Here is a 55,884-nt window from a genome sequence, read left to right as displayed (position 1 = left end):
ACGCGAGGTCGAACACGCCCAGCAGGACGGCGACGGCGAGCACGCCGGACATGAGGACGGCGCCGACGAGCCCGCCGGCTGCACCCACACCAGCGTCGTTCGCGGCCCGCCGAGCGACCGGCACGATTCGGCCGTACAGCGACGGCGGGCGCTCCTCCTGAGCCGGGACGTACGACGGGCGGACCTCGTCGGGTTCGCTCGGCGGGATTCCGTGCTCGCGCTCGAGTCGGTCCTCGAACCACTGCCACTCGGGCGTGAACTGTTCGGTCGCCTTGAGTTCCCACGGATCCGCCGTCTCGATCGGCGCCCCCTGAAAGTACGACCAAATCATGTTGTAGAGCCACATGAGGACGCTGATCCCGATGAGAAAGGCACCGACGGTCGCGACGACGTGCAGCGCCGAGAACTCCGGCGGATACGTCGCGTACCGGCGGGGGTGCTCGAGAAAGCCGAGCGCCATCAGCGTCATGAACGTGAGTGCGGCGCCGACGACGAGCAGCGACGACTGGAAGATCGCGAGTCGTCGGTCGTACATCCGGCCGGTGAGCATGGGGTACCAGTAGTAGCTGGCGGCGAACATCATGAGCGGGATGATCCCCATGAGGATGAGGTGGAAGTGGCCGACGACGTAGTAGGTGCCGTGGTAGATGATGTCGACCGGGATGACGGCGAGGAAGATGCCGGTGACGCCGCCGACGATGAACAGGCCGATCGAGCCGACGCAGAGGACCGTGGGTGCGGCCAGTCGGACGTCGCCGTTCCACATCGTGGTGATCCAGTTGAACACCTTGATCGCGCTGGGAACGGCGATGGCGATCGAGGTAGCCATGAAACTCGCCCGGATACGGGGGTCCACGCCGGTCACGAACATGTGGTGGGCCCAGACGCCAAAGGAGAGGACGCCGATCGCGATCGTCGAGTAGACGATGAACTTGAACCCGAACAGCTTGCGACCGACGAACTTCGGCAGGATGAGGCTCATCAGCCCGGTTGCCGGCAAGAAGATGATGTACACCTCCGGGTGGCCCCAGAACCACAGCAAGTGCTGCCAGAGGATGGGACCACCCCCCTCGACGGCGAAGAACGTCGTCCCGAAGTTGCGGTCGAACAGCAACATGAGCAGGGCCGTGCCGAGCAGCGGGAACGCGAAGACGATGATCGCGCTCGTGATGAGCATGTTCCACGAAAAGATATCGAGGTTCGCCCAGCCGATCGATTCGTCGCGCTCGTAGATCACCGTCGTGATGAAGTTGATCGCCCCGATCGTGGTAGCGATGCCACTCAAGTGGAGCCCGAGGAGGAGGAAATTCGTCTGGGGATTCGGAGCCAGCGACAGGGGCGGATACATCGTCCACCCGATCGCCGGCTCCTGAAACGCTAACAGCACCGACAGCCAATCGTTCGGGACGACGATCGCGAGTATCCCTCCCGTCACTTCGGCCACGATCCCCAGGCGAGCGAGTAACAGCGACGGGGGCAACAGCCAGAACCCGATCGCGTTCAATCGCGGAAACGCCATGTCGTCCGCCCCGATCAACAGCGGCAGGAAGTAGTTTCCAATTCCGAAGAAGACGGGCGTCACGAAGAAGATCAGCATCGTCAGCCCGTGCATCGTGAACAACTCGTTGTACGTCTGCTCCGTCCAGAGGTTCGCCTCCGGCGTCAGCAGGTGCGTTCGAATCATCATCGCGTCGATCCCGCCCCAGATCGCCGCGACGGTGCCGAACGCGATGTAGAGCATCCCGATCTCGCGGTGGTTCGTCGTCGTCGTCCAGCGCACCGCGGCCGCCTTCAGGTCGGCGAGACCGACTCCTCGCTGGCGGCCCGTCGCGTACCCCCCGTCCGGCGACGGATCGCCCCGCTTCCGGCGCGCCAGACGAATCGTTAGCAGACAGCCGACCAGGACGATTCCGAACAACGAAACCTCCGCGAGCGCACGGTTCATCGACGCCCGTCACCTCCACTCCCTCGACCGCACTGCTCGTCGCCGTGCATAGCGGGAGGCACATCACCGATCCAAATAAAAATGGAGTGGCGAACCCGTGACTGTCATCGGTTTTGACCCGCCTTCCCAGTACAGCGTTCGTCTACACTCATACGGAGCCGTGACTGTCCGGTTTTCGATGGCCACCGTATATCACGCCGGTCGTTGAACGACCGCCAATGAGCCGTCGACGGACGCTCGGCGCAGGCTGCGTCGCACTACTCGCGTATCTCGTCGCAATACCCGGTACGGTCGCCGCCCAGTCGCCCAACCGCGAACTGATCGACGGCCTCGAGTACCAGTTGCTCTACGTCGCCTTGCCCCTGACCCTGTTCGTCCTGATGATTCTGGTCTACGCGGCCGTCAAGTTCCACGACAACGACGACCCCCAGCCCACCACGGAGGATCCGGCCCTCGAGATCACCTGGACCGCCGCGACGGCGATCATCCTCCTGTTCGTCGGCCTCTCGGGCTACACCGTTCTCGTCAACCCGTACGTCTCGCCGTCGCAGGCCCTCGAGTCCGACAATCGGAGTCAGGAAGGGTTCGACTCCTTCGAGGACCTTCCCGACACCGGGGACGAAGAGGTCCACGTCCGCGGCTACCAGTGGGAGTGGCAGGCGACCTATCCCGAAGCGAACGTCACGACGGAGAACCAGATCGTGATCCCGGCGAACGAAGACGTGACGTTTTGGCTCACCACGGACGACGTCATTCACTCGCTTTTCGCGCCGGATCTCGGTATCAAACAGGACGCGTTCCCCGGCGATTACACGCGCGCTCGGACCACCGTCGACGAACCGGGCCGCTACGACGTCGTCTGTGCTGAGTTCTGTGGCGCCGGCCACTCGCGGATGGAGGGGGAAATCGTCGTCGTCGACCGCGAAACGTACGATCAGTGGCTCGAGGAGAACGAAGGGACCGTCGCCGAGGCACCCGATCCAGGGTGAGACATCGCCGAAGAGTTAAACGAGCCCCACACCTAGGGAGCCTGCGTGCCTCTAGTCCCCGGCCGAGCAGACCCACTCGGGTGCGATGACAGCACGGCGAACCCGGGCACGCGATACACCGGTGGGTTTCCCCACCCGATCGGGGAGCACGTCAGCTCCTCCGCCCGGCACGAGGGTTAGCCAGCCGACGCGGCGTGCCGCCTCGGAATGACGCTGGACGTTAGTGTTCCGGGCGATACGCGTTCACGCGAACGACGGTGCGATTTTCACGTACTGAGAAAGGCGGTAACCGTGTAGTAGTGTTTGGTATTATTTACCATGCTGGCGTACCGCCAGTGTCACCCGTTCCGATTCCCACCCCCGAAGTCCCCGTCGTTTCGCCGGTACGGCGGGGGCGAAATTCCCCGCGCAATGCGCTCGAAGAGAGACGTTACCGCTCGTCAAGCAAACCGACACCGAGCGCGGATTACTGGTGCTCGGTCTTCGAAGACGGTAACGGCTCACTATAGAGGAACGACTCTCGCGACGAGCCGGTAATGGGGATGTCGTCTTCGGTCGCTCTGGCCTGGGCCGCCGTCTCACGAATCTCGTCGAACTCGTCGTCGACGATCACGTCGCCCGTTCGGCCGTCGTACTCCACGATTCCGTTGTCGGCGAGTTCCGGAATGTGGCTGTGAAGCAGCGAGGTCGTCACTCGCTGCGTCTGTTCTTCGGTGACGTCGTCGATTCGGGTGTTCGATTCCCAGGCGGCGATCTGAATGGCGAGTCGCTCGATGTTCGCGTGGTCGTTGTCCAGAAAGTAGTACAGGACGTATCGACGGCGCGACTCGGAGAGGAGTCCGTAAGCGGCGTCCAGAGAGAGGTCTGCCGATTCCATACTGCAGTGTCTCTCACACACTCGAATAAGCCCCGCTCCAAAAGAATTTGGGAGCATTTGGACAGGTGTGATCCGATCGCCGACGAGTTCCGAAAATATGAATATCCGAGCGAGCGCCGCTGCTCGTCGGGCGAAAAACCGGGACGGCTCCGAGTGACGGAGGCGTCCCTCTTGAGTTGTGAAATGGAGTATGAATGGGTGGCGGCGAATCGGGTCTCCCAGAGGCTCGCGCACTCCAGTACTCACCGAAACGCAGGCGGGCTTATCTTCCGTGTTCGGGATGGGTACGGGAGGAACCCCGCCGCTGTGGCCGCCGAACGCCGATCAACGGAATCGAACCGTCGCCATACCAATATCGGTCTCGGCTAGTGTCTCGTGTCTCTGACCGTTGTGTACGTGTAGTCCAGTTTGCGTCCGGACCCGTTCACCGCGTCACGGATCCAATGCGATTGTAGTATGAATGTGTGGCTTGGCCGGTTAGTGCTCGCGGGCTCAACACCTCGTTGCCTTGGTGCGTACACCCCGAGTCTATCGAACTCGTCTTCTACGAGTGGCCTCGGTGGTTCCTCTTTTCCAGGTGGGTTTCGAGCTTAGATGCGTTCAGCTCTTACCCCGTGGTGCGTCGCTGCCCGGCACGTGCTCTTTCGAACAGCCGGTACACGAGTGGCGCCCATTCGTAGTTCCTCTCGTACTATACGAACGTTCCTGTCAGGAACCTCACACCCCCAATAGATAGCAGCCGACCTGTCTCACGACGGTCTAAACCCAGCTCACGACCTCCTTTAATAGGCGAACAACCTCACCCTTGCCTGCTTCTGCACAGGCAGGATGGAGGGAACCGACATCGAGGTAGCAAGCCACCCGGTCGATATGTGCTCTTGCGGGTGACGACTCTGTTATCCCTAAGGTAGCTTTTCTGTCAGCAATCGCCCGCATCAAGCAGGCTGATTGGTTCGCTAGACCACGCTTTCGCGTCAGCGTCGATCGTTGTGTTCGACACTGTCAGGCTTCCGTATGCTCTTGCGCTCTTTCTCGGGTCTCCGACCCGAGTGAGGAAACCTTGGGGCGCGCTCGATATCTTTTCAAGCGCGTACCGCCCCAGTCAAACTGCCCGGCTACCAGTGTCCTCCGCCAGGAGTGAGAGTCGCAGTCACCATCGGGTAGTATTTCAATGCTGGCTCGGTGGCCCGCTAGCGCGGGTACCTGTGTAGCGCCTCCTACCTATGCTGCACAATGGCGACCACGTCTCAGTGACAGCCTGCAGTAAAGCTCTATAGGGTCTTCGCTTCCCCTTGGGGGTCTCCAGACTCCGCACTGGAACGTACAGTTCACCGGGCCCAACGTTGGGACAGTGGCGCTCTCATTGATCCATTCATGCAAGCCGCTACTGAAGCGGCAAGGTACTACGCTACCTTAAGAGGGTCATAGTTACCCCCGCCGTTAACGGGTCCTTCGTCCCATTGTACTGGGTGTTCAGATACCCGCACTGGGCAGGATTCAGTGACCGTACGAGTCCTTACGGATTTGCGGTCACCTATGTTGTTACTAGACAGTTGGAGCGCCCGAGTCACTGCGACCTGCCTCTTTCCGAGGCAGGCATCCCTTATTGCGAACGTACGGGACTAACTTGCCGAATTCCCTAACGTCGGTTGCTCCCGACAGACCTTGGCTTTCGCCGCCACGAGTACCTGTGTCGGATCTCGGTACGGACAGTGTGCTCGCCTTTTCACGGGCTCTAGGTTGACCTCTCTTGCGCTATCCAGCCTTTCGGTCGCTTCGTGCCATTACGGCTTCCACGACGTTCGACTGTTCGACCGGGCGAATGCCCGGCAGAGGCGACCCCAAAGCGTCGGCTTTGAGTGCACACTGGCATAGGACTATTAACCTATTTCCCTGTTGTCAGCTTCGACTTACGGGCTGACTTAGGACCGGCTAACCCTCAGCTGATTAGCATTGCTGAGGAACCCTTACTCGTTCGGCCGTCGGGGTTCTCACCCGACTAACGCTGCTACTATGACCAGGATTTTCGTTACTGAACGGTCCACACGACCTCTCGGCCGTGCTTCCATCCGAACAGAACGCCAACCTACGGGATCACTCGATCAAGAGTGCCGCTAGGTCTCGGTGGTGGACTTGAGCCCCGATCATTTTGGGCGCCTCAAACCTCGGCCGGTAAGCTGTTACGCTTTTCTTAGAGGGTAGCTGCTTCTAAGCTCACCTCCCGGCTGTCTAGGGCTTGAGACCACCTTCGATCGCACTTAGTCCACACTTGGGGACCTTAACCCAGCTCTGGGTTGTCTCCCTCACGGTACACAGGCTTACCCCGCGCACCGGACTCCCTGCGTCGAACGGCGTTTGTAGGTTTGGAGTTGGACAGGGGGGCGCACTCCTCTCGGAGTGCGGTCCCCCAATCCGTCGCTCTACCCCACAAACTACCTCGGCAGAGGTCATGCTTCGACATGTTTCGGTTGGAACCAGCTGTTTCCGGATTCGATGGGCCTTTCACCCCTAGACATAGGTCACGCGAGGGTATTGTAGGACACCAACGCTAGCGGGCCTCCACGTGGCTTTCGCCACGCTTCACCCTGCCCATGCCTAGATCATCCGGTTTCGGGTCGTGCCCGTTTGACTCCCCGCACTTGAATACGGCGGCCCTCGTGCAAAGCACTGCGGCCATGTCGGTTTCCCTACGCCTTCCCCGATGATCGGGTTAGACTCGTCAAACAGGCACACTCCCTGGTTCGTTTTTCAAAACGTACGACAGAACACCGGCTTCCCAAACTTCCTACTTGAGGCTCGCGCCTGGTTCGTTTCGTCCGGGACCTTTCGTGCCCTGTCGCTCCATCGCCAACTGATTTCACGCCCTATTGCACCTCCCTTCGTGGGGTGCTTTTCAGCGTTCGCTCACGCTACTTGTTCGCTATCGGTCTTGAGGAGTGTTTAGTCTTCGCGGTCGATGCCCGCGATATTCACGAGGGATATCCAACCCCCGATACTCTGGAGCTGACTCGTTCCTTACTCGTCGACGGTACGGGACTGTCACCCTGTTTCGTGCTCTGTTCCAAGAGACTTCGCGTCGCCGTTCGGAAAGTGATCGTCAGTCCGAACACCACATTGCCCGTGAGGGCTTCGGTTTGGACTCTGTCGCCTTCATTCGCCATTACTAACGACATCGCGTTTGCTTTCTTTTCCTGTCGATACTAAGATGTTTCAATTCTCGACGTTCCCCATTGCGCGAAGCAATTGCGGTGGGGATTCCCATTCGGAGATCCTGAGTTCTTCGCCTCCGTGCGGCTCCCTCAGGCTTATCGCAGCTTGGCACGTCCTTCTTCAGCTCTCAAGCCGAGCGATCCACCAGCTGGCACAGTAGCCACGTTCATCGGATCGGCGATTGCGAGATGCAATCACGTATGTGACCCGGGAACGGGTCCAGTGGACGCCTGGACTACACGTACACACGGTCTCATCTGCACGCCGTAGACGCGGCGTGCATTAACCCTTCCCAGCCACGTTTACACGGGCTGGTGCATCGGTTTGCGTTCGGATTAGATCGGAAGTGCCTGTCCCACTTAAGGGACACGATCCCGATCCGCTCCGAGTCATGGACCCACAGGGATTCGAACCCTGGGCATCCTCCTTGCAAAGGAGGCACTCTACCACTGAGCTATGGGCCCACCCCTACCGAGCCGTCACGGCTCGGTAGGGAGCGAAATGTTAGCCTTGGTAGTTCAAAGGTGCCCGATCGGCCGAACGGATGGTCGATCGAACGTGGACTGCGTGGCGCGACGCGCCACGACTTGTGGGCTGGGGCGGCGCCCCAGTCCCGGTCTGTGGAGGTGATCCAGCCGCAGATTCCCCTACGGCTACCTTGTTACGACTTAAGCCCCCTTGCGGAGCCCAGATTCGACCGGCGTTGCGCCGGCCTCATCCGGACCCCACTCGGGTGCTTTGACGGGCGGTGTGTGCAAGGAGCAGGGACGTATTCACCGCGCCCTTCTGAGGCGCGATTACTACCGAATCCAGCTTCATGAGGGCGAGTTTCAGCCCTCAATCCGAACTACGACCGAGTTTCGGAGATTAGCGCCCCCTTTCGGGGTTGCATCCCACTGTCTCGGCCATTGTAGCCCGCGTGTCGCCCAGCACATTCGGGGCATACTGACCTACCGTTGCCCATTCCTTCCTCCAGTTTGGCACTGGCAGTCTCCCTAATGTACCCAACCACCGCAAGGGTGTTGCTGGCAATTAGGGACGTGGGTCTCGCTCGTTGCCTGACTTAACAGGACGCCTCACGGTACGAGCTGACGGCGGCCATGCACCTCCTCTCAGTGACTCCAGTAAGCTCATCACACTGACCTTCACAGTACACTGTCGATGCTGGTGAGATGTCCGGCGTTGAGTCCAATTAAACCGCAGGCTCCTCCGGTTGTAGTGCTCCCCCGCCAATTCCTTTAAGTTTCATCCTTGCGGACGTACTTCCCAGGCGGTCTGCTTCACGGCTTCCCTACGGCACAGCACAGGCTCGTAGCCTGTGCCACACCTAGCAGACATCGTTTACAGCTCGGACTACCCGGGTATCTAATCCGGTTCGTGACCCGAGCTTTCGTCCCTCACCGTCGGATCCGTCTTCCAGAGGCGCTTTCGCCACCGGTGGTCCGTCCAGGATTACGGGATTTCACTCCTACCCCGGACGTACCCCTCTGGTCTTCCGGTCCCAAGCCATCCAGTTTCCACCGGACGCCCGCGCGTTAAGCGCGCGGATTTCCCGATGGACTTGGCTGGCCAGCTACGGACGCTTTAGGCCCAATAATAGCGGTCATCACTCGTGCTGCCGGTATTACCGCGGCGGCTGGCACCGGTCTTGCCCAGCACTTATTCTGCGACCACCTTACGGTCGCGAAAAGCGAGGACTATATGCCCTCGCACTCGGAGTCCCCTTATCGCACTGGCGTGCAGTGTAAAGGTTTCGCGCCTGCTGCGCCCCGTAGGGCCCGGTATCTTGTCTCAGATACCGTCTCCGGGCTCTTGCTCTCACAACCCGTACCGATTATTGGCACGGTGGGCCGTTACCCCACCGTCTACCTAATCGGCCGCAGCCACATCCTATGGCGCCGGAGCGTTTCGAATTCCCGGCAGTTCCAGCCTGGGAATCCTATTCCGAATTAGCCTCAGTTTCCCGAGGTTGTTCGGATCCATAGGGTAGTTTGGCCACGTGTTACTGAGCTATCTGCTACGAGTCTAAACTCGTACAACTAGCATGGCTAAATCGGACTCCAATAGCAATGACCTCCGGCAGGATCAACCGGAATGCTATCTGTTCTCCCCGTGAGGGGAGGGTCTGTTGGCGGTGAATGTTGGTACACACTCACACATGGGTCCACGTTCGGTGACCGTTGATCGCCGACCGATCGGGCGTCACCGAACTACCAAGGCTAACATCAGATTCCATCTGTACGGCGGACCGCAGGGGTGGAATCCTCATCTCCTTCGGACCTATTCGTAAGCCGTCCGGGGTACATAACCCCTTCGGACTGCGAGCGGTCCGAGATGACGGAACGAGTTGAACGTCCCGTCGATCACGCGTTTGTTGCGTTCATATCCCAACACCCTGTTACACTTAAGGGCATCGGATCGTCCCGCCGCCGGAAACCGCATCCGGCGGGGACTTCCGCGCATCTCAACGGAGGTGCCCGCATCATATAAGGGCATCGCACTGCGACGACGACCAACCGAAGCCGGCCGAGCGCAGTGCGAGTTCCCTCGAGAGCCCGAGCCATCGAACCGACGACTCGAGACGAGCGGTGGGATACAGTGCCTGCCTCCGTGCCGGGTGTCGGCCGGAGGGGACGCGGCGGCGTGGGCCGCGTCGTTTGCATTCACTTCGAAATCCCGGCGCGTACATAAGGCCGTCGTCTCGAGCGCCGTCTGCACCGTGTTGATCATCCTCGCGGGACTGTCGTGCACGGGAGAACGTCGCGACGGCTCGGAAGGGGCTGCTCGCCTCGAGCGACCGGTTGAAGCGCTATCGTCGTCGGGGAGAGTCCTCGAACGAACGATCCGCACCGAGCGCTTTCTCGACGAGCCGTTTGCATCCCCGCAGCAGATCCCGGAGGACGGGCGCGCCGTCGTAGAGCCAGAGCAACGCCGCGAAGCCCGTGAGTCCGAGCTGGAGCCAGACGTAGGTCGGGAGATCACCGGCGAGCAGTTCCGACCGGTAGCGGCCGAAATAGTACAGGAAGTTCGCGAGGAAGCCGGTGTTGGCGTCGCCGGCATCGAGGGTCACGATCGGCCAGAGCACGAGTTCGGGGAGGAACACGTCCTCGCGGACGTAGGAGTCGACCACGTCGCCGGGCAAGTGGACGAGATACCCCAGGCTGAAGGCGAGCGCCGATCGCGGCCGGTTCGCGGACCGAGCGACCACGCCGACGACGGTCGAGAGGGTGATGGCGAAGAAGATCGAGTGCCCAACGGCGTAGCCGGCGTCGAAGACGCCGAACTGCCACGCGAGGGGTTTGTCGATGAGGTCCGGCAGGACGGAGGCGAAGACGACGGCGAACGCCTCGAGTCCGCCGGGCGAGTCGCGATACACCGCGTGACAGAGCAACGAGTAGACGAGATAGCCGACGATCGCGTGTTCCCACGGCCACATACGAGGCAGGTGCGGCGACCGGTGGATAGTTATGCGGCACTTGTCTCCCCGAAACGGTCATCGCGGCGACCGGTCGCCGCCGAAGGCGGCGCTCGAGTCGGGCAGTTCGAGCGAGTCGCGGTAGCATGGGCCGGATACGAGCGGCGTGCGATCGACACGATTTAGCGACCGGCGTCGTACGATGGCGTATGGATCGATCGGGGTTCGTCAAACTCTCCGTCGTCGGGATCGGACTCGTGGTACTGAGTTTCTTCGTCCGCGGGTTCAGTCAGCTCCTGTTCGGCCGGGGCGTCGCGGACGTCCTGCAGGCGCCGTTCGCGATCGCCGGGTTCCTGATCATCGTCTACCTGTTCGTCAGGGCGACCCTCGACGCCGTCGGCGTCTGGGCCGTCGAGGACGGGGACGCGTAGCGCCCGCGTGGTCGGAAGGAAACCGTTTTTCGCACACCCCGCGAACGTGCAGCCATGACAGTAGCCGTGCAGGAACTCGCCGACCTCGGTCCGGCCGACCGCGCCGCCTTCTTCGAGCGCGACGCCGGTATCGAGGCGGTCAGAGGAGACGTCCGCGAAATCGTCGAGCAGGTGCGCGAGGAGGGCGACGTCGCCGTCCGCGAGTTCACGAGCGAGTTCGACGACGTCGAGCTCGGGAACATCGAGATCACGGACGCGTGCGAGCGCGCGTACGAGAACATCGAAGATGACCTGCGCGAGGCGATCGAGACGGCCGCGGCCAACGTCCGGGAGTTCCACGAGGCGCAACGCCCCGAGGACTGGCGCGAGGAGTTCGGGCCCGGCCGAGAACTCGGCCGCCGATTCCGCCCGATCGAGCGGGTCGGCGCCTACGTTCCGGGCGGGTCTGCGGCCTACCCCTCGAGTGCGATCATGACCGTCGTTCCGGCGGTCGTCGCGGGCGTCGACCACGTCGCGGTCGTCACGCCGCCGGCCGACGAGCTGAATCCCGCGACGCTGGCGGCGATCCACGTCGCGGGCGCGGACGCGGTCTACAGCGTCGGCGGCGCGCAGGCGATCGCGGGCCTGGCCTACGGCACCGAGACGATCACGCGGGTCCAGAAGATCGTCGGTCCCGGAAACAGGTGGGTCACGGCCGCGAAAGCCGAAGTTCGAGGTGACGTCGAGATCGACTTCCTCGCGGGACCCAGCGAGGTGGTCGTCGTGGCCGACGAGACCGCCGATCCGGACCTCGTCGCGGCGGAACTGGTCGCCCAGGCCGAGCACGATCCGAACGCGTCGGTCGTCGCCGTCACGGCCGACGCGGGGACCGCGGACGCCGTCGCCGCGGCCGTCGACGAGCAGGCTCACGCGCGCGAGCGCGAAGACGTGATCCGAGAAGCGCTCGAGAACGACGCCAGCGGCGTCCTCCTGGCGCGGTCGATGAGCGAGGCGATCCTCTTCACCGAGGAGTACGCGCCCGAACACCTCTCGATCGTCACCGACGACGAAGACGCGGTGCTCGAGCGCATCGACAGCGCGGGCAGCGTCTTCCTGGGTCCGAACACGCCCGTCGCCGCGGGCGACTACGCCAGCGGGACGAACCACGTGCTGCCGACCAACGGCGGCGCGCGCCTGACCGGAGGGCTCTCCGTCGAAACGTTCCTCCGGTCGACCACGGTCCAGCGCCTCTCCGCCGAAGGGCTCTCGGACCTCGGGGAGACGATTACCACGCTCGCCGACGCCGAAGGCCTCGAGGCCCACGCGGCGAGCGTCCGCCGACGGCTCGAGGACGGGGTGGACGACGAGACGTAATCGAGGCTTACGTCGACCGCGCGGCGAATCGTGTGTACCAACCGAGTTTTTACGGTGCTGGGGACTAGAGTTTGAGGTAGGATGCCACGGCGTGAGTGCAACCGTGAGCGCGATCGCGAGTCGGTAGTCGATCCGACCGACAGGTGCGTGCTCGAGCGAAACTACGATTACGCACAGAAGAACGTCCGACTCCTCTCGATGTGGTACGAGTGCGAGCCGAAACGGATGCTCGAGTTGCTGGCCAAATACGACATCGAACTGTCGCGAAACGACGAACGGCAGTTCGGCACGTACTATCGATCGGTACAGCAGCACGCGAACAGCTTCGGCGAATAGCTGCCGCGGACTGTCGGGCGGGGCGCGGGCCGATCGCGTTCGGATCGATCGTCGAACGACCAGCGACAGCGCCCGCTCCGACGACCGGCGAGCGAGCGGACGGGATCGGTGGCGTCACAGTTAACACCGTCGCGCCGGAAGATGTACGCATGAGCACGGACAGTGTGGATAGCGGGGACGCGCAGACCCAACCCGAAATCGAAGTGACCGAAGAGGCGGCCGAGCAGGCGCTGTCCCTGCTCGAGAGCGAAGGGCTCGACGACGACGTCGCCGGACTTCGGCTCTTCGTCCAGCAGGGCGGCTGTGCGGGGCTGTCCTACGGGATGCGGTTCGACGACGCACCGGACGAGGACGACACGATCTACGAACACCACGACCTCCGGGTGTTCGTCGATCCGGCCAGCCTGAAGTACATCGAGGGAAGCGTTCTGGACTACGAGAGCGGCCTGCAGGCGGAAGGGTTCCACGTGGACAACCCCAACGTCGTCAGCGAGTGCGGGTGTGGCGAATCGTTCCGGACGTAAGGCCCGTCGACCGTCCCACGCCGTCCGCTGCTTTTTCTGCCGATCACAAGCGTGAAAAGCGGTGAGCGGGCTCGATCCGAGCCTACTCCTCGAGTTCGAACGCGACGGTGACCTCGGCCTGATACTGGCGCCCCTCGACGCCGGCCAGTTCGACGCCGAACTCGTCGACTTCGATCCAGTAGACGTTCTGGAGGGTGTCCTCCGCGCGGTCGATGGCGTCGTCCGCGGCGTCGTCGAAACTCTCCGTGCTCGTGCCGATCAGCGTGATCTTCTTGAAGACCATTGCCCGTGGGCGTACACCGTTGTTCGCCTTCAATATATGGCTAGTGATGGCAAATAACACGGAATGTGATACGACGAGAACGCGAGCGACGGAACGTCGAAGACGAGGTCCGTGGAGACGGGCGCTACTCGAGCGGGAAGGGAGACACCGCCACCGTCTCGCAGCGCTCAATCGGCCCGCGCCTCGAAGCGGTCGCGGATCGCACCGGAGACGCCCGTGAGGTACGCGCCGCCCCACAGCGCGACGATGAGGCCGCCGATGGAGTTGAATACGAAGTCGAGCATCGTGTCGGCGAGCCCGTACTGCGTGAGGACGGGGTTCATGCCGAGCGCGTCGGCCGCGAGTGCGATAGCGAACTCGAGGACCTCCCAGAGGACGCCGAAGGCGAGGACGAAAAGCAGGATAAACACCGCGACGAACCGACGCGGGAAGTAGATACCGTCGGCGTGCTCGTGGAGCGCGCGGACGGTGGCGTAGCCGACGCCGGCGACCAGCGAGGCCGACAGCGCGTGAGTCATGTGATCCCACCACCAGACCTGGCTGTAGAGGGTAACGGTGGCGCCCGGCAGCCCGACGGTCCCGAAGGCGTGGAGGAAGACGGCCGTGGTGATCCAGAGCGTCAGCCGCGGGTCCATCGGGATCTCGTAGTCGCGCTCGAGCAGCGGCGGGAGCTGGGTCACGAGCAGTGCGACGCCGGTGTTGATCACGATCCCGCCGTTCCCGCGCTCGATGCCGACGAACAGCATCCCGATCAGCCCGATCTCCATGAGGTGCGTGAGCTGGCGCTGGCGGTGCTGGGACGGGAGCCGGCTCGCGAGGTTACGCATCGTCGACCTCCGGGACCGGCTGGGCCCCACCGGGAAGACGCCGTTCGGGGCGGACGAACCGTCTGAAGTACAGTTCGAAGACGACGCCGGCGCCGAGCCCGGCGACGGTCGAGTAGACGAACTCCCACATCACCGCGTCGTGGTCGGCGGTAAACGGGACGCCCAGCGTCTGGGCGGCGCTCCACCTGAGCAGCGCCCACAGCCCCGCCGCGGCCATCGTCGTGACGGCGACGAAGACGACGGCGAAACCGGGCGTCATCCGAACGGTGGTAAACGACTGGAGTTCGACGGCGATCACGAGCGCGACGGCCGCGACCGAGAGGTACGACGCGAAGTGGCCGGTCAGCCGGTCGGCACCGACGGCCATTCCGAGGACCGGGAGCGCCGCGAGCAGGAGGACCTCCCACGGGAGCATGGCCAGCGACGAGCGAAACGCAATCGGAGGGAGTACAGCCAGGGCGATGAGCGCCGCCGCGAACGTCGCCCACAGAAACCCGCCCGTCACGAGCTCGGCGACGCCGATGGCCGCGATCGCGACGACTAACACCCACGCGATCGCCGCGTTCGTCCGGCCGTCGGCGATCAGTCCTTCGAGTTGAGCCTGAGACACAGTGTTCCGTATCGACTGATCTCATAAAAGCGTATGTTGTCCGTGGTTGAGATGTCGGTCCGAGGACCGGTCGGTCACGGGGCGATGGCAACCAGATAGACCGCGCCGAAGGCGGCCAGTGCGACGGTCACGGCCGCCAGCGCGGTCACGCCGACCTCCAGCAGCGTCTCGAGTTCGGGTCGGTCGCGACGGCTCACGGAGGCGGCGGTAGCGGTCGGCGTCTCCCGGATCGCGCCACAGATGATCCCGACGGCGAGGATGGAGAAGACGAAGTGATAGGAGACCGCCAGCGTCGGCGGCGTCACCGCGAGCGCGGCGACGCCGTAGGCCGCCCCGACGCCGGCCCGCCGATCGACGGCCGCGAGGATCGATCGGTCGGTGAGCCGACAGACGACCGCGAGCGCGAACCAGATCGTCGCGAGTTCGATCGCGAACGCGCCGAGCAGGTGCAGCGTCGGGTCGGCGTGGAGGACGACCCGCGACTCGAGGACGGGGGAGCCGAAGGGGAAGAACCAGTCGGGCGGCGACCCGGTCACGAGGTCGCCCCACGGGTGCGACCAGAGCCCCCAGAGCGCGGCGACGGCGACCGCTGCCGGCGACAGCGTCGAGCGGTGAGCGATCGCGCGAGCGACGACCCAGCCGCTGACGGCGAACAGCCCCGTGACGAGCGCGCCGACGGGACCGTCCCAGACGAGCGCGATCGCGACGAGCGCAGCGAGGACGGCGATCCCGACCGACCGGGCGAGCCGGGGACGACGGGAAGAGCCGCGGACGGCGAGCAGGCCGAACGCCGGCGCGGCGACCGCGGCGACGACCAGCGAGTGCGTGACCGAGCGGTGGACGCCGCGGCTCGCGTCCCAGAAGGCGGCCGAGGCGCCGAGTGCGCCGTCGCCGAGTTGCCACTCGAGGAGACCGACGAGGGCGTAGGCGACGTCGATGTCGGGGATGGCGGCGAACGCGCCGGCCACGCTCCCGACGAAGAGGGCTCGACGAGGCTCCCAGCCTCTCCAGTCGGCGACGAGCGCCGCGACGGCGAACGCGAGGAGCGCGTGACCGACGAACACGATGTATCGGCTATGCGGTGAGTTGGCTTAAACGACTCGCAGCCACGACGCACGGTTGCATTCCCCATATCGGACGACGCCGCGTCGACCGGAGATCACATTCGGAACCGATACTCGGAGCGCGAGAGTTGATTCGGGCGGCCGAAGGCTTGTAATTCGCCGATGTCGGTACCTCTTTGCGGATGGCACGTGCACACACGCCCATGGCCGAGGAACTGTCGAAGGAGACGGATCGAGCGCCGTCCGTCGGCGAACTCACACCGCCGGATCGAACGCTGATGGGACCGGGTCCGAGCGACGTCCACCCGCGCGTGCTCCGGGCGATGACGACGCCGCTGGTGGGCCACCTCGACCCGTCGTTCGTCGAGATCATGGACGAGGTGCAGGAACTCCTGCGCTACACCTTCCGGACGGACAACCAGTGGACGATCCCGGTCTCGGGAACCGGCTCGGCGGCGATGGAGGCCGCGATCGGAAACGTCGTCGAACCGGGCGACACCATGCTCGTCCCGACGAACGGCTACTTCGGCGGTCGAATGGCCTCGATGGCCGAGCGCGCGGGCGGCGAGGTCGTCGAGGTCGACGCACCGTGGGGCGAACCGCTCGATCCCGACGACGTCGCCGACGCGTTGGCCGACCACGACCCCGACGTCTTCGGCTTCGTCCACGCCGAGACCAGCACTGGCGTACTCCAGCCCGACGTCCCCGAACTCACCGCGGCGGCCCACGACCACGACGCGCTGGTCATCGCCGATACCGTCACCTCGCTGGGCGGCGTCGAACTGCGCGTCGACGAGTGGGACATCGACGTCGCCTACTCCGGGCCCCAGAAGTGTCTCTCCTGTCCGCCGGGCGCGAGTCCCCTCACGCTCTCGGACGAGGCGATGGACAAAGTTCTCGCGCGCGAGGAAGAGCCGCGGTCGTGGTATCTGGACCTCTCCTTGCTCGAGGGCTACTGGGGCGACGAACGCGCCTACCACCACACGGCGCCGATCACGAACGTCTACGCGCTCCGGGAGGCGCTGCGACTGGTTGCCGAGGAAGGCATCGAGGAGCGCTGGGCCCGCCACGAACGCCTCGCGGGGGCGCTGAAAGCCGGCGTCGAGGCGATGGGCCTCGAGATGAACGCGCCCGACGAGTACTGGCTGCCCAGCTTAAACGCCGTCCGCGTCCCCGACGGAATCGACGACGGCGCGGTCTGCGACGAACTGATCGAGCGCTACGACCTCGAGGTCGCCAGCGGACTCGGCGATCTGGAGGGGGAGATCTTCCGGATCGGCTGTATGGGCCACTCGGCGCGGCCGGAGAACGTCATCTACGTCGTGACGGCGCTGGGCGACGTCCTCGAGTCGATGGGCGCGGCCGTCGATCCCGGTGCCGGCGTCTCGGCGACGCGGAACGCGCTCGAAGAATAGCGGAGTCGGCTCGGTTTTTCGGTGCGGTACTAGGCGGATACTCGTGGTCCTGGCGGGGCGCGTTCGACCTGATACTCCTCCCCGTCGACGACGATGATCGCCCACTCGTAGTCCGGATCGACGCTCAGGAGCTTGTTCTCGAGGTCGTCGGCGTCCTCGGGTTGGGCGACGAAGCAGTGGAACTGTCCAGACTCGGACGGTAACTCGCCCGTCTCGAGGACGGTACTGACGTGGACGACTTTCCACTCGCGTTCGGCGCGGAACTCGGGGCCGTTTCCTTCGACGGTGTACCCAAGCTCTGCGAAGATCGACCTGGCCTGCTCGACGAGTCGCATGTTAACAGGACCCATTCGATACGTAGGTTCGGGGGCATCGACCATAAATGTTGGCACCCAACAAGAAGGAGCCGCGCCTTCCCAAAAGGTTGGAATTGTACCGGGATAACAGGTTATATATCTGGACTGTATGGCTGAATTAGTGGTCGGCCACCGCCTGTTCGTAGGAATACACGTCGAGTCGGTGACCCACGCGGGATCGTCCGTCACGGGGACGGCCGCGAGTTCGGTCGGTCGCGAGTCGGTACCGGCAGCGTGTCACTCGTGGGCGGCGTCCCACTCCGTCGGCTTCCGAAAGTTGCCACAGCGGTTGCACTTGATGCGGCCCATCGAGTCCATCGCGTTGTCGAAGCTGTCGCAGTTCGCACAGAACCAGCCGTATCGCCGCTCGGCGTCGCGAGACTCGTAGGCGACGAGAAACGGTCCCTTCGAGCCGCGGTCCCCGTCGGTCTCGGACACGTAGACGGTCGTGCCGTCGTCAGTCGACCGTGATTGCATACCTCCGGATAGCGTCGCTCGCGGTAAATGACTGTCTGTCCGTCCGTCCGATCACCGGCCGTCCGACGATCCCGTGGCACACGTTCACAGCCGTGACTGTCCTAACTGAAAGGTTTACCCGGGCGGGAATCGTTCGTGCGAATAATGTCGCTGGTCGTGGTCCCCGTTCGGTATCCGCTGACGAAACACTCGAAGCGAACACTCGAGCGGGCAATCGAAATCGCTCGCGAACGGGAAGCCGCGTTGACGGTCCTGCACGTCGATCTCTACCAGAACGGGCGGAAAGTAACCCGGGTCGACCTGAAAACCGCCACCGAGAAGGCGTTCGGACGGCTCGAGAACGCCCGCTACGTGGTTCGAACGGGGTTTCTGGTCGAAGAGAGCATCCTCGACGAGGTGGCGGCCGAGGGTGCCGACGCCGTCGTCATCGGGACCCAGCAGGCGAGTCGCCTGCGACGGATCTTCCGACGGTTTACCGACAATCCGAACATCGATCAGTACCTGCGGACCCACCTCGACTGCGAGGTCATCACGGTCGAAAGCGCCCACGCCTGAGTCGCCGTTTTCTCACTCCGCGCCCGCGTCGCGCACGACGAACACCGGAATCGACGCGTTGTCGACGACCCGCTCCGAGACGCTGCCCAGCGAGGCGACCTTCTCCCGGGGGCTCTTCCCGCGAGTCCCGATGACGATCAGGTCGATCCCGCGCTCGTCGGCGTACTCGAGGATCGCCTTCGACGGGGTCCCCTTCCGGACCTCGCCGACCGTCTCCAGCCCGCGGTCGGCCGCCGCGTCTTCGACGTCGGCGACGGCATCGCGACCCTCCGCCTCGAGCGACCGCTCGAGTTCGGGTCCCGTCTCGTCGGTGGCCGCGGCGGTGACCCGGCTGTCGACTACGTACAGCGCGTGGACCGTCGCGGCGTCGCGCTCGGCGATCGGCAGCCCGTGAGTCAGCGTCTCCGAAATCGTCTCGCTCCCGTCGGTCGGAATGAGGATGTCGTCGTACATCTGTCGACTACCCCCGACTTCGCGGGGAAAGCGGATAAAGGACGGCCCCCGTTTCGGGTCGGTGGGAGACGATGACTCGAGTCACGGTGAGTGGTCGACGCATCGAAGCAGCGACCGCGAGAATCGAACCAAGCCCCAGCGTCACCGATCGCCCGACTCGCCGGCCTCGGTTCCGTCCTCGGCGTCCGGGCGGGTGCCCGGTTCGACGGGCGAATCGGCGGTCGGTCGCCGGGCGTCGCCGTCGTCGACGGCCACTCGTGCGACGCCGCTGGTCTCGTCGAAGACGTGGTGGCGTCGCGGGTAGGCGAACTCGACGTCGATATCCGCGTATCGCTCGCGGAGCGCAGTCTGCACCTCCGAGCGGGCGATGTTCAGCTTGTAGGGGTGTTTGACCCAGAAGAAGAGCTCGAGTGCGATCCCGTGATCTCCGTACTCGGCGATATTACAGAGCGGCGCCGCGCCGTACCGCGCGCTGCCGATCCGAATGTCCGGCCCGCCGGAGATGACTATATCGACGCTGCGCGCGGCCCGCTCTGCCTGGCGTCGCGCGGCCTTGAGGTCGCTGCCGTAGGTGATGTCGAATCCGAGCGAGATCCGGGTTCGCTCGTCTTCGGCGGAGAAGTTGATCACGTCACGTTCCTGAATGGCGGAGTTCGGGATCACGATGAACGTGTTCTGGAGGGTGAAGATCTTGGTGTACCGAATGGTGATGTCCTCGACGAACCCGCGGTGGCCTTGGTCGGGGACCTCTATCATGTCGCCGATCTCGTAGGGCCGATCGGCGAGCACGAAGAAGCCGTTGATCAGGCTCCCGACCAGCGGTGCGAGGACGACTGCGACGACCGCCGAGATGACGGTCACCGAGAGGAGGATCTGCGTGTCGCCGACGCCGAGAATGCCCGCGGCGACGAACAGGGAGAGCAACAGCACCGAGAGTCTGACGGCCCGAAGGACGGTCCTGGTGACGCTGGGTCGTTCGATCCGGCGGGCGACGGTTCGTCCGGCGATCCGAACGACGTACTTCGAGAGGTACCAGCCGACGACGACCACGAAGAGCGCGAGGACGATGTCGACGGTGGTCTGGGAGACGTCGAACGGTAGCACGCCTCGGATCCCTTCGGCCGCTTCACTGGCCTCACTCTGGTTGGCCTCGTTCTCGTTGGCCTGCAACACCCCGCGCATGGCAACACACTCTGGCTCACTGTGGTTAAGCGTTCTGACTGTCAGGCTCGCGTTGATTCGTGGTAACTCGGCGCGGGGGTCGAACAACCCGATTTCGAAAACAGGTGCTACTCGGTGTATAATAAATCACTTATCCGTCGGGAGCGTACGGTCTCGTATGGCACCAGACGAACTCCGTTCGACCGTCGAGCAGGTCGGCGAGCGGTTCAATCTCGGCGAGTACGAGATCGACGCCTACTTGACCGTCCTCGAGCAGGGGCAACTCACCGCCAGCGAAATCGCCGACCGAACCGACATTCCACAGCCGCGAGTCTACGACACCGTCCGTAGCCTCAGCGACCGCGGACTGGTCGAACTCCGGGAGTCGCGCCCGATGAAAGTCGTCGCGATCGATCCCGGGGAGGCCTTCGAGAACGTCCAGAACTCCCTCGAGAGCATGATCGACGAGCTCGAGGCCCGCTACACCGCCCCCGCCCGGGACACGGAAGCCGTCTCGCTGGTCAAGTCCCGGTCGACGATTCTGCGATACCTCGAGGAGGTCATCGACGCCGCGGAGTACGAACTCTCCCTGTCGCTGACACCGGACCTGCTGACTCGCTTCGAGGAGGAACTGAAGGCGACCGTCGACGCCGGCGTCAGCGTCGACCTGATCGTGACGCCGGCCAGCGAGGCGCCCGACCCGGCCGAGTTCGACTACCTCGCGGTCGCCACGACCGCCCGCGCGCGACGCGGAATCACGACGCCGGTCGTCGCCGTCGCCGACGGCAACTACTCGATCTACGCGACCCAGGACGCGCTACGCGACGATCAGGACCGCTACGGCGTCATCTTCAACCGCTCGGCGCTGGGCTTTCTGGTCTCGGGCTTCTTCGGCACCGTCCTCTGGACGACCGCCGAACGAACCCTCGGCGAGGACGGCACCGCCCGGACCTACCCCCGCAAGTACGCGTCGATCCGCCGTTGTGTCAAGGACGTGATGGAGGAAGGCGGCGAGTTCTACGCGACCATCGAGGGCCGGGACGTCGAGGTCGGCGGTCCGCGCGTCGTCCGCGGGCGCATTCTCGACGTCTCCTTCGAGGTCAGCGAGGAGGTCGCCAGCCTCACCATCGAGACGGAGTCGGGCGAGCAGCTCTCGATCGGTGGTCGCGTCGCCGCCCTCGAGGACGTCGAAGCCCACGAGATCCATATCGGCCGCAACGAACCGCCGGCGCTCGAGGACTGAGCGGGCGGCGGCGTCCGACGGGTCCCGTCGCCGTCGCATCGTCTCCGATCCCGTCGCATCGTCTCCGATCCCGTCGTCATCGCGACTCGACTCACGGACCCGGTCGCGTCCGTCAGTAACGCTCCCGAACACGTCCCGGGACGCACCCGAACCCGACGTCGGTCCGAGTCGATACCTGTTCCGATTGATGTCAGTCCGCTGGAATATCGCTCATCGGCCGGCACCTGCCGACCCCGATCGACAATGGCCGATTGCCCGAAATCTCGTTCCGGAAGTGACCCGCTTTTCGTCTCGCCGCTAATCTGCGATCACAGACAAAGAAGCCGTAATGACGCCGCTATTGTGACTGTCACACCGTAGTACATCATTTATTGCCAACATCTAAGTCCTATAGTGTGGACGACCCACTGGTCATGGGACGCGATACCGCCGGTCGAAACGACCGGTCTCGCCTCGGGCGACGGTCGTTCCTGAAGACCGCGTCAGCGTCGGCCGCAGTGGGGACGGTGGCCGTCGCCGGCTGTCTCGGCCGGGGTCGGACGCCGGGGACAGTGGTACTGACGGCAGATTCGGGTGTCGAAGGAATCATACACAGCGACGGTGACGGGCCCTCGGTCCAGCAGGCGCTCTGGGACGCCGGCCTCGACGAGGATATCCGCCTCGAAATTCAGACCGTCGTCAGCGACTCCGCATCGCGGATGCAGACGGCGCAAGCGGCGCTCGAGGCGGGTCGCGCCCCGCCGGACATTCACATGATGGACAGCGGCTGGACGGTCCCGTTCGTCCTGCGCAATCAGACGGTCAACCTGACCGAAGAACTCTCCGAGGAGACGGTCTCGTTCGTCGACGAGAACTACCTCGACGCGATCCTCGAGACGGCTCGCCATCCCGAGTCCGGAGACCTCCACGGACTGCCGCTGTTTCCGGACCTCGGGTTTACCCTCTACAGACAGGACCTGATCGAGGACGCCGGCTACGACACCAGTAGCTGGGCGACCGATCCGCCTCGGTGGGAGGAGTTCGCGAACGCGGTCCGCGACGCGAGGGACCAGGCCGGACTCGACTACGGGTACACGACGCAGGCGGCCGCCTACGAGGGGCTCTCCTGCTGTACGTTCAACGAGGTGATGACGAGCTGGGGCGGGGCGTACTTCGGCGGCGTGGACAACCTCTTCACCGCCGGCGACCGGCCGATCACCGTCGACGAACAGCCGGTCATCGACGCGATTCGGATGATGCGCTCGTTCATCGAGGGAGAGAACCAGAACACCCTCGACGGCTACGCTCAGATTTCTCCGTCGGCGATCGTCCAGTGGACCGAACAGGAGTCGCTCAGCCCGTTCGATGCCGGCAACGCCGTCTCGAACCGGAACTGGTCGTTCGCGATCTCCCAGACCGGCGCGGAGGAGGCCTTCGGTGAGGACCTCGGCGTCACGACGAGTCCGGTCGGGGTCCCCGAAGCGGAGGCCGAGTACGACGGCACCGGCGGTACCGCCGCGGCACTCGGCGGCTGGAACCTGGTCGTGAGCCCGTTCTCGGACCGCAAGGAGGAAGCGCTGCAGGTCCTCGAGGCGTTCGCCAGCGAAGAGGTGATGCTCACGATCTTCGAACTCGGGGGATACCTCCCGCCGAATCTCGATCTGGTCGCGGAGGCCAGCCCGGACGACGTCGGCCCGGTCGCCCGCTACGGCGACGTCGTGCAGGCGGCCAGCGACAACGCGATTCCGCGGCCGGCCACCGACATCTGGCCCGCTGAGTCGCCGCTGATCTACCAATCGGTCAACGCGGCGTACCGCGGTGCGAGTTCGCCCACGGCGGCGATGAACGACCTCGCCGAAGAACTCCAGCAGAGCGAATCGGAGGTACCAACGAATGGCAACTGATACCGATACGGACGTACTGACCGGCGACGAATCCGGACGGAGTCAGGATCGAGAACGCAGCGGCAATGCCGTCGTCAACTGGATGGAGGGCCTGAGCGAGGCGGCCTACGCGTACCTGTTGTTGCTGCCGGCGTTCGCGTTGTTGACGCTCGTCGCGTTCTATCCGATGATTCAGACGTTCATCATGTCGCTCCGGGCCGATCAGACGCGGGGTATGGACCCGCTCGGCGGGTTCGTCGGCATCGAGAACTACGTCGACATCCTCACCGGGAACGCGCAGCTGGCTCGACAGTTCCTCGACGTCGGGCTGACCGGTTCGTTCCCCTTCATCGAACTCGGGACGCCGTTCTTCCAGCAGGCGCTGTTCGTCACGCTCGCGTTCGCGATCATCAGCGTCGTTATGGAGACGCTGATCGGGTTCGGACAGGCATACGTGCTCGATCAGGACTTCCGCGGCCGGCGCTGGGTCCGCGTCGCGATCATCCTCCCGTGGGCGGTCCCGATCGTCATCCAGGGGATGATCTTCTTCCTGATGTTCCAGCCGACGGTCGGATTCGGCTCCGATCTCATGCAGAGCCTCGGCATCTTCAGCGGAACGCCGCTGGCCAACAGCCGGGACGCGTTCATCATCATCCTCGTTGCCGACATCTGGAAGTCCTCGGCGTTCATGGCCCTGCTGATCCTCGCGGGGCTCCAGAGCGTCGACCGGAGCCTGTACGACGTCGCCCGCGTGGCCGGGGCCTCGCCGTGGCAGCGGTTCAAACTGATCACGCTGCCGCTGGTGATGCCGGCGCTGCTGGTCGCGATGCTGTTCCGAACCATGGACGCGATGCGCGTCTTCGGGCTGATCGAGTCGACCGCCGGCTGTACGACCGTGCCCTCGCTGACCTGCCTCGTCGTCGAGGCGATGTTCGGCGGGACGCGAATCTACGCGACGGCCGCCGCCGTCGCCTTCTCGACGGCGCTGGTCATCGGCCTGATCATCGGCGGCTACGTCGTGCTCTTCCGCGACACCGAAGGAGGGATGTACTGATGTCCGATCCGAACGACCCCACCGATCCGAACGACCCCAGCGGTACCGACGACGGTGACCGACCGAGAGACCCGACGCTCCGCCGTCCCGACGGGGGCAGGGACGTCCTCAAGGAGGGCCGCGACGCGGAACTCGACCGCGGCCCGCTCCAGCAGTGGGCCGCCGACTCCATCGAGAACCCCGAACGAGTCTACCGGGCGCTGTTCTACGTCGCGGCGATCTTCTTCCTCTTTACGACGCTGTTCCCGTTCTACTGGCTGCTCATGGTCGCGCTGACGCCGGAAGGCCAGCTTCAAGACATCGTCTTCACGCCGAACGGGTTCAACCCCGGCGCCTTCATCGAGGTCTTCGAGGTCATCCCGTTCCACGTCTACATGTTCAACAGCTTCGTGATCGCGCTGGCCTCGACGGTCGTCGTCCTCGTCGTCGCCAGCCTCGCGGGGTACGCCTTCGGTCGCCTCGAGTTCCCCGGCCGGACGCCGCTCATGCTGCTGGTGTTAGTGATTTCGTTCTTCCCGCCGGCGGCCTTCTTCATCCCGCTGAACGACCTCTTCAACACCTCGTTCTTCTTCCTCGAGCCGATCACCGGCGACGGAACCCTCTACAACACGCCCTTCGCGCTGGTGACGCCGCTGTCGGCGATCTTCATGCCGCTCGCGATATTCATCCTCACGACCTTCTACGGGCAGATTCCCGACGGGCTCGAGGACGCCGCCCGCGTCGAGGGGACGACTCGACTGGGCGCGCTGTTCCGGGTCATCATCCCGCTGTCGGCACCCGGCGTCGCGACGGCGGGCGTGCTGACGTTCATCGCAACCTACAACGAGTTCTTCTTCTCGTTCCTGATGACCGACGGCCAGCCCCAGAACTGGGCGCCGATCCTCGACGGGATCCTCGCCTATCAGGGCCAGTACGAGGTGCTTTACCATCTGATGGCCGCCGCGAGTATCATCGGAGTAATTCCCGTCGCGATACTCGTGGTCATCGCACAGGAGAAGATCGTCAGCGGACTCACCGCAGGAGCACTCAAGGAGTAACACAATGGCACGAGTACGACTCGAGAACATCACGAAACGATACGGAGACGAAACGGCAGTGGACGACATCAGTCTCGAGGTCGAGGACGGCGAGTTCGTCACCTTCGTCGGCCCGTCGGGCTGTGGGAAGTCGACGACGATGGAGACGGTCGCGGGGCTGACCCAGCCCACCGAGGGTCGGGTCTACATCGGCGACGACGAGGTCACCAATCTCGCCCCCAAGGACCGCGGGGTCGCGATGGTCTTCCAGAACATCGCGCTGTTCCCCCACATGGACGTCTACGAGAACATCTCCTTCGGCCTCCGACTGCGCAAGTACGACGACGAGGAGGTCCGGCACCGCGTCGAGGAAGCCGCCGACATCGTCCAGCTCGAGGGGATGTTAGACCGGATGCCGGCGGAGATGTCCGGCGGTCAGCAACAGCGGGTCGGCATCGCCCGCGCGATCGTTCGCAATCCGGACGTGTTCCTGATGGACGAGCCGCTGGCGAACTTAGACGCGAAGCTCCGAGTGCACATGCGCACGGAGCTCCAGCGGCTCCACCGAGAGCTGGACGCCACGGTCATCTACGTCACTCACGATCAGGCCGAGGCGATGACGATGTCCAACCGGATCGCCGTCCTGAACGACGGCAAGCTCCAGCAGATCGCCCCGCCGCTGGTCTGCTACAACGAACCCACGAACCTGTTCGTCGCGGGCTTCATCGGCTCGCCGTCGATGAACTTCGCCGAGGGGACCCTCGTCGAGAACGGCCTCGAGACCAACAACTTCACCGTCGAGTTCGATCCGACCCAGCTACAGGGCGTCTCCGTCGGCGACACCGTCACGCTGGGAGTCAGGCCGGAGGACGTCCACCTGACCCGGTACGCGGACTCGCTGTCCTCGCCGACGGATCGGATCCCCGCCCGGACCGACGTCCTGGAGCCGATGGGCGACGAGGTCTTCATCTACCTCCTGCTCTCCGAGGCCGCGGAGGGGTCGATGGATCAGGATCCAGCCACCTCACCGAATCAGCTGCTGATGAGCGTCACCCCCGACACGGAGATCGAGGCGGGACAGGACGTCGAGGTCGTGCTGGATCGATCGAAGATTCACCTCTTCGATACCGCGACCGGCGACGCCCTGCTCCACGGCCTGACCGACCGCTCGGAGCGAGAGCCCGGGACGACGCCGACGGAAGCCGACAGCTGAGCTCCCGTCGGCCGCCGACGCCGGGACTCGGATTGTCGCCGACGCCGGAACTCGAGCGGCCGACGACGAATGGCTCACCGGGTTTGTCCTCGTTTGGCAACGGACAAAAGGTGATCCAGTACAACAATTCGATATAGCGGTATCGACTGTATGGGTACGAGAACGGACTGCGAATGCGATACTGATACTCGGATGACAATGGATCGAAGCGACATCAGAACGGGAATCGTCGGGCTGGGGAACATCGGTCAGTACCACGCGGAGCGACTCGTCGAACTCGGGGTGCCGCTGGTCGGCGGGATGGACATCGCGACGGAGGCCCGGTCGCGGTTCGCCCGCCGATACGACGTCGACGTCTACGAGGACCACCACGAACTGTACGACACGATCGACGCCGTCGTCATCACGACTCCCAACAAGTACCACGAGGAGTACGCCGTCGACGCCTTCGATCGCGATCTCCACGTCCTGTTGGAGAAGCCCCTGGCCCACTCGATCGAGAGCGCCCAGCGGATCGCCGACGCCGCGGTCGGCTCCGACGGCCACACTATGGTCGGCTTCAACAACCGGTTCGCGAACACGGTCCGGATCGTCCACAACCGGATCGCACAGGGCGACCTCGGCGACATCACCCACGTCGAGGCCAACTACGTCCGACGCCGCGGCATTCCCGGCCGCGGTTCGTGGTTCACTCGCCGCCAGATCGCCGGCGGCGGCTCCCTCATCGACCTCGGCGTCCACGCGATCGATCTCGCGCTCTACCTGCTGGACTACCCGACCGTCGAAGAGGTAACCGGCGTTGCTCGGGGAGAATTCGGCAACAGCGAGGACTACGCCTATCTCGACATGTGGGGCGAGGACGCCGGCCCCGCCGGCTTCGACGTCGACGATTCGGCCAGCGCGTTCATCCGGTGTGCGGGCGATCAAACGATCTCGCTCGAGGTGGCGTGGGCGACCAACCGGCCGTCGACCCACGAGTTCGTCGTCCGGGGAACCGAATCGGCCGCCCGGTTCGACTTGCTCGAGGGGGATCTCTCGCTTCACTCGGCGAACACGGTCGGGCCCGACCACCTCGAGGATACGTCCGTCGAGACCCACCAGAACGATACCCACACGGAAGAACAGGAAGCGTTTTTCGACCGCATCTGTCGCGACGACGGCGCGGACGACAGCGTCGACGAGGCGCTGACCGTCCAGCGGATCATCGACGCGATCTACCGCTCGAGCGACGAGGGCCACACGATCGCCGTCGACGACGAGTGAGCACCGCGGACGGCCTTTCCCCGGGCGCGTCCCGTCGTTTGGAGTCACACCGTTCGTGTGCAGGTGTGAGGTTTTGGGCGCCGATGTGGTACTGACTCGCATGAGGATCACACGACAACTCGTCCTCGAGATCAGCCGTCACGAGGTCCCGGTGGGGCGAGCGATCACCCTCCGCGTCCGCGACGAGGGGAACAACCCGATCGAGGGAGCGATCGTCGAAGCCGGGACGAAACGAACGCGAACCGATTCCAACGGGCGATGCGAGATCACGTTCTACTCGCCCGGGTTCTGGAAACTCGTCGCGGCCAAATCGCCGACCGACCGCGTCGCCTACGAGTCGACGTCGTCGCTCGTTCGGGCGGTCCCTCGATCGACGACGGCGCGACGGCCGCGTCGCACGGGGCCCCCGACGCTGTGACATCGCCCGCGGCGTACCGGGCCGCCGACGCTGTGAGACCGTCCGCGTCGCATCGGACCGCCGACGCTATGACACCGTTCGCGGCTCTTTCGACCGACTGGTGTGGTTCGGAGCCGCTTGGAGACGGTTCCCGTCCGCTCGCCGGCCCCCGTTTTATTTCTCCCGCCGTGGTGCGTCGCTCCGTATGGAGATCGGTGTCCACACCCCGCCGCTCGCGGACGAATCGCTCGAGGGCGCGCTCTCGTACCTGGCCGAACTCGGCGTCGACGCGATCGAACCGGGGGTCGGCGGCCACCCCGGCCAGGCCCACCTCCCACGGGACGAACACCTCGACGACGAGGGCGCCCAGCAGGAGGTTCGAAACGCTCTCGAGGAGTACGACATGCGGATCAGCGCGCTCGCGACCCACAACAACCCGCTCCATCCCGACGCGGAGCGGGCCGACGAGGCCGACACCGAACTCCGCGAGGCGATCGAGCTCGCGAGCCAGCTCGAGGTCGGCGTCGTCACCTGTTTCTCCGGGCTGCCGGCGGGGGGACCGAACGACGAGGTACCCAACTGGATCACCGCACCGTGGCCGCCCGAACACGACGAGGCCCTCGCCTACCAGTGGGAGCGGGCGATCGACTACTGGTCGGACCTCGACGACTACGCGGACGAGCGCGGCGTCGATATCGCCATCGAGATGCACCCGAACATGCTGGTCTACGAACCCCACGGGATGGCCCGACTGCGCGAGGGGACGGGCGATCGGATCGGCGCGAACTTCGACCCCTCACACCTCTACTGGCAGGGAATCACGATCACCGACGCGATTCGGTACCTCGGCGAGCGCGACGCGATCCACCATTTCCACGCCAAGGACACGAAGATCTACGACGCGCAGGCCCGCGAGAAGGGCGTTCTCGATACGACCGCCTACGACGACGAGCCGAACCGCTCGTGGCTCTTCCGGTCGGTCGGCTACGGGCACGGCGAGGCCCACTGGAAGGACGTCGTCTCGACGCTGCGCATGGTCGGCTACGACGGCGCGCTGAGCATCGAGCACGAGGATTCGCTGACGAGTTCCCGGGAGGGCCTCGAGAAGGCGATCGACCTGCTCGATCGGGCCGTCTTCGAGACGCAACCGGGCGAAGCGTACTGGGCGGAGTAGATCGGACCGTCAGTCCTCGACGGGCTGCCCGACACCGTCGGGGTCGAAGGAGGGATCGCTCACCTCGACGCGACCGTCGCCGTGGACGACCACCTCGTAGCCCTCGTACTCGAGGACGACGCGGGCGGTCGCCATCTCCGCTGGGTTCCGAAACAGTCGGTCCAGCGCCTCCGGGTTGATGGCGGTAAACAGCGGTTCGTAGGCTGGCGGCTCGATGTCGGTGACGTCTACACCCTCGCGGGCGGCGACCGCTTCGATGATGGCTCGGGACGGATCTCCCCAGTCGTCGGACGTCGAATGGTCGAGGGGGGCGGACATGATCGGTGTTACATCGGTTCTCCCGATAAGCGTACTGGCGAACATGATGTCGTGACAAAACCCCGTGTCAGCGGGTCTTTCCGCGATATTCGACCGGGAGCGAGATTCCGTTCGGTTCCCGAGAGCGGTTCGGTCGGACTCTCGGCGACTACTCGCCGTCGACGTTCGCCGGCCCGAAACGCGTCTCGAAGAACTGTCAGACCGACTCGAGGAGCCCCTCGACCGGCTTTGTTGAAGAGTGCTGCTCACCTTCTCTGTTTCTCTGCGCCCGACTACTGGCATCGTTGGAATCGACGTCTCGAAATTCGACCGAAGTCACGCCCCGAACTACTATACGAGACGGTGAACCCTCGACTCAGACACTACACGAGATCGAGAGGGATGTTCACCAGTTACCGATGAGTTAGGACGCGCCTATTGTTTTACTTCGTGATTAGTAGGATTCTTACTATATTTCTTCTCGCTTAGCTCCGGGTATAGTCTGGTGAGAAAGTATGAAGATAAAATGGAGAAAAGATAGGAAGCGTGCAGCGGCACTGGTGGGGGTTCTCCTCGTTGTCGTGGCGGGGGTCGGCATGATTTCCCTCGGAGGCGTTGTGGCTGACAACCCGTTCTCAGTCATCGACACTAGCACGGACGCCTCCGCGGCCACCGGAGGCGAAGGTACCGCGGACGAGGAGGCTACTCCGGCGGACGAAGAGAACTCGGAGACACCACCCTCGACAGGCGAATCCGACTCTGAGCCCTCGGACGACCACGTTGCGGACAACCAGTCCGAAGACGACCACGGTGAGGACAGATCGGGAGTCAACTTCGTTCCAGGCGTCAGGGAATTCAGCGTTTCAACAGAGGTGTTTGATGAGTCCAGTTCCGACGTTGAAGACGGCTTTGTAACCCCAGGCGAACATCGGCTCCTTCGATTCGACATGATCATCTACAACGTCGGAGACGAGGATGCCGAACTGGGGCGTCCCGAGAACCGCCCGGATCTGTTCGAATATTCGGAGTCCCACGGTCACGCGCACTTGAAAGGTTTCAATAACTATGTCCTGCTCGACGAATCGGGCGAGAGGACGGGCGCGGTCAGAAAACAGACGTTCTGTCTTCGGGATCTGTACCAGACCCGCTCATCGGCCAATAGTAGTGCCCAGTTCGATTGTGAGTATCAAGGGATCAGTGCCGGCTGGGCTGACGAGTACGACTCGTCTCTGCCCGGTCAATATATTGTTATTGACGGTCTCCCTGATGGAGAGTACACGCTGCAAGCCACGACGAACGCAGCAGGCACTATTGACGAGACTTGCGACGACGATAACACCGTTCGGGTTGACCTCAGTATAACCGATGACACAGTTACGGTCCATACTTCACGAAGCCACTACGTGAAACCGTCTGCGTGCTAAGAGAGTTGTACGCCCTTAGGATTTCAACAGAACCCCTCGACCGCAACCACCGAGTCTACGATTTACTGATGAAACGTCTGCGCTAATGCGTCTCGAGTCGACTGGACCGTTCGAGCGACAGTTGTGACGAGACCGAGCTCACCGGTAGAACGGAAGGCGACCTGCCATCGCAGCGGAACGCAGGGATCTCAAGTAGATACCGAAGCGCAGAAATCTCGAGCGCGATGGGGAACGCCGGGAACTCAGGTATCGACCGCGTCCGGATGAATGAACCGGTCGACGGCGGCTCTGAACTGCGGGCTCTCCCGGTACCACAGCCAGCAGGCGACGCCGGCGACGATGAGGGAGGTGGCGACGAGTCCGCCCGTCGCGGTCAGATACGCGGTCGATCCCTCGCCCGACACCGCGAACGCGTTCGCCGGGTTGTCGTGAAGGAAGAAGAAGTAGCTCACGAACCACGCGTTCGGCAACAGCATGGCCACGAGCAACGGGGCGCCGTAGGCGTAATTCTTGAGCCAGATCAACCCGAACGCGACCAGGGGACCGAGGACGCCGACGACGACGATGAACGCCGGCTGGCCCTCCGTGAACGGTGCGTTGACCATCGACAGGGCGAGTCCGAACAGTCCCAGAATGGCGATGTACGCCATGAACGGAACCGTAACGATGAGTCGAGTATCCACGTACTACGATGGCCACCTGTCCATCTTAACCGTTATTACCATTTGATTGATGTATTCTCGCCAGCCAATCGTCACGTTCGGAATCGGCGGCCTGACGGGACTCGAGTCGAACGCGTACGTATGCACACCGAGATCGTCGAGCGAATCGGCGTCGGCGGCGAGTCGCCCGAAGGGGACAACAGCGCCTACCTCGTCGGCGACCGCGCCCTCGTCGATCCCGGGCCGCCGACCGACGACGCCTGGGCCGACCTGCGGGCGGGCCTCGAGCGCGCCGGCGTCGCCCCGTCCGATCTCGAGGCCGTCCTCGTCACCCACTGGCACGTCGACCACGCGGGGTTGGCGCCGCGACTCGCCGACGCCGCGGACGCGACCCTCGCGATGGGCACCGGAGACGCACCGCTGGTGGCCGACTACGCGGTCGAACGCGACCGACGACTCGAGCGCGATCGCGAGACGATGCGACGGTGGGGAGTCCCCGCCGACGCGATCGAATCCGTCCTCGAGGACGATACGCCCTCGCCGATGCCCGACTCGATCCCGGTCGAGCGCCTCGCCGACGGCGACCGCATCGCGGGCCTCGAGGCGGTCTCGACCCCCGGCCACACGCTCGGCCACACCGCCTTCGCGGCGGGGGACGTGCTGCTGGTTGGCGACGCCGTCCTGCCCACCTACACGCCGAACGTCGGGGGGAGCGACACCCGAACGCTCCGCTCTGCGTCGACCGATTCCCGGGTACAGGAACCGCCGGAATCGGTCGTCGATGGCGACCCGCTCGCTGCCTACCTCGAGACGCTCGATCGACTCGCCGACCGATCGGAGCGCCTCCTGCCGGGCCACGGGGAGACGATTCAGCCGGACCGCATCCCGACGATCCGCGACCATCACCGCGAGCGGACTCGACGCGTGCTCACTGCCCTCGAGCGCCGCGCTGACGACGATTCTGACCGCGAGGGGACGAGCCCGTGGCGACTGGCCGTCGACCTGTTCGGCGACCTCGAGGGCAGCCACGTGAAGTTCGGGGCCGGCGAAGCGGCGGCCCACTGTCGGCGACTCGAGCGCGACGGTGTCGTCGAACGAGTCGCCAACGATCCGGTCAGTTACGACCCGATCGAATGACAGCCTCGAGGACCGAATCACCCGTGTTGAGTGTGACAAATGCATGTTAATCTCTGACTTACTGTCCCGTTCGACTGCGTCGACCGGTGTCGTCGGACAAGTCGAAATATAGAATCTCGTGTTATTCATAGTAAGAGGATGATAACGAATACTGATATCCGCGGATCAGTAGCTATGTCTGGTCAGGGGCACACGAACCGAACGTCGTCGCCATCGCGAGTGCGAAAAGCGCTCGAGTCAGTTTTCCTCGGGAACAGCGGTGGAACCGTCGTCGAGGAGTGCCGGCGGTGTGGAACGAGCCTCGAGTCGGAGACCCACGGCTGTCCGACCTGTGGCGCCGAGGAGGTCGCTCGCTATCGAATCGAGTGACGACGAGTGGTGTGACTCTGGAAGCGGCCACACGACAGAAGCAGCGACTCGAGGGGAGACGGAGCTAGCGGCTCGAAGAGGATCAGTCACTCGACCGGGAGCGCCGCCGTCTCGATATCGTCCCGGCGACCGTCCAGGACGGCGAACCGGTCGCCGCGCCGCCGCTCGAGCCAGTACAGCAGCCGTTCGGCCCACGCGAGTTTTCGGGCCTTCGTCGGATCGACGCTCGGATCGTCGAAATCCCAGCCGACGAAGACGAGTTCGGCGGCCCCGAGATGGTCCGCGAGGAACGCCGCCCGGTCGCCGTCGGTGAAGCCCCCGACGTTGCGGACGGGGGCGCGGGGTGCACACTGCGTCGTCGCCAGCACGGCCGCGTCCGCGCAGTCGGGAACGACGTCCCGAATCGCGGGGACGTTGTCGCCGTGGGCGTGAACCGCGACCGGCACGCCCTGCTCGGACAGTTGGCGGACCGTCTCCGGGTTCTTGTCGAGGTCCGTCACCATGCAGTCGACGTCGACGTCGCGGGCCGCGAGCGTATCGGCCGCCGTCGACGCCGCGAAGACGAGATCCGCCGTGCGGGCTCGCTCGAGCGCACCGGACGACTGGAGTGACGGGCCGGCCCCGGCGACGGCGACCGTGGCATCGCGAACCCGTGACAGCCGTGTGAGATCGAAGTCGTCGGTCAGCGACGCCAGCACGTCGCGCGCCCGCTCGTCGCCGGCTCTGTCGTAGCCGAAGTCGCGCAGGATCGCCTCGTAGACGGGTTCCCACTCGTCGAACTCCATACCCGAATTCCGTGGTCGACCCGTATTGCTGTTCGGACTCGACGACGTCCCGCCACGAGACTGAGTCGCCACCGAATAGCCGAGAGACACCACTCGATTCAGCCGAGTGATACTGACGAATAGCCGAGAGATGGCGCTCGATTCAGCAAGAACACTGCTCGATTCGAGTCGTCACTGGTCGACGTGACACCACAATAATTCCGTGTTGTGGGCCGGGAGTCGCCTCCAAAGTACCCCTACCCGGGAGGCCGCCCGGCGTCCACTCCCTTTTTTCGAAGCCTCCGCCATAAGCTTTCTCTTACTCGAGGGTTCGCTCGAGAGTGTCGCCGAGCGCGCGCAGATCGCCCTCTTTTTCGCGCAGACGGGACAGTATCCCGGAAATTCCGACTGTCGTCCCGAGGAGTAGTATACGTCCAGTGGGAACACTGTGCACGGACGCGTCGCGATCGGTCGCGATCGAAGCGAGTCGGTCTCGATCGTCCGCGTCGAGTCCGTCGATTTCGACGGCCAGTGAATACCAGTCGCCGGCGACCGCAGAATCGACGCCGCGTTCCCGGAGGTGCGCCTCGAGGTCCCGACTCGAGCGGACGTCCAGCCGAGCCACCGAGAGCCCGTCCTCGGTCGCTCGCGAGCGGTCGGTGAACGCGTCCCCGATCAGCGCCGCGTCGCGCGTCTCCGCCACGTCGTGGGTCCGGATCACGTGCGCGCCGCGTTCGACGGCCATCGAGGTGGCCGCGAGGCTGACCGGCAGTCGCTCCTCGGTCTCTCGCCCCGCGATCTCGCCGAGGAAGTTCTTCCGATTGATCGAGACCAGCATCGGCCGGTCGAGCGCCCGGAACTCGCGCAGTCGCCGGAACGTCTCCCGGTCGTCCGCGATCGTCTGGGCTTCGCTCCAACCGCCGAAGGCGGGGTCGACGATCGTCTTGTCGGTCAGGCCGTTCTGTTTGAGAGCCTCGTAGATCTGATCGACGTAGTCGGCCTCGGCGGCCCAGTCGGCGGACTTCCGCGCCGACCAGTCGGTCTCCTCGACCGCACCGGGCCGCTCGAGGTCCGGCGGACTCGCCATCTTCACGACGGCGGCGTCGTGGTCCTCGCAGACGGCCGGCATCTCCGGGTCCGCGAACCCCGCGATATCGTTGACCATGTCGAACCCCCGCGAGAGCGCCGCGTCGGCCACCTCGGCGTAGCGGGTCTCGATCGAGAAGACGGCGTCGCCGGCGACGCTCTGGATCGTCTCCAGCGCGACGTGGAGCCGCTCGAGTTCCTCCTCAGCCGAGAGGACGTCGAAGCGCTTGTTCGCCGACTCGAGGCCGATATCCACGATATCGGCGCCCTCGCCGATCAGTTCTTCGTCGACGTATCGGGCCGCCTCGCCGGGGTCGTCGTAGACGCTGGGATCGTAGGGGGACTCCTCGCTGACGTTCAACACGCCCATGATCCGGGGCGGGTGTTCGTCGCCGATTCCCAGCCCCGCCGCGTCGACGTTGTGCATACCCGATCTGTGGAGAGCAGACTGAAATGGCCCCCGGTTCCGGAAGCGGCGGGCGGCTCGAAACGGGGCGCTGAGCCGTCGGACGGTAGAAGCGGTCTCGGAAAACAGTTCGCGGATCGACGACGCGGCGGTCTTCCGAACCCACTACGCGGCGGCTTCCTCGTCGTCCTCAGCGAGCACCGCCAGGCGGGAATCGCGCAAGAGGACCTTCTTGACGATGGTCGGGTTCTCGAGCAGACGGTGTTTGGCGTGAGCGCCGCGGCCACGACCCCGGCCCTCCCGCTCGGACTGGATCACGTTCAGGAAGTTCTGCTCCTGGAGGATCTCCTGGACGCGTCGCTCGGAGAGCACGTCGAAGTCGAGCTGTCGGGCGATCGACTTGTACTGGTTGTAGATGATCTTCGTCGGGAACTCTTTCTCCGAACTGTTCTCGGTGAGCAGCGTCAGCGAGTAGAGAATCGCCTTGGCCTGCTGGGGCGACCCCTCGATCAGTTCGTTGAAGCGGTCGGCTTCGGTCTTCTCCTTGGCGTCGCGGACGTGGTCCGCCGTGACTCGGGTCGCGTTCTGTTTCTTCGCGATGCGGCCCGCGTTCCGGAGAATGTCGATCGCCTTGCGCGCGTCGCCGTGCTCCTGGGCGGCGAGGGCGGCAGTAAGCGGGATCACGTCGTCCGAGAGCACGCCGTCGTGGAAGGCGTCCCGTCGCTTCTCGAGGATCTCGACGAGTTGATTGGCGTCGTACGGCGAGAAGACGAGTTCGTCCCGCGAGAGGCTGGACTTGACGCGTTCCGAGAGGTGGTCGGGAAAGTCGATCTTGTTCGAGATGCCGATGATGCCGATGCTCGAGTCCGAGATGCGGCGGTTCTCGCCTGCGCGGGAGAGTTTGCGGAGCACCTCGTCGTCCTCGAGCATGTCGATCTCGTCGAGGATGACGATGGTGACGTCGGTGCAGTGGTCGACGGCCTGCCAGAGGCGCTTGTAGTAGTCGCCGGTGCCGAGCCCCCGATCGGGGACGTTGATGCCGCTGCGGTCGGGTTCGTTGACGATCTGGGCGATCGTCTTCACGATCGACGCCTCGGTGTTCTGCTCGCCGCAGTCGATGAAGGCGTACTTGACGGTGACGTCGTCGCGCTGTGCTTCCGAGATGACGCGTTGGGTAACCGACCGGGAGATCAACGATTTGCCGGTCCCGGTCTTCCCGAAGATGAACAGGTGATTGGGCTCGCTTCCGAAGATAGCCGGGTTCAGGGCGTCCGCAACCCGTTGCATCTGCTCGTCGCGTCCGACGATCCGGTCCGGGCCGGGGAGATGCGTGATCTCGAGCAATCGCTCGTCGGCGAAGACCGGATCGTCGTACTGAAAGAGTGGATCACGATCGTCGTTGGCGGACATTGCGGTACGCCGTGCCTTCCGCCTGGACTGGGATAAAGGTATGGAGATCGCTCGCGGATGTAAATATCCCGTCACAGGCCACCAGGAGGCAGTATTCACACCCGTGATAGTATGCCCTTCTGACCAGCGGTCTCGCGCTTCTAACCGAACCGTGACTCGAGCGTGCCAGCCACCGACACCCCCATCGCGGATGTAACGGTACTGACGGTCTTCGGCGGTGTTCGGCGGAACTCGGCGAGCGATCGGAGTGGCGACCGACGCACTCGCTCGAGTGCGAATCGGCCATACGCCGCTGATATGGGGTGATATTGCCCCTTTCGGCCGCGATTGCCGCCCGCGCATGGGACACACACCCCCGTCGCGTTTGTAAGTGTGAACGGAGGGGTGGGGTGGAAGCGTATCCCGGAATTTGTCAGAATTCACCCCGTAGACGACGCGATTTTACATCCGCGGAGGAGGTGTGCTCCACGACTAGTCCCCCACACGAATACACCGTTACAAACGCGACGGGGGTGTGTGCCCCCTCACGATGGAAGAAATTCCACGATATACGGCTACTAACTGCTCTCAACCCGCTTCCAAGACATTATGTGCCACAGTAGCAAGCCGTATCTAGACTACTAGTCTAGAACTATTCTAGATCTAGCTAGAATAGATGGTAAACCGTTGTTAGATAGCAGTCGTCCACCTGATCAACTGAAACCACAACCAACAACAAAAAACTCGAGGACTCCGAACGACCTCGTTCGCTCGAGGACCCCACCTCGCTCCGAACCGAAGAACCGAAACGGCTACCCGCCGTCTCGAGACGATATCCCCATCGAACGATGACTTCAAATCCGTCCGAACGAGCGCAGTCGACGGATCGAACGCCGCCAGCGGTCGCCGTCGTCGATGCCCAGTCGCCGGGCAACGTCGGCACCATCGCTCGAGCGATGAAGAACTTCGGCTTCTCAGACCTGTTGCTGGTCGATCCACCGGAACTCGATCCCGACGGCGAGGCCTACGGCTACGCGGGCCACGCTCGAGACGACGTGCTTCCGAACGCGACCGAAATCTCGTTCGACCACCTCGTCGAGAACTACCACACGATCGGCTGTACGGCGGTCACCAACGAGGACGATCGCCGTCACGTCCGGTTCCCGTTCTCGACGCCGGCCGAACTCGCCGATCGGCTGCCGACCGTCGAGGCCCCCACCGCGCTCGTCTTCGGGCGCGAACGCGTCGGCCTGACCAACGAGGAACTCGCCCGAATCGACGAGATCTGCTCGATTCCGGCCAGCGCCGAGTATCCCGTCCTCAATCTCGGACAGGCCGCGACGATCACGCTGTACGAGCTCCGCTCGCTGACCCTCGGCGACGACGGGACCCAGCTACCGGACGTCGAACGGGTCCGGGCCCCCGAAGCGACGATCGATCGCCTGTACGACCAGTGGGCCGCCCTGCTCGCGGAACTCAACCACCCCGAGGAGAAACGCGACAAGACGATGCGGATGCTGCGACGCGTCTTCGGCCGCGCGGACCTAACCGAACGCGAGGCGAACACGCTCCTCGGTATCGTTCGACGCGCGACGGAACGCCCCGCCGAAAACTGATCGGTGCCGCGAGTGGCGGTCGATTCCACGAACAATAGTTGGTTCAGCGAACAGTAGTTGGTTCCGCGAACGGTAGTCGGTCCCACGAACACCGACCGATCCGAGTCGACCTCGTCGTTCGAGGCTACGGTGGCGCCGCCCGGTTACTCCGATTCCGCCAACGGCGCCTCGCGCTCGTCCGCGGGAGCGCGATCCGTTCCCGAGCGGAACTGGCCCGTCGTGGTGACGGTCCCGACCCACCCGCAGTCGGGACAGGCGAATAGGCCCTGGCCGTCGACCAACGACCCGCCGCAGTCCGGGCAGTCGGTCGTACTCGAGTCCCCGGGCGTCGCAGTCGACGCCTCGGTCTCGTCGCCTAGGGCTTCGGTCTCATCGCCCAGCGGGGTCGGAACGTCGCCAGTCCGGAGGGCGGCGATCGCCTCGTCGGACGTGTACGTCTCCCCGCTTTCCTCGTCGGTGTGTGGGAAGACGCCGACGAGTTCGTCGTCCGCGTAGAGTTCGAGACACAGCATCGGCAACACGAGCAAGTCGTTCGTCTCGCCGGTGATCTGGTTCGTCGAGGTACGCTTCCGGAACGGCGGGCGGATGCTCACGCCCCGCCGATCGGCCCACTCCACGAACCGCTCGAAGCTCTCGAGGGCCTCCTGGTACGGGCTCTTGACGGACAGCGTGATCTCCTGGGGCCAACTGCGCAGCAGCAGGTCGTCGATCGTTCCTTCCGCCTCACAGGCGTTCAGTGTCTCGATCTGCCTGTCGATCGGCTCGAGCAACAGCGGGGCGCGGACGTGGCAGACGGCCGTGATCTCGGTCTCGCTTGTCTGTGATGGCTGTGTCATCGTTCGGTGTGCGTTCGGGCGACGTGTATCCTGATAAATATTTTCGACGCCGCAGATATCCGACACTAGCCAGTAGCGGAGACACTCCCGCACGGCGATAGGCGCTACGTCTCGTCGAGTCCGGAACCGGCCAGTAACGGTCTCGAGGATCCGAATATCGGTCGCAAACGCCGGGTATCGATCGCGAGGATTCAGCTATCGAGGCCATGCCGTCCGGTTCGCTCAGACGACCGGATACGTACCCGTCGGGATCAGGAGGATCCCCAGTAACAGTTTCAGGTACGCGCCGGATGCCTACGCGCGCTTCTGGATCTCCTCGCGCAGCAGTTCGCTCACGAGGTCGCCGTCGGCCTTCCCGCGCAGGGCACCCATGCACTCGCCCATGAGTCCGGAGAACGCCTGCATCCCTTCTTCTTCGACCTGTGCCTCGTTTCGCTCGACGACTTCGACGACCGCTTCGCGGACTTCCGCCTCGTCGGCACCGCCGAGGCCCGCTTCGTCGGCGGCCTCTTCGGCCGAACGGTCGGGCTCCTCGGCCAGCGCGGTGAGGAGATCCGGCACTCCCTCGTTGGGGAGGTCACCGGCCTCGGCCATCGCGAACACGCCCTCGAGGTGCTCGCGCGTGAGATGTTCGACGGGGACGTCGTCGCGCCGGAGTTCGGTCAGCGTCGACTCGAGCGTCGAGGCGGCCAGCGTCGGATCGATTCCGTCGGCCACGACGTCCTCGAACAGCGGCATGTACTTCCCGTAGGCGACCTGCTCGGCCAGTCCCGCGCCGAGATCGTGTTCGTCCTGATAGCGTTCGACCTTCTCGGTCAACAGTTCCGGCTCGGGGACCTCGCTCGGATCGGGTTCGACGGGCGGCACGTCCGTCTCGGGATACATCCGCGCCGCACCCGGGAGGGGGCGGAGGTAACGCGTCGTCCCGTCGTCGTTCGCCCCGCGGGTCTCCTCGGGAACGCCCTCGAGGGCGGTCGCCGCGCGCTCGGCCGCGGCGTCGATCGCCGCCTCGGCTACATCGGTGTCCGCGGCCACGATCGCCACGGCGTCCTCGGGACCGACACCGACTGCATCCCGCAGGTCCGCGACCTCGCCCTCGGTGACCCCGTACGCGGGCAGTTCGTCGGTGTGGAAGATGCCGCCGGCGCCGTGGCGCTTCGCGTGGTCGGAGAGTTCGGTCCCGAGGCGGCGATCGGGCGCAATTTCGCGACCGACGACGCCGTCGAACCCGTAGAGGGGAACGGCCGTTACGGAACCGCCGGAGTTCAGCGCTCCCGCGATGACGCCGCTGTCGGTGGCCTCGAAGACGTCGGTCACGTCCTGCACCTCGCCGACGGACGCCTCGCGCTCGGCGAGTTCGTCCCGTATCTCGACGAGTTCGGCCTGTCGGGCGACCTCGTTGCGGACGATGTCGTCGATGTCGTCTAAGCTCTGGACGCCCTTGATCTCGACCCGGGCGCCCTCCGCGATGGAGACGTTGACGTCCTGGCGAATCGTCCCCAGCCCGCGCTTGACCTTCCCCGTCGATCGCAGGAGCATTCCGATGCGCTCGGCGGCCTCGAGGGCCTGTTCGGGCGTCGAGATGTCGGGGCTCGTTCCGATCTCGACCAGCGGAATGCCCAGCCGGTCGAGGCTGTAGCGCACACCGTCGTCGGTCTCTTCGACGCGCTGGGCGCTCTCCTCTTCGAGCAGCAGGTCCTCGATCCCCACCTCGCCCTCGCTGGTCTCGATCGCACCGCCGGTCGCGATGAGCGTCGAGCGCTGGAACCCCGTCGTGTTGGAGCCGTCGACGACGATCTTGCGCATGACGTTCGCCTGATCGACCGGGTGCATGTCCATCAACTGGGCGATCTCGAGGGCCGTCTCGAGGGCCTCGTCGTCCAGCTCGTGGGGCGGTTCGTCGTCCTCCTCGACGAGACAGGTCGTGTCGTACGCGAGGTACTCGAACTCGCGGTCGACCCGGCTCTCCTCGAGTGCGGCCTGGTCGATCTCGCCCAGTTCGCTCCGCGTCGGGTGGAGGTAGCGCGTGAAGCGGCGCGTCGACGCCTCGGGCTCGCGGAGCTCGGTCGGGCACTGGCAGAACAGCTTCGTCGCCGTGTCGAGTTGCTGGTGGATCTCCAGCCCGGCGACGAGTCCGAGCTCGTCGTAATCGTACTCGCTCATTGGCGGCCACTCGGAGGCCGAGGGGTAAAAAACCGTCCAGTTGCGTTCGGACCGACCGTCGTCGTGGCGACCGCACTCCCGTCCGCTCTCGGGTCGCGCCGACTCGAGGCGACTCCGAACCGATCGATTCCGAACCGATCGACTCCGAACTGATCGCCCGGTCGTTCGTCTGCCACAGACTTTCCCGTCCCACCGTTTCTATCGACCGACCGCAGCACTGGGTGATGGCGCGCTGTCGGCCGTCCGAACGCGAGTGAGGGCGGCCGACGATTCGCGAGGGACGAGCGAGCGACCGACGGGAGCGAACGAGTCGGCTGGGGAGGGCGTGGCGACTCCCTGTTGCCCCGCTCGGAGAACCTCGGTTCGACTCGAGTATCCTCGAGTCGTAGGTCCCGTCGAAGGCCGCTGAAACGACCTCCTATTCGGTGGCTCGAACTGGTCTGCCACCCTGTATGCCCATCTCAGCCATCTGTTCACGCTATCTGCGAACTGAACACGGCATTTGTACCAAAGCAAAAAGATCGGATCGCCACTGCAATAACGAAGGAGCGTTGCCCCAACTAACTCCCATGGGCCCCCAACCACGTTATGGGGCGGCCACCGTGCTATACTATCTCACGGCATAAAAACCGTGCGTTCGTTAAGGGATTTCAGCGAGCCATCAGTCCGTCCTGACCAATACATCAGAGTATCAAACAGCAGATATAGACGAGTTTGGATCGAATGAACTGCGGTAGCTGTGGTAACTCTACTGCCTGTACTGGGCGGTAACTACACGTGCGGACATACCGCTAAGGTTCCTGATAGTTCCTAATGATGTCCAGCGAGTCGTGTTGGACACAGGGCGCGAATACAGCCGTTCCGATGTCGGACGACCGCTTGGGGAAGCCACTTTCATAAACAGGGATAATCCGCATCCCATTGACCATCCCCCGTATTCGTATGCAGGTCATCCCCGTGGTACCACGCCGCGGTAATGGGCGGAACTCACCACACACAATGGACAATGTGCCGCCGAACCGGTATGGTACGGTTCCGCCCGCCGCCACCGACAGTGGGGTCAACCGCCAATGAACAACGTTCAGTGGACCGACGACTCGTACCGATACGTATGGAACCTGTTTCGGAGTTACGGCATGGGGCTGATATTTGCGGCGAACATCTTCGGCGCTGGGTCGATTTACATTCTCTCTTCCGTCGGCGTATCGTTTAGGTTCACCCTCCTGTGGGTCCTCCCACTCTCCCTTGGTGTCGGTCTCGTGGTCCACGAGATGTCCGCACGGCTCGCCGTGCTCGATCAGCCACTCATGGGGTACATCCGCGACGTTATCGGGTCACCTGCCGCGAAGGCGTTTGCAGTGTTCATCGCGTTTATCATGCACCTCTGGAGCGTGGCGAACTACGCGCTGACGGGGGCCGCACTTGCGTTTCTCACTCCGCTCGACAGCGTTGTGATCGCCACCGTCCTCAGTGGTGCCGCCGGGATCACACTCATCGAACTCCGCGTCTATCAGCGGATCGAGGCGGTCATCGCGACCCTCGTACTCGTGGTCTTCGGGTCGTATCTCGTGATCTTCCTCGGCATCGACATCCCGGTCGCCGACGTCGCCCGGGGGTTGGTCCCAGCGGTCCGGACCAAGATGGGACCTCTCACGATGATCATCGCGCTGGTCGGTACGACAATCTACTACCCGAACTTCTTCATCCAGACGAGCATGCACCAGGCGAAGGAGTTCGACACCGTCAGCCAGTACCGACGGGACCACACCGTCGGCCTGGTTGCGGCCGTCCTGATGAGCATGGCCGTGCTGATCGTAGCCGCGATCACGGTTCCGTCCGGCGTGGTCTCGCTCGTCGATCCGGCCCGGCCACTCGTGGAGGAGCTCGGATCCTGGGCCCTGACCGTGTTCATCGTCGGGGCCGGGGCGGCCTCCTTTTCCAGCGCGACGGGCACCCTGTTCGGGGCCGGGTTCATGGTCCCCCAGGCGTTCGGCAACGACACCGCATTCGGCGACCGGCCGTTCCGCATCGTCGTCAACGGTCTGATCGTCCTGTCGTTGCTCCTTGCCGTGCCGATCCTCACATTCACCGACTTCTCGGCGGTGCAACTGGCACTCGTGGTGCCCGCTGTGAACGGCGTAATCGGCCTGCCGGTGACGGTGCTGGCACTCTACGGCGCGATGCACCGGTATTACAACCCCACGTGGATCGAAAATGTGATCTTCATCGGCATCGTGATCCTCATGTTCCTCGTAGCACTCCTGACGGCCACGTCGTTGGCCGAGACGATCAGAATGCTTGTCTGACGTTTCCTCGCCTTCTCCAGGAGCGAACCGGGACCGAACAGGAAACATCACTGGCTATTGCCAGCAACCTCTTAGAGGATGAGACTGGCAGTATAGACGATGTTGCGGTTATCGTTCAGGCGGATGGAATGAAGGCGATCAAAACTGGCCAGGAGAGCGAGGAGCAAGTCCGGGCCCTCTTGGACGACGGTGTCTCATTCAAGGCCTGCAGCAACACCCTCGATATGATGGATCTTGACGAATCTGACCTCGTTGAGGGCGTTGAGACCGTCCTGGAGGGAGCTGTGGAAGTAACGCGGTTGGGAGCAGAAGGATACACCTATATGCGGCCGTAGTGACCTCACAAAAGTCCACCTTGATTGGGAAAGGTTCACAACAGCTGTCTAACAGCTACTTCAGTCAATCCAGCGTAAAAAGAAATCGCCTGTCGTGATGGATACAGCCTCTGTATTCAGCACGCAACTTTTGACGGCTACTGGAGAGATGAACAACTGATCCGGTAACTACTCGGCCTGTACTGAGCGGTAACTACACGTGCGCATGGAGCGTTTCCAGCATCCGCGAACGAAGTGAGCGGTTCATCGACGGCTCGGCCTTCGGCCTCGCCGTCGGCCTTTTTCATCGAAGTCCGCGAGAGCGTCGCTCTCGCGGGCCCATCAGAAATCTTCGATTTCTGAGGACGTTTTTGCGCCCAGCGAGGGACGCGGAGCGTCCCTCGAGCCGTGTGAGCGGACTCCGTCCGCGAACAGAGAGTGGTTCGCCGTGGCGAACCCGAGGCGGAAAAAGTTCGTTCTCTGTACTGAACAGTAACTACACGTGCGACTGTATCGCCGTGAATCGTATCAGCGACCAATCACACGTTATCAGTGAGGCCGGTCATCGGAGAGGCCCCTGCAGCGATTGCACCGGCAGACAGAATTGCAGCTGACAGGGCAACAAAGTCTCCGCTCGGCGAGTACCCGGCTAACCCGGCGCCCGCCTGCACGATGAATATTGTCACGAAGAAACTGAGGATGGCGAACACCAACATCACGACTGCAGCGATAATACTACTTGCCAGCGCACCGAATGAATCCAAAATTCCCATTTTATGATACCTCTTTCGATCGAACCACTTCGGACAGATAAAGGTGCCCATCCTCGGTCATCAGTTTCTCACGCAAGTACTGCTCAGTCCGGTATGTCATTACTCTATACCGAACGGCAACTAGACATGCGAACTGAACGGTCCTGATCACTGAATAGGGTTATTTCGAGATCGCCTCGAAGTTCGAGGCACCACACTGACAGCCGTCCGTTTTCCCAATCGGTTGAACGGTTCCATCGGCAAGTATCCACGCGGAATAGACCGCACCACACTCACAACACCTCCCGGCTACTTTCGGACGCTCATTAGTCGTGGTGGTGGTGGTACTGTGTGACTGTTGGTGCCCAACCATGTGAGTATACACAGCTATCTTGCGGAAGTGATGATGGGTTGTATAGACCACTTCGAACGCAATGATACGGTAATTCCGTAGACGGTGACCTAGTGGACCACACTCGATACCTATCGTCAGCAAGAATCCTACGGCGACCTTCGCGGGCCACTGGATACGTACGTTCCATGCACTGAGCGTTACGTCTACCACCTTTACCGAACACAGATAGTGACTGTACGTCCACGAAACGACGTGAGCCGGTCGTCGCAGGAGCAAGCACCAACGTCTCCGCTCGGGTCCCGGTACGCTCGAGTATGGTCCGCCTCTCCACAATCGTGATCGTGCTCGCGATCGTCCTCGGTATCGGCCTCGTCCCGATTCCCATCCTTCCCGGCGTCGGTATCGTCGTCGGACTCTCGGGGATCGTGCTCGGGATCATTCTCCGCCTGCTCGGGCACTAGGCTCAGTCGCTCGAGGAGCCCGCCGAGACGCCGGTTCCCGAGTCGCCCTCGGACGACGTCGATCCGCCGTCCGACGAGTCGAACGGGGGTGCCGACTCCGATTCCGTCGCCGTCGAACTCGACTCGAGTGCGTCCCCGACGACCTCGAGGATCGTCTCCGGCGTCGCTTCGAACCGCTCGGCGCGGTTTCCGCGGGTGTCGACAGCCGCTCGAGACCCGGACTGGTCGCCGTCCGACCGAGACACAATCACGACGGGAGTCGCGACCTCGTTCAGCGACTCGAGAAGGGGCGCCACACCAGCGTCCGTCGATTCCCACACGGGTTCGGTGACGACCGCGACGTCGGCGCTCCGAACTCGCTCCTCGAAGGCCGTCAGATCGGCCGCCGACAGCGACTCGAACGGCTTGACCTCGAGCCGGTCGATCTCGAGCGATCGTGCGGTCTCGGCCGCCGTATCTCCGTCCGTGACGGGTCCGACGGAGAGGGCGAGATCGAGAGCCGCCGTCTCGAGTCGCGCGAGGACGCTCGAGGCGATCGGGCCGGTCCCGACGACGTGAATTCGGCCCTCGCGTTCGCCGTCTCCACCGGTGCGTCTCTTCGCTCCACCGGTGGCGCTCTCGGCGCCACCGTTTTCGGTCCGCGTTCCGATTTCAGCACCGTTCGGGAGCGCCGTCACCGTCTCCGTCCCCGTGATCGGGTTCCGCGTGACCGCCGCCGTCGCGTCGAAGACGGTCGACAGCGACTCGCCGGTCAGCACCTCTGCGGGCGGTCCGGTCCGGGAGACGGCGCCGTCGGCGAGCATCACCAGCCGATCGCAGTAGCGCGCGGCCAGATCGAGGTCGTGAATCGCCGCGCAGACGGTCCGTCCCTCGGAGACCAGTTCCCGGACCAGCTCGAGCGTCTCGATCTGGTGATTGACGTCGAGACTCCCCGTCGGTTCGTCGAGCAGCATGACCGGCGTCTCCTGGGCGATCGCTCGCGCGAGCACGACGCGCTGGCGCTGGCCGCCGCTCACCTCGTCGATCGGTCGAGCCGCGAGTTCGTCGGTGCGCGTGCGCTCGAGGGCGCGCTCGACCGCCTCGCGATCTGCGGCCGTCGGCCCGGAAAAGCGCGAGCGGTGGGGATGGCGCCCCATCTCGACGACGTCGCGTACGGGGAAGGAAAACGACAGCGTCGTGTCCTGCGGGACGACCGAGACGAGTCGGCTCGATGCTCGCGAGGAGAGCCCGTGCATGTCGGTCCCGTCGATCGCGATCGATCCCGAGTCGGGCTCGAGCGCCCCGCTTATCAGCCGCAGCAGGGTCGTTTTGCCGGCCCCGTTGGGGCCGACGAACCCGACGAACTCGCCGGGCTCGATTGCCAGTGATACGTCTTCGAGGACCGCCAGATCGCCGAACGACAGCGAACAGTCCGCGATCGAGATCGACGCCGGCTCGAGGTCGGGTTCGCGGTCGGACCCGGATTCCCGGTCGGTCGGCGTCACACCGCATGCACCTCCCGACGCGTGAGCAGGAACAGGAAGAAGGGGGCACCGAGCGCCGCCGTGACGATGCCGACCGGGACTTCGGTCGGGCCGGTCGGCCACCGCGCGATCGTGTCCGTCACGACCAGAAACGACGCGCCGGCGAGCGCGCTCGTGGGAAACAGAACCCGGTGGTCCGGCCCGACGAGCAGCCGCATGATGTGTGGGACGACCAGTCCGACGAACCCGATGACGCCCGTGACGGCGACCCCCGCCGCGGTGACGATACTCGCGAGCGCGAGCAAGAGGAGTTTGGTCCGTTCGACCGCGACCCCGAGGTGGTGGGCGTCCTCCTCGCCGAGCAGGAGGACGTTGAGTTCCCGCGCGTACGTCGCCAGCACGAGAACGCCCAGGACCGAGACCGGCAGCGCGAACGCGACGTCGCTCCAGCCCCGGTCCCGCAGGCTCCCCATCAGCCAGACGACGGCCTCCCTGAGTCCGTCGCCGCTGTGGACGAGCATGTACGAAATCATCGCGCCGAGGAAGGCCTGGACGGCGACGCCGGCGAGCAACAGCGTCGCGACCGGCGTCCGTCCGCCCTCGGTCGCGATCGCGTAGACGAGAAACGCCGTCGCGAGCGCGCCGACGAACGCGGCGAGATGGAGGCCGCCGAACGGGACGAGCGCGGGAAAGGCGATGGCCGCGACCGCACCGGCCGCGCCGCCGGACGAGACGCCGATGATCGACGGGTCCGCCAGCGGGTTCCGGAAGAACCCCTGCATCACCGTCCCCGCGGCGGCGAGCCCGAACCCGACCGTCGCCGCGAGGACGATCCGCGGGAGCCGGAGCTGGACGACGATGTACTCGTGTGTCCCCTCGACGGGAAACGAGAATACGGACGAAAACTCGAGGCCCGGCACCGGCACGGGCCGATCGAGTACGGGCAGCGTTGCGGTCCCGGTCTCGATCCCCGAGGGGACGGCGACCCCGTTGAGGATCGCCATCGCCACGATGCGCGGTTCGATCCCGACCGGTCCGAGCGCGGCGCTGCCGACGACGACGGCCGCGAGCAGGACGCTCAGTCCCGCCGACCACACCGCGGTCCGGAGCCGTCGCTGCATTCGTCTCAACCTCGCTTGCAGTAGGCAAATATTTGTTGAAGTGGTGTGGACGTACTCTCGATGCGACGACAGCTAACCGTTATCCTGACCGTTCTCCTTACCGTTTCGGCGATCGGCCCCGCCGCGGCCGGCGCTGGAACCGGGACCGGAGCGGCCGTACAAGATTCCGAAGCACAGTGTGAATACCCGCTCACGATGACCGATGCGACCGGCGAGAACGTGACGATCGAGGACGAACCCGAGTCGGTCGTCACGCTCTATCCTGGTGACGCCCAGCTCGCCTACTCGATCGGTGCCGAGGACAAGGTCGTCGGAATGCCCGTCGGCCAGTACACCGAGTCGCTCGAGGCCGGCGACAGGACCGACATCACCGAAGACGACGGCGTGACGCCCGTCGCCGAGGAGATCATCAACCTGAACCCCGACGTCGTCCTCGCCGCGAACGTCGCCCTCTACAACCAGGACCTCCTCGAGCGGCTCGAGGACGCCGGGATCACGGTCGTCGTCCTCGACACCGCGACGTCGCTCGACGACGTTCGCGAGAACGTCCGCGTGACCGGGCAGGTGACCGGCGAGTGTGAGAGCGCCGAGGAGACGGTCCAGTGGATGAACGAGCGGCTCGAGATCTACGAGGACGCGCTCGCGAACGAGTCCGCACCGCTCGCGTACTACGACGGCGGCGAGAGCGGTGACACGCACGGCATGGAGACGTTCCAACACGACGTGATGACCGCGGCGGGACTCGAGAACCTTGCCGCCTCGGTCGGCGAATCCGGCTGGGTGGAGCTGAACTCGGAAGTCGTCGTCAACGAGGATCCGGAGTGGATCGTCTACCCCGACAGCGACCGCTGGGACGCGCCGCCGTCGACGGCCGACTTCGACGGGGTGACCGCCATCCGGGAGGACAACGTCGTCGCCGTCGACGACAACGCGATGAGCCAGCCCGGTCCCGACGTCGTCTACGCGATCGAGACGATCATCGAGGCGGTCCACCCCGACGTGTACGGCGAGATCGAAGGCGACCTCGAGGCGGTCGACGAGGAGTACCGCGACGGCGGAAACGAGTCGGACGACGGATCGGAGAGCGAGGAGGACGGCGAGAGCTCCATCCCCGGCTTCGGCGTGGCCGCCGCGCTGGTCGCCCTGTTGGCCGCGACCGGTGTCGCCGCTCGGCGGCGATAGCGCTCGAGGGCCGATTCTCCGCTCGTCCGGTTCGCGGTAGGCCCGCGAGCCGGCGTACTATTTTGAAAAGGGTTTACTCACCGGCCGCTCGAGACGAACGTATGGTCGAGAACGTCATCTGGCCCGCCTATCTCGACGCGGGCCTCTCACGGGCCGACGGCCGGCGCGTGTCACGGGATCTCGCGGTCGAAGAGCCGACAGTCGACGAAATCGCCAAGGCGGTCCAGCAGATCGGGTACGACGCCACGATCGAGCGGGACAAGGCCTACTCCCGGGAACACTGGGCCGACCGGGGCCGGGTCGTCGTCCGCGGGGCCGACGACTCGACGAAGAACGACCTCGTGCAAGCCGTCGCGGCGTACGTCGTCGCGATGCGGGAGTGAGATGCGCCGGATCGGCTCGGTCGTCCGTACCGCACAGGGACTGGCCGTCCTCCGGGCGGACGACACCGACGACGGCGCGTCCGAGAGCGGGTCCGCGAGCGCCGCGGGCGATCCGTTCCGCGACGAGATCGGGACGACCGTCCTCGACGACTCCCTCGAGTCGGTCGGCCGGGTCGTCGACGTCTTCGGCCCGGTCGAGCGCCCCTACCTCGCGGTGACGCCCGACGACGACGTCCACCTGCCGTCGCTCGTCGGATCGGCGCTGTACGCCCGCTAGCACCGACCGCGTCCGGCGTTCGTCGCCGTCACACGCACACAGATCGTCGCCGTCCGGCCCCAGGGCCGTCGTCCACCTCTAGGGCCGCCGTCCACCTCCGGGTATCGTGGCTATCGATCTCGAGCGGTCCTCGAGCGGAGACGAAAACACCCATAGGAACCGGGTGCAAACGCCGGGCCATGAACCAACGGACGCGCGTCCTCGCCGCCGTCGGACTGACGGTGGCCCTGTTCCTCGGCGTCCAGCTCGGGGCGCTGGCGCTGGTCGAACCCTTCTACGAGGGCGGTCACCAGGCCGTCGAGAACCCCGACGATCCGACGAACAGTTTCGTCTACTTCGGCATCATTCTCGTCGCGACCGCCCTCATGCTCGTCACGATCAAGTACGACGTCGAGTGGCTCATCAAGGCCATGATCATCGGCGTCAGCGTGATGATCTCGTGGTACGTCTTCGCCGAACTCGTCCCGTCGGTGGTCACGGTCGGCTCGGTCAACGTCCTCGCGGTCACCGCGGCAGTCGCCGTCGGCGCCGCCCTCCTGTTCTATCCGGAGTGGTACGTCATCGACGGCGCCGGCGTGGTGATGGGCGCCGGCGCCGCCGCCCTGTTCGGGATCAGCTTCGGGCTCCTGCCGGCGCTGGTGTTGCTGACCGTCCTCGCCGTCTACGACGCGATCAGCGTCTACGGCACCGAACACATGCTCGACCTCGCCGAGGGCGTGATGGCGCTCAAAATTCCCGTCGTCCTCGTCGTCCCCACGACGCTCTCGTACTCCTACCGCGCGGCCGGCAGCACCGACGACGTCCTCGAGAACCGGACGGAAGACGGCTCGAGCGAGGGCGGTGACGGCGCTGCTGCTGATTCGAATCCGACCGCGGCGACTGACGACCCCAACCGGAACGCAGCGTCGAGCGACCTGAACCGGAACGACGAGTCGGACGATAACGAGTCGGACGACGCCCTCGAGCGCGACGCCCTCTTCATCGGGCTCGGCGACGCCGTCATCCCGACGATCCTCGTCGCGAGCGCGGCGTACTTCCTCGACGTCGGAGCGATCGCGGTGCCCGGAATCGCGCTGAACGTGCCGGCGCTGGGCGCACTCGTCGGCACCATCGCGGGGCTGCTGGTGCTCATGTATATGGTCCTCAAAGGCCGGCCACACGCCGGATTACCGCTGCTGAACGGCGGCGCGATCGGCGGCTACCTCGTCGGCGCGCTCGCGAGCGGACTGTCGCTCGCGACGGCGCTCGGGCTGTAACTGCTCTTGGACTCGAGTCGGTTCGCTTACTCCCCGCTCTCCCCGTCCTCTTGCAGGTCTACCTCGACGTCGTCACCGTGCTGGATACCGGTCGTCATCGTGTCGGCCCGCTCGCGCTCGGTCTCCATCGGGAGGTCGCTGTCGTCGGGATAGACGGCGGCGACGACGAGGTGGTCGCCGCTGTCTTCGGCTCGAGCGATGTCGAGGAGGACGTCGATTTCGGTTTCCCCCTGGAGCGTCGCCGTCCCCTCGTAGGACTGAAACGAGACGATGGTGTCGAGCCCCTCGATGTCGTCCGGCTGGATGGCGCGCCCGCCGATGCCGTCGCCGAGTTCGAACTGCTCGTACTGTTTCTGGATGTACTCGGCGAGTTCCGCCTCGCTCATGTCGCCGACGGGGTTGAAATCCTCGCCCGCGACCCTGACTTGCGGCGTCGAGACGAAGGCGAAGACGCCCGCCTCCGGTTGCTCGCCGAAGCCGTCCAGCGGCATGTCGATGGTCCGCGTGTACTCGGTCAGATAGTTCGTCACTTCGACGCTCTCGCCGCCGAACTCGCGTTCTTCGACCAGTTCGGTCGTGCCCTGATACTCGTAGCCGGCCTCGCCCGCAGCCGCCTCGGAAACGCGAATCGGGGACGCCTCGAACGTCGTCATATCGTCGATGAGGCCGCTGAGACAGCCCGCCGATGCCCCGACCGCGCCGGCCGTAGCCGCGGCAACGAATGTGCGTCGATTCATACTATTCGACCCGACCGCATTCTGAAGTATAAATTTCGTGGTCTTCGTCATATTCTGGGTACTCGACCGGAAGCGTCGGGCACGGCGACGCCGCGAATCTCGAACCGGGCGCCGTCGTCGGCGTCTGCGACCGTGATCGGCCAGTCGTGAGCGTCGACGACCCGAGAAACGATGGATCGAACGCGTTCGAACGGATGCGACGCGAGGTATCGGTCGCACCCGCCGTACCGGTCCGTCTCGAATTGACCGATCTCCCAGAAATCGCTACTCGCCGGACGGCAGTCGATAGGTCGCGCCGTCGTCGGTATCCTGCACCTCGATCCCCAGCGCCTCGAGTTCGTCGCGCAACTCGTCGGCCCGGTCGTAGTTGCCCGCCTCGCGTTCGTGTTCGCGCACCTCGAGGACGAGGTCCACCACGTCGCCGGCCAGGGTCGCCGTCCCCGTCGTCTCGCCCTCGAAGGAGAGGCCGAGCACGTCGCCGAGTTCCTCGAGGGCGTCGACGGCCTCCCGGAGCCCGCGGTAGTCGTACTCTTCGCGGCCCTCGAGGTGGCTGTTGATCGCCGTCGCGATTTCGAGCAGGGCCGACTGCGCCTCGCGCGTGTTGAAGTCGTCGTTCATCGCGGTGACGAACGAGTCGCGCGCCGCCTCGGTTTCGGTCCGCAGCGATGCGTCCTCGACTTTCGTCCGCGCGTCGGGCGAGTCGAGGGCCTCGACGGCCGACTCGTAGGCGCGCTCGAGGCGGTCCCAGCGCTCCTCTGCCTCGGCGATCGTCTCGTCCGAATAGAGCTGTTTGCTGTTGTACGAGCCCGCGGTCAGGAACGTCCGGAGGACGTTCGTCTCCCACTGGTCGACCGCGTCCTCGACGGTGACGAAGTTGCCCAGACTCGAGGACATCTTCTCGTCGTCCATCTGGAACAGTTCGCAGTGGAGCCAGTAGTTGGCGAACGCCTGCCCGGTGGCGGCCTCGGACTGGGCGATCTCGTTTTCGTGGTGCGGGAAGACGAGGTCGCGCCCGCCGACATGGATGTCCAGCGTCTCGCCCAGATGGGTCATGCTCATCGCCGAGCACTCGATGTGCCAACCGGGTCGGCCCTCGCCCCACGGCGACTCCCAGGTCCGTCCGTCGGGCGGGTCGCCGCCATGGTCGACGCCCTCGTGGCGGTGCTCCGCGACCGCGTCGGAATCGACGCCCCCGGCCTTCCAGAGGGCGAAGTCCGCGGGGTGGCGCTTCTCCGAGCGCTCGTCGGGGTCGCCCTGGGATTCGATCTCCTCGAGTTCCTGATTCGAGAGTTTGCCGTACTCGTCGAAGCTGGAGACGTCGAAGTAGACCGAGTCGTTGGACTCGTAGGCGTACCCCTCCTCGACGAGCGTCTCGACGAGGTCGACGATCTCCGGGACGTGTTCGGAGACGCGGGGGTAGACCTCCGCACGCAGGAGGTTTAGCGCGCGCATGTCCGCGATGGTGCGCTCGATGTAGGTCTCCGCGACGTCGAGTTCGTCCTCGCCGAGGTCGTCCTCGCCGACGCGGGCGACGATCTTCTCGTTAATGTCAGTGAAATTTTCGACGTGACGGACGTCGTAGCCGAGGTACTCGAGCCAGCGGTGCATGACGTCGACGTGGACCCACGACCGGGCGTGGCCGAGGTGGGGCGGATCGGAGACCGTCAGGCCACAGTAGTACAGGAGGACGTTCTCGGGATCACGTGGCTCGAACGGCTCCTTTTCGCCCGTCAACGTGTTCGTCACGTGCAGGGTCATTACGCTCACTTCCGCCGGACGAAAGTTAAAGCGTATGATGGACGCTCGCGGACCGCTCGAGTCCGATCCGCGCCGCCGGTCACCCACCGACGGGTTCGTGGAACGAAACCTCGGCCCACTGTCGCCAACCGTCTTGCCGACGGGCCGACCCTTGGACGGTTTCGTCAGAACCCCTTTTTTGGTGGTGCGAATACCGACGAGCGACGATGATCCGAAACGACCTGCCGCAGACGGCCGCAACTGACGCTTCGCTCGCCTCGGCGACCGGAACCGAACCGCAGCTCCGGCGCCGGTTCGTTCTCGAAGCGCTCGAGTCGCTGTCGGGGCGGGCGACGGTCGACGAACTCGTCGACGCGCTCCTGACGCGGGGGGACGATGCCGTCGACGATGACGCGGAGACGATTCGGATTCGCCTCCACCACGTCGATCTCCCCAAACTCGCCGACGCCGGTCTGATCGCCTACCACGTCGATCGGAACCGCGTCTGGCTCCTCGACTGACGCGAAACGCGGCGTCACACGCGCCCGAAAACCGCAGTGTCGTTGGGTGGTGTCGTCGGGTGGGGGAGTCACTCGAGGGGAACGGCGTCGAGCGCGCCGTCGACCGCGCGCAACGCGTTCGCACCCTCGAGGCGGTCGACCACGACGAGCAGCGTCTCCGCGCCGACGCCCGCCGCGATGGGGGTGATCTCCTCGAGTGCGAGCCGCTGGAGGACCTCCGCGAGCGCGGCCGCGTCGACGGCGCCGGTCGCGACGATGGCCGTTCGATCACCGCCGTCGGGGCCGAAGGCGGTCCCGCCGACGGTAACGAGCGCCTCGTCGCCCTCCGCGTCGATCGGCCCGATCCCGCTCTCCATTCGCACCCGGACGTCTCGCGCGTCGGTCTCGTATTCCGGCAACTCCTCGGCGTAGCGGCGCAGCGCCGTCGCGATCGCGTCGATCTCGCCCTCGACCTCGAGGAACCGGGCAGCGGCGGTGTAGTTGACCACGCCCGCTCGAAGCGCCGCGACCAGAAACGGATGCGATTCGGCGGCGCGACGCGTCTCGGCTGCCAGTGACATATCGAAGTGAGGGAGTCCCGCCGGGATAAGCGCGACGACCGGGACGGCGTTCGGCCGCGGCGTCGACCGTCGACGTCACGACACCAGGCCGCGACCGCGGCCGTGGACGCGGCGGCGACCAACCGACTCGCGGAACTGCTCGAGACCGCGTTCCTTTTGCCGCGAGCGCCCGATCGCTCGAGTATGGACCTCTCGGAGATCGAGAAGCTCATCGAAGCGGAACTCGAGGACGCGCGGGCGACGGTCACGCACGCGCGTGACGAACACGACGACGATCATCTCGCCGCGACGGTCGTCTCGCCGGCGTTCGATGGACTGCCGCTGGTCCAGCAACACCAGGCGGTCTACGACGCGCTCGGCGAGCACATGACGACCGACATCCACGCCCTCGAACTCTCGACGTACACGCCCGAGGAGTACGAGGAATACGAGGGCTAACACCTGCCGAGTGTCGGATCGGGAGGGGCCGGGATTTGGAGGGGCCGCCCGGTATCGCGCGCAGCGGACAGACCCCGCATTTTATCCTCTGCTCCTGATAGGATACCCGTATGGAATCGCTGCACCCTCGGATCAGGCTGCTCTGGATCGCCAAGGGAGCGATCGCGTCGATCGTTCTCGGCCTTCTCCTCGTGGCCGTCGACCGCTGGCTGATCACCGTGCCGACGGTCGCCATCGCTGCCCTCGTCGCCGTCGGCCTACTTCTCGGGATCGTCTACGCCGTCAGGCTCTACCAGATCTGGAAATTCGAGATCCAGTCGGACGCGCTCTACCTCGAGCGGGGCGTGGTCACGTTCGTCGAGACCGCGG

Annotated in this window: 53 protein-coding genes, 1 tRNA gene, 3 rRNA genes and 1 pseudogene (2 of these 58 only partly in view); 30 read left to right on the top strand and 28 right to left on the bottom strand. The window is 64.5% G+C overall.

Features of this window, described 5'->3' with window-relative positions; translation table 11 throughout:
• Positions 1-1,945: the 5' portion of a DUF6789 family protein gene (locus tag J0X25_RS34995; protein WP_207288494.1), read on the bottom strand. It extends 335 nt beyond the left edge of the window; the window shows 1,945 of its 2,280 coding nt (coding positions 1-1,945); it begins with the start codon at positions 1,943-1,945; its stop codon lies beyond the left edge, outside the window.
• Positions 1,946-2,163: 218 nt separating this feature from the next.
• Here J0X25_RS34995 and coxB point away from each other — a divergent pair, with 218 nt between their 5' ends.
• Positions 2,164-2,934, top strand: a complete 771-nt coding sequence (gene coxB / locus J0X25_RS34990) for a cytochrome c oxidase subunit II (protein WP_207288493.1) — start codon at positions 2,164-2,166, stop codon at positions 2,932-2,934.
• Between the two features lie 466 nt (positions 2,935-3,400).
• Here the strand turns inward: coxB and J0X25_RS34985 are convergent, their stop codons facing one another.
• From J0X25_RS34985 to J0X25_RS34960, 6 genes are all read right to left on the bottom strand, one after another.
• Complete coding sequence (locus J0X25_RS34985; protein WP_207288492.1) at positions 3,401-3,811, bottom strand: DUF7344 domain-containing protein; 411 nt, start codon at positions 3,809-3,811, stop codon at positions 3,401-3,403.
• A 196-nt stretch (positions 3,812-4,007) separates the two neighbouring features.
• Positions 4,008-4,129 (bottom strand): 5S ribosomal RNA (gene rrf / locus J0X25_RS34980).
• Positions 4,130-4,270: 141 nt separating this feature from the next.
• Positions 4,271-7,190: ribosomal RNA gene (locus J0X25_RS34975) — 23S ribosomal RNA — on the bottom strand.
• 223 nt (positions 7,191-7,413) lie between these two features.
• Positions 7,414-7,485: transfer RNA gene (locus tag J0X25_RS34970), tRNA-Ala, on the bottom strand.
• A gap of 157 nt (positions 7,486-7,642) precedes the next feature.
• A 16S ribosomal RNA gene (locus J0X25_RS34965) occupies positions 7,643-9,117 on the bottom strand.
• The 16S, 23S and 5S rRNA genes sit together here with 1 tRNA gene alongside, the layout of an rRNA operon.
• A gap of 713 nt (positions 9,118-9,830) precedes the next feature.
• Complete coding sequence (locus J0X25_RS34960; protein WP_207288491.1) at positions 9,831-10,457, bottom strand: metal-dependent hydrolase; 627 nt, start codon at positions 10,455-10,457, stop codon at positions 9,831-9,833.
• A 188-nt stretch (positions 10,458-10,645) separates the two neighbouring features.
• Between J0X25_RS34960 and J0X25_RS34955 the strand changes: the two genes are divergently transcribed.
• The 4 genes from J0X25_RS34955 to J0X25_RS34940 all read left to right on the top strand — a co-directional run bounded on the left by J0X25_RS34955 (position 10,646) and on the right by J0X25_RS34940 (position 13,080).
• Positions 10,646-10,867, top strand: a complete 222-nt coding sequence (locus J0X25_RS34955) for a hypothetical protein (RefSeq protein ID WP_207288490.1) — start codon at positions 10,646-10,648, stop codon at positions 10,865-10,867.
• A gap of 54 nt (positions 10,868-10,921) precedes the next feature.
• Positions 10,922-12,220 carry a histidinol dehydrogenase gene (hisD, locus tag J0X25_RS34950; RefSeq protein WP_207288489.1) on the top strand — a complete coding sequence of 433 codons (1,299 nt, stop codon included), beginning with the start codon at positions 10,922-10,924 and terminating at the stop codon, positions 12,218-12,220.
• Between the two features lie 81 nt (positions 12,221-12,301).
• The gene (locus J0X25_RS34945; RefSeq protein WP_207288488.1) at positions 12,302-12,556 is read left to right on the top strand and encodes a hypothetical protein; all 255 of its coding nucleotides are present in this window, start codon (positions 12,302-12,304) and stop codon (positions 12,554-12,556) included.
• A gap of 149 nt (positions 12,557-12,705) precedes the next feature.
• A complete protein-coding gene (locus tag J0X25_RS34940) occupies positions 12,706-13,080 on the top strand; it encodes a HesB/IscA family protein (RefSeq protein WP_207288487.1) in 375 nt (124 codons plus the stop codon).
• 82 nt (positions 13,081-13,162) lie between these two features.
• On the opposite strand, the gene J0X25_RS34935 is transcribed toward J0X25_RS34940, so the two are convergent.
• From J0X25_RS34935 to J0X25_RS34920, 4 genes are all read right to left on the bottom strand, one after another.
• Positions 13,163-13,363, bottom strand: a complete 201-nt coding sequence (locus J0X25_RS34935; protein WP_207288486.1) for a dodecin — start codon at positions 13,361-13,363, stop codon at positions 13,163-13,165.
• Positions 13,364-13,530: 167 nt separating this feature from the next.
• Complete coding sequence (locus tag J0X25_RS34930) at positions 13,531-14,190, bottom strand: DUF2238 domain-containing protein (RefSeq protein ID WP_207288485.1); 660 nt, start codon at positions 14,188-14,190, stop codon at positions 13,531-13,533.
• Positions 14,183-14,800: a hypothetical protein gene (locus tag J0X25_RS34925; protein ID WP_207288484.1), complete on the bottom strand. Its 618-nt coding sequence runs from the start codon at positions 14,798-14,800 to the stop codon at positions 14,183-14,185. Before J0X25_RS34925 ends, J0X25_RS34930 begins: the two co-directional genes overlap by 8 nt.
• A 74-nt stretch (positions 14,801-14,874) precedes the next feature.
• Positions 14,875-15,864, bottom strand: a complete 990-nt coding sequence (locus J0X25_RS34920; RefSeq protein ID WP_207288483.1) for a metal-dependent hydrolase — start codon at positions 15,862-15,864, stop codon at positions 14,875-14,877.
• A gap of 203 nt (positions 15,865-16,067) precedes the next feature.
• On the opposite strand from J0X25_RS34920, the gene J0X25_RS34915 reads away from it, so the two are divergent.
• A complete protein-coding gene (locus J0X25_RS34915; RefSeq protein WP_207288482.1) occupies positions 16,068-17,279 on the top strand; it encodes a pyridoxal-phosphate-dependent aminotransferase family protein in 1,212 nt (403 codons plus the stop codon).
• 29 nt (positions 17,280-17,308) lie between these two features.
• Here J0X25_RS34915 and J0X25_RS34910 read toward each other — a convergent pair whose 3' ends face one another.
• Together J0X25_RS34910 and J0X25_RS34905 are read right to left on the bottom strand one after the other, a co-directional pair.
• On the bottom strand, positions 17,309-17,614 hold the full coding sequence (locus J0X25_RS34910) for a DUF7116 family protein (protein ID WP_207290934.1): 306 nt from the start codon (positions 17,612-17,614) through the stop codon (positions 17,309-17,311).
• Between the two features lie 258 nt (positions 17,615-17,872).
• Positions 17,873-18,112: a DUF5816 domain-containing protein gene (locus J0X25_RS34905; RefSeq protein WP_207288481.1), complete on the bottom strand. Its 240-nt coding sequence runs from the start codon at positions 18,110-18,112 to the stop codon at positions 17,873-17,875.
• A gap of 144 nt (positions 18,113-18,256) precedes the next feature.
• Between J0X25_RS34905 and J0X25_RS34900 the strand changes: the two genes are divergently transcribed.
• Entirely contained in the window at positions 18,257-18,667 is a 411-nt protein-coding gene (locus tag J0X25_RS34900; protein ID WP_207288480.1) for a universal stress protein, read from the top strand.
• A 12-nt stretch (positions 18,668-18,679) separates the two neighbouring features.
• On the opposite strand, the gene J0X25_RS34895 is transcribed toward J0X25_RS34900, so the two are convergent.
• Complete coding sequence (locus J0X25_RS34895) at positions 18,680-19,120, bottom strand: universal stress protein (RefSeq protein ID WP_207288479.1); 441 nt, start codon at positions 19,118-19,120, stop codon at positions 18,680-18,682.
• Positions 19,121-19,261: 141 nt separating this feature from the next.
• Entirely contained in the window at positions 19,262-20,302 is a 1,041-nt protein-coding gene (locus tag J0X25_RS34890; protein ID WP_207288478.1) for a mechanosensitive ion channel family protein, read from the bottom strand.
• Between the two features lie 157 nt (positions 20,303-20,459).
• Here J0X25_RS34890 and trmB point away from each other — a divergent pair, with 157 nt between their 5' ends.
• The 8 genes from trmB (at position 20,460) to J0X25_RS34850 (ending at position 29,503) form a co-directional block, all read left to right on the top strand.
• Positions 20,460-21,524, top strand: a complete 1,065-nt coding sequence (gene trmB / locus J0X25_RS34885; protein ID WP_207288477.1) for an HTH-type sugar sensing transcriptional regulator TrmB — start codon at positions 20,460-20,462, stop codon at positions 21,522-21,524.
• 413 nt (positions 21,525-21,937) lie between these two features.
• Positions 21,938-23,407 (top strand): extracellular solute-binding protein, encoded by a 1,470-nt coding sequence (locus J0X25_RS34880; RefSeq protein ID WP_207288476.1) that lies wholly within the window; start codon positions 21,938-21,940, stop codon positions 23,405-23,407.
• Positions 23,397-24,440, top strand: a complete 1,044-nt coding sequence (locus tag J0X25_RS34875) for a carbohydrate ABC transporter permease (protein WP_207288475.1) — start codon at positions 23,397-23,399, stop codon at positions 24,438-24,440. Before J0X25_RS34880 ends, J0X25_RS34875 begins: the two co-directional genes overlap by 11 nt.
• Positions 24,440-25,477 carry a carbohydrate ABC transporter permease gene (locus J0X25_RS34870; protein ID WP_207288474.1) on the top strand — a complete coding sequence of 346 codons (1,038 nt, stop codon included), beginning with the start codon at positions 24,440-24,442 and terminating at the stop codon, positions 25,475-25,477. Before J0X25_RS34875 ends, J0X25_RS34870 begins: the two co-directional genes overlap by 1 nt.
• Before the next feature lie 4 nt (positions 25,478-25,481).
• The gene (locus J0X25_RS34865) at positions 25,482-26,669 is read left to right on the top strand and encodes an ABC transporter ATP-binding protein (protein WP_207288473.1); all 1,188 of its coding nucleotides are present in this window, start codon (positions 25,482-25,484) and stop codon (positions 26,667-26,669) included.
• A 192-nt stretch (positions 26,670-26,861) separates the two neighbouring features.
• Positions 26,862-27,932: a Gfo/Idh/MocA family protein gene (locus J0X25_RS34860; protein ID WP_207288472.1), complete on the top strand. Its 1,071-nt coding sequence runs from the start codon at positions 26,862-26,864 to the stop codon at positions 27,930-27,932.
• Positions 27,933-28,032: 100 nt separating this feature from the next.
• Positions 28,033-28,350 (top strand): carboxypeptidase regulatory-like domain-containing protein, encoded by a 318-nt coding sequence (locus J0X25_RS34855; protein ID WP_207288471.1) that lies wholly within the window; start codon positions 28,033-28,035, stop codon positions 28,348-28,350.
• A 184-nt stretch (positions 28,351-28,534) separates the two neighbouring features.
• Positions 28,535-29,503: a sugar phosphate isomerase/epimerase family protein gene (locus J0X25_RS34850; RefSeq protein WP_207288470.1), complete on the top strand. Its 969-nt coding sequence runs from the start codon at positions 28,535-28,537 to the stop codon at positions 29,501-29,503.
• A gap of 9 nt (positions 29,504-29,512) precedes the next feature.
• On the opposite strand, the gene J0X25_RS34845 is transcribed toward J0X25_RS34850, so the two are convergent.
• Positions 29,513-29,821, bottom strand: a complete 309-nt coding sequence (locus J0X25_RS34845; protein WP_207288469.1) for a HalOD1 output domain-containing protein — start codon at positions 29,819-29,821, stop codon at positions 29,513-29,515.
• Positions 29,822-30,056: 235 nt separating this feature from the next.
• On the opposite strand from J0X25_RS34845, the pseudogene J0X25_RS34840 reads away from it, so the two are divergent.
• Positions 30,057-30,164 (top strand): annotated as a pseudogene (locus tag J0X25_RS34840) (IS5/IS1182 family transposase); the annotation flags it as partial.
• 151 nt (positions 30,165-30,315) lie between these two features.
• Complete coding sequence (locus J0X25_RS34835; protein WP_207288468.1) at positions 30,316-31,224, top strand: lysyl oxidase family protein; 909 nt, start codon at positions 30,316-30,318, stop codon at positions 31,222-31,224.
• 242 nt (positions 31,225-31,466) lie between these two features.
• Here J0X25_RS34835 and J0X25_RS34830 read toward each other — a convergent pair whose 3' ends face one another.
• Positions 31,467-31,907: a hypothetical protein gene (locus J0X25_RS34830; RefSeq protein WP_207288467.1), complete on the bottom strand. Its 441-nt coding sequence runs from the start codon at positions 31,905-31,907 to the stop codon at positions 31,467-31,469.
• A gap of 120 nt (positions 31,908-32,027) precedes the next feature.
• On the opposite strand from J0X25_RS34830, the gene J0X25_RS34825 reads away from it, so the two are divergent.
• Together J0X25_RS34825 and J0X25_RS34820 are read left to right on the top strand one after the other, a co-directional pair.
• Entirely contained in the window at positions 32,028-33,023 is a 996-nt protein-coding gene (locus tag J0X25_RS34825) for an MBL fold metallo-hydrolase (protein WP_207288466.1), read from the top strand.
• 174 nt (positions 33,024-33,197) lie between these two features.
• Positions 33,198-33,392: a hypothetical protein gene (locus J0X25_RS34820; protein WP_207288465.1), complete on the top strand. Its 195-nt coding sequence runs from the start codon at positions 33,198-33,200 to the stop codon at positions 33,390-33,392.
• An 86-nt stretch (positions 33,393-33,478) separates the two neighbouring features.
• On the opposite strand, the gene J0X25_RS34815 is transcribed toward J0X25_RS34820, so the two are convergent.
• From J0X25_RS34815 to J0X25_RS34805, 3 genes are all read right to left on the bottom strand, one after another.
• A complete protein-coding gene (locus J0X25_RS34815; RefSeq protein ID WP_207288464.1) occupies positions 33,479-34,177 on the bottom strand; it encodes a 6-hydroxymethylpterin diphosphokinase MptE-like protein in 699 nt (232 codons plus the stop codon).
• A gap of 298 nt (positions 34,178-34,475) precedes the next feature.
• A complete protein-coding gene (folP, locus tag J0X25_RS34810; RefSeq protein ID WP_207288463.1) occupies positions 34,476-35,669 on the bottom strand; it encodes a dihydropteroate synthase in 1,194 nt (397 codons plus the stop codon).
• A gap of 144 nt (positions 35,670-35,813) precedes the next feature.
• Complete coding sequence (locus tag J0X25_RS34805) at positions 35,814-37,058, bottom strand: Cdc6/Cdc18 family protein (protein ID WP_207288462.1); 1,245 nt, start codon at positions 37,056-37,058, stop codon at positions 35,814-35,816.
• Between the two features lie 827 nt (positions 37,059-37,885).
• On the opposite strand from J0X25_RS34805, the gene J0X25_RS34800 reads away from it, so the two are divergent.
• Complete coding sequence (locus tag J0X25_RS34800) at positions 37,886-38,653, top strand: RNA methyltransferase (protein ID WP_207288461.1); 768 nt, start codon at positions 37,886-37,888, stop codon at positions 38,651-38,653.
• 143 nt (positions 38,654-38,796) lie between these two features.
• Here J0X25_RS34800 and J0X25_RS34795 read toward each other — a convergent pair whose 3' ends face one another.
• Both J0X25_RS34795 and gatE read right to left on the bottom strand, forming a co-directional pair.
• Positions 38,797-39,489: an HTH domain-containing protein gene (locus J0X25_RS34795; RefSeq protein WP_207288460.1), complete on the bottom strand. Its 693-nt coding sequence runs from the start codon at positions 39,487-39,489 to the stop codon at positions 38,797-38,799.
• Positions 39,490-39,783: 294 nt separating this feature from the next.
• Positions 39,784-41,652, bottom strand: coding sequence for a Glu-tRNA(Gln) amidotransferase subunit GatE (gene gatE, locus J0X25_RS34790; RefSeq protein ID WP_207288459.1), 1,869 nt, complete (start codon positions 41,650-41,652; stop codon positions 39,784-39,786).
• A gap of 1,070 nt (positions 41,653-42,722) precedes the next feature.
• Here gatE and J0X25_RS34785 point away from each other — a divergent pair.
• Complete coding sequence (locus J0X25_RS34785; protein WP_207288458.1) at positions 42,723-43,958, top strand: NRAMP family divalent metal transporter; 1,236 nt, start codon at positions 42,723-42,725, stop codon at positions 43,956-43,958.
• Entirely contained in the window at positions 43,955-44,293 is a 339-nt protein-coding gene (locus J0X25_RS34780; RefSeq protein ID WP_207290933.1) for a DsrE family protein, read from the top strand. The genes J0X25_RS34785 and J0X25_RS34780 overlap by 4 nt, the downstream gene beginning before the upstream one ends.
• Before the next feature lie 518 nt (positions 44,294-44,811).
• Here J0X25_RS34780 and J0X25_RS34775 read toward each other — a convergent pair.
• Complete coding sequence (locus J0X25_RS34775) at positions 44,812-45,045, bottom strand: hypothetical protein (RefSeq protein ID WP_207290932.1); 234 nt, start codon at positions 45,043-45,045, stop codon at positions 44,812-44,814.
• 648 nt (positions 45,046-45,693) lie between these two features.
• Between J0X25_RS34775 and J0X25_RS34770 the strand changes: the two genes are divergently transcribed.
• Positions 45,694-45,840: a hypothetical protein gene (locus J0X25_RS34770; protein WP_207288457.1), complete on the top strand. Its 147-nt coding sequence runs from the start codon at positions 45,694-45,696 to the stop codon at positions 45,838-45,840.
• Between the two features lie 2 nt (positions 45,841-45,842).
• Here J0X25_RS34770 and J0X25_RS34765 read toward each other — a convergent pair whose 3' ends face one another.
• Positions 45,843-47,324: an ABC transporter ATP-binding protein gene (locus J0X25_RS34765; protein WP_207288456.1), complete on the bottom strand. Its 1,482-nt coding sequence runs from the start codon at positions 47,322-47,324 to the stop codon at positions 45,843-45,845.
• Positions 47,321-48,424, bottom strand: a complete 1,104-nt coding sequence (gene btuC / locus J0X25_RS34760) for a vitamin B12 ABC transporter permease BtuC (protein ID WP_207288455.1) — start codon at positions 48,422-48,424, stop codon at positions 47,321-47,323. The genes J0X25_RS34765 and btuC overlap by 4 nt, the downstream gene beginning before the upstream one ends.
• A gap of 60 nt (positions 48,425-48,484) precedes the next feature.
• Between btuC and J0X25_RS34755 the strand changes: the two genes are divergently transcribed.
• The 4 genes from J0X25_RS34755 to J0X25_RS34740 all read left to right on the top strand — a co-directional run bounded on the left by J0X25_RS34755 (position 48,485) and on the right by J0X25_RS34740 (position 51,522).
• Positions 48,485-49,606, top strand: coding sequence for a PGF-CTERM-anchored ABC transporter substrate-binding protein (locus tag J0X25_RS34755; protein ID WP_207288454.1), 1,122 nt, complete (start codon positions 48,485-48,487; stop codon positions 49,604-49,606).
• Positions 49,607-49,707: 101 nt separating this feature from the next.
• Positions 49,708-49,989 (top strand): signal recognition particle subunit SRP19, encoded by a 282-nt coding sequence (gene srp19, locus J0X25_RS34750; RefSeq protein ID WP_207288453.1) that lies wholly within the window; start codon positions 49,708-49,710, stop codon positions 49,987-49,989.
• Between the two features lies 1 nt (position 49,990).
• Positions 49,991-50,266 carry an H/ACA ribonucleoprotein complex subunit GAR1 gene (locus tag J0X25_RS34745; RefSeq protein WP_207288452.1) on the top strand — a complete coding sequence of 92 codons (276 nt, stop codon included), beginning with the start codon at positions 49,991-49,993 and terminating at the stop codon, positions 50,264-50,266.
• A 179-nt stretch (positions 50,267-50,445) separates the two neighbouring features.
• Positions 50,446-51,522: a presenilin family intramembrane aspartyl protease PSH gene (locus J0X25_RS34740; protein ID WP_207288451.1), complete on the top strand. Its 1,077-nt coding sequence runs from the start codon at positions 50,446-50,448 to the stop codon at positions 51,520-51,522.
• Between the two features lie 26 nt (positions 51,523-51,548).
• On the opposite strand, the gene J0X25_RS34735 is transcribed toward J0X25_RS34740, so the two are convergent.
• Together J0X25_RS34735 and cysS are read right to left on the bottom strand one after the other, a co-directional pair.
• Positions 51,549-52,259: a DUF6517 family protein gene (locus J0X25_RS34735; RefSeq protein WP_207288450.1), complete on the bottom strand. Its 711-nt coding sequence runs from the start codon at positions 52,257-52,259 to the stop codon at positions 51,549-51,551.
• 264 nt (positions 52,260-52,523) lie between these two features.
• Positions 52,524-54,017 (bottom strand): cysteine--tRNA ligase, encoded by a 1,494-nt coding sequence (gene cysS, locus J0X25_RS34730; protein ID WP_207288449.1) that lies wholly within the window; start codon positions 54,015-54,017, stop codon positions 52,524-52,526.
• Positions 54,018-54,223: 206 nt separating this feature from the next.
• On the opposite strand from cysS, the gene J0X25_RS34725 reads away from it, so the two are divergent.
• Positions 54,224-54,517, top strand: a complete 294-nt coding sequence (locus J0X25_RS34725) for a DUF7344 domain-containing protein (RefSeq protein ID WP_207288448.1) — start codon at positions 54,224-54,226, stop codon at positions 54,515-54,517.
• A 68-nt stretch (positions 54,518-54,585) separates the two neighbouring features.
• On the opposite strand, the gene J0X25_RS34720 is transcribed toward J0X25_RS34725, so the two are convergent.
• Entirely contained in the window at positions 54,586-55,077 is a 492-nt protein-coding gene (locus tag J0X25_RS34720; RefSeq protein WP_207288447.1) for a DUF7523 family protein, read from the bottom strand.
• Positions 55,078-55,260: 183 nt separating this feature from the next.
• Here J0X25_RS34720 and J0X25_RS34715 point away from each other — a divergent pair, with 183 nt between their 5' ends.
• A complete protein-coding gene (locus J0X25_RS34715) occupies positions 55,261-55,515 on the top strand; it encodes a BolA family protein (protein ID WP_207290931.1) in 255 nt (84 codons plus the stop codon).
• A gap of 110 nt (positions 55,516-55,625) precedes the next feature.
• A protein-coding gene (locus tag J0X25_RS34710; protein ID WP_207288446.1) for a PH domain-containing protein crosses the window boundary here: on the top strand, positions 55,626-55,884 show its 5' portion. Its footprint extends 203 nt past the window's final position; the window shows 259 of its 462 coding nt (coding positions 1-259); the start codon lies at positions 55,626-55,628; its stop codon lies off the right edge, out of view.

Origin of the sequence: Haloterrigena alkaliphila, assembly GCF_017352155.2 — an archaeon.
Classification (GTDB): Archaea; Halobacteriota; Halobacteria; order Halobacteriales; family Natrialbaceae; genus Haloterrigena; species Haloterrigena alkaliphila.
This window is presented reverse-complemented; position numbering and strand designations above follow the sequence as displayed.

What these genes read in the sequence shown, in the direction of transcription:
- folP (WP_207288463.1), bottom strand. Translation starts at nt 35,669, where the DNA reads ATGCACAACGTCGACGCGGCGGGGCTGGGAATCGGCGACGAACACCCG.
- J0X25_RS34800 (WP_207288461.1), top strand. Translation starts at nt 37,886, where the DNA reads ATGACTTCAAATCCGTCCGAACGAGCGCAGTCGACGGATCGAACGCCG.
- J0X25_RS34805 (WP_207288462.1), bottom strand. Translation starts at nt 37,058, where the DNA reads ATGTCCGCCAACGACGATCGTGATCCACTCTTTCAGTACGACGATCCG.
- J0X25_RS34785 (WP_207288458.1), top strand. Translation starts at nt 42,723, where the DNA reads ATGAACAACGTTCAGTGGACCGACGACTCGTACCGATACGTATGGAAC.
- J0X25_RS34815 (WP_207288464.1), bottom strand. Translation starts at nt 34,177, where the DNA reads ATGGAGTTCGACGAGTGGGAACCCGTCTACGAGGCGATCCTGCGCGAC.
- trmB (WP_207288477.1), top strand. Translation starts at nt 20,460, where the DNA reads ATGGCACCAGACGAACTCCGTTCGACCGTCGAGCAGGTCGGCGAGCGG.
- J0X25_RS34945 (WP_207288488.1), top strand. Translation starts at nt 12,302, where the DNA reads ATGCCACGGCGTGAGTGCAACCGTGAGCGCGATCGCGAGTCGGTAGTC.
- J0X25_RS34930 (WP_207288485.1), bottom strand. Translation starts at nt 14,190, where the DNA reads ATGCGTAACCTCGCGAGCCGGCTCCCGTCCCAGCACCGCCAGCGCCAG.
- J0X25_RS34955 (WP_207288490.1), top strand. Translation starts at nt 10,646, where the DNA reads ATGGATCGATCGGGGTTCGTCAAACTCTCCGTCGTCGGGATCGGACTC.
- J0X25_RS34880 (WP_207288476.1), top strand. Translation starts at nt 21,938, where the DNA reads ATGGGACGCGATACCGCCGGTCGAAACGACCGGTCTCGCCTCGGGCGA.
- J0X25_RS34960 (WP_207288491.1), bottom strand. Translation starts at nt 10,457, where the DNA reads ATGTGGCCGTGGGAACACGCGATCGTCGGCTATCTCGTCTACTCGTTG.
- J0X25_RS34755 (WP_207288454.1), top strand. Translation starts at nt 48,485, where the DNA reads ATGCGACGACAGCTAACCGTTATCCTGACCGTTCTCCTTACCGTTTCG.
- J0X25_RS34940 (WP_207288487.1), top strand. Translation starts at nt 12,706, where the DNA reads ATGAGCACGGACAGTGTGGATAGCGGGGACGCGCAGACCCAACCCGAA.
- J0X25_RS34770 (WP_207288457.1), top strand. Translation starts at nt 45,694, where the DNA reads ATGGTCCGCCTCTCCACAATCGTGATCGTGCTCGCGATCGTCCTCGGT.
- J0X25_RS34875 (WP_207288475.1), top strand. Translation starts at nt 23,397, where the DNA reads ATGGCAACTGATACCGATACGGACGTACTGACCGGCGACGAATCCGGA.
- J0X25_RS34890 (WP_207288478.1), bottom strand. Translation starts at nt 20,302, where the DNA reads ATGCGCGGGGTGTTGCAGGCCAACGAGAACGAGGCCAACCAGAGTGAG.
- J0X25_RS34850 (WP_207288470.1), top strand. Translation starts at nt 28,535, where the DNA reads ATGGAGATCGGTGTCCACACCCCGCCGCTCGCGGACGAATCGCTCGAG.
- J0X25_RS34915 (WP_207288482.1), top strand. Translation starts at nt 16,068, where the DNA reads ATGGCCGAGGAACTGTCGAAGGAGACGGATCGAGCGCCGTCCGTCGGC.
- srp19 (WP_207288453.1), top strand. Translation starts at nt 49,708, where the DNA reads ATGGTCGAGAACGTCATCTGGCCCGCCTATCTCGACGCGGGCCTCTCA.
- J0X25_RS34935 (WP_207288486.1), bottom strand. Translation starts at nt 13,363, where the DNA reads ATGGTCTTCAAGAAGATCACGCTGATCGGCACGAGCACGGAGAGTTTC.
- J0X25_RS34865 (WP_207288473.1), top strand. Translation starts at nt 25,482, where the DNA reads ATGGCACGAGTACGACTCGAGAACATCACGAAACGATACGGAGACGAA.
- btuC (WP_207288455.1), bottom strand. Translation starts at nt 48,424, where the DNA reads ATGCAGCGACGGCTCCGGACCGCGGTGTGGTCGGCGGGACTGAGCGTC.
- J0X25_RS34895 (WP_207288479.1), bottom strand. Translation starts at nt 19,120, where the DNA reads ATGTACGACGACATCCTCATTCCGACCGACGGGAGCGAGACGATTTCG.
- cysS (WP_207288449.1), bottom strand. Translation starts at nt 54,017, where the DNA reads ATGACCCTGCACGTGACGAACACGTTGACGGGCGAAAAGGAGCCGTTC.
- J0X25_RS34735 (WP_207288450.1), bottom strand. Translation starts at nt 52,259, where the DNA reads ATGAATCGACGCACATTCGTTGCCGCGGCTACGGCCGGCGCGGTCGGG.
- J0X25_RS34900 (WP_207288480.1), top strand. Translation starts at nt 18,257, where the DNA reads ATGTCGCTGGTCGTGGTCCCCGTTCGGTATCCGCTGACGAAACACTCG.
- J0X25_RS34985 (WP_207288492.1), bottom strand. Translation starts at nt 3,811, where the DNA reads ATGGAATCGGCAGACCTCTCTCTGGACGCCGCTTACGGACTCCTCTCC.
- J0X25_RS34775 (WP_207290932.1), bottom strand. Translation starts at nt 45,045, where the DNA reads ATGGGAATTTTGGATTCATTCGGTGCGCTGGCAAGTAGTATTATCGCT.
- J0X25_RS34820 (WP_207288465.1), top strand. Translation starts at nt 33,198, where the DNA reads ATGTCTGGTCAGGGGCACACGAACCGAACGTCGTCGCCATCGCGAGTG.
- hisD (WP_207288489.1), top strand. Translation starts at nt 10,922, where the DNA reads ATGACAGTAGCCGTGCAGGAACTCGCCGACCTCGGTCCGGCCGACCGC.
- J0X25_RS34835 (WP_207288468.1), top strand. Translation starts at nt 30,316, where the DNA reads ATGAAGATAAAATGGAGAAAAGATAGGAAGCGTGCAGCGGCACTGGTG.
- J0X25_RS34845 (WP_207288469.1), bottom strand. Translation starts at nt 29,821, where the DNA reads ATGTCCGCCCCCCTCGACCATTCGACGTCCGACGACTGGGGAGATCCG.
- J0X25_RS34825 (WP_207288466.1), top strand. Translation starts at nt 32,028, where the DNA reads ATGCACACCGAGATCGTCGAGCGAATCGGCGTCGGCGGCGAGTCGCCC.
- J0X25_RS34860 (WP_207288472.1), top strand. Translation starts at nt 26,862, where the DNA reads ATGACAATGGATCGAAGCGACATCAGAACGGGAATCGTCGGGCTGGGG.
- J0X25_RS34905 (WP_207288481.1), bottom strand. Translation starts at nt 18,112, where the DNA reads ATGCAATCACGGTCGACTGACGACGGCACGACCGTCTACGTGTCCGAG.
- J0X25_RS34910 (WP_207290934.1), bottom strand. Translation starts at nt 17,614, where the DNA reads ATGCGACTCGTCGAGCAGGCCAGGTCGATCTTCGCAGAGCTTGGGTAC.
- coxB (WP_207288493.1), top strand. Translation starts at nt 2,164, where the DNA reads ATGAGCCGTCGACGGACGCTCGGCGCAGGCTGCGTCGCACTACTCGCG.
- gatE (WP_207288459.1), bottom strand. Translation starts at nt 41,652, where the DNA reads ATGAGCGAGTACGATTACGACGAGCTCGGACTCGTCGCCGGGCTGGAG.
- J0X25_RS34870 (WP_207288474.1), top strand. Translation starts at nt 24,440, where the DNA reads ATGTCCGATCCGAACGACCCCACCGATCCGAACGACCCCAGCGGTACC.
- J0X25_RS34855 (WP_207288471.1), top strand. Translation starts at nt 28,033, where the DNA reads ATGAGGATCACACGACAACTCGTCCTCGAGATCAGCCGTCACGAGGTC.
- J0X25_RS34725 (WP_207288448.1), top strand. Translation starts at nt 54,224, where the DNA reads ATGATCCGAAACGACCTGCCGCAGACGGCCGCAACTGACGCTTCGCTC.
- J0X25_RS34720 (WP_207288447.1), bottom strand. Translation starts at nt 55,077, where the DNA reads ATGTCACTGGCAGCCGAGACGCGTCGCGCCGCCGAATCGCATCCGTTT.
- J0X25_RS34795 (WP_207288460.1), bottom strand. Translation starts at nt 39,489, where the DNA reads ATGACACAGCCATCACAGACAAGCGAGACCGAGATCACGGCCGTCTGC.
- J0X25_RS34745 (WP_207288452.1), top strand. Translation starts at nt 49,991, where the DNA reads ATGCGCCGGATCGGCTCGGTCGTCCGTACCGCACAGGGACTGGCCGTC.
- J0X25_RS34715 (WP_207290931.1), top strand. Translation starts at nt 55,261, where the DNA reads ATGGACCTCTCGGAGATCGAGAAGCTCATCGAAGCGGAACTCGAGGAC.
- J0X25_RS34740 (WP_207288451.1), top strand. Translation starts at nt 50,446, where the DNA reads ATGAACCAACGGACGCGCGTCCTCGCCGCCGTCGGACTGACGGTGGCC.